Genomic DNA, 49,336 nt, shown 5'->3' with positions numbered 1-49,336 from the left:
GGCCGTCTGAAAAGTTTCAGACGGCCTTAATGTCTATCAACCGTGCAAAGCGCGTTTGTCGGCCGCCAGGGCAGCTTCGTGAACCACTTCGGATAAGGTTGGGTGGGCATGGATAATGCGGGCGATGTCTTCGCTGCTGGCGAAGAATTCGAGCGCAGTCACGCCTTCGGTAACCAATTCGCTGACAACCGGGCCAATCATATGTACGCCCAAGATACGGTCGGTTTTGGCATCTGCCAATACTTTAACCGTACCTTTGGCTTTGCCCATGGCCAATGCGCGACCGTTTGCGCCGAAACCCGAAGTACCTTTTTTGTACTCCACGCCTTCGGCTTTGAGCTGCTCTTCGGTTTTACCCACCCAAGCGATTTCAGGGTCGGTGTAAATCACGAACGGTACGTTGTTGAAGTCGATATGCGGTTTTTGACCGGCAATGCGCTCTGCAACGGCTACGCCTTCGTCGCTGGCTTTGTGTGCCAACATCGGGCCGCGGACCACGTCACCGATTGCCCATACATTAGGCAGGTTGGTACGGCATTCGCCGTCCACTTTGATAAAGCCGCGTTCGTCTTTTTCCAAGCCGACGGCTTCTGCGTTCAGGCCTTTGGTGTTTGGAATACGGCCGATGGCAACGATCAGTTTGTCGAATACTTCGGTTTTGGCTTCGCCGGCAGCAGTTTCGTAAGCAACGGAAACGCCTTTGCCTTCAGATTTGATGTCGCCGATTTTCACGCCCAATTCGATGTTCAAACCTTGCTCTTTGGTGAAGTATTTGAAGGCTTCTTTGGCGATTTGTTGGTCGGCGGCAGCCAAGAAGGTCGGCGCGGCTTCAAGAATGGTAACTTCTGCACCTACGCGGTTCCATACGGAACCCATTTCCAAACCAATCACGCCGGAACCGATCACGCCGAGTTTGGCAGGCACTTCGGTCAGGTTCAATGCGCCTTCGTTGTCCAATACGTTTACATTGTCGATAGCGACTTGTGGCAGCGGACGCGGTACGGAACCGGTGGCTACGATGACGTGTTTGGCTTCGATAACGGTTTTCTCGCCTTTGTTATCGACTTCGATTTGGTAAGCATCGCCATTTTTACCGGCAAAGGAAGCAGTACCGAACAGGCTGGTTACTTTGTTTTTTTGGAACAGGAATTTCACGCCGCCGGTCAGTTTGGTCACGATGGCATCTTTGCGCTCAATCATTTTGGCCGCGTCGAATTTTACGTCGCCGACAGTGATACCGTGTTCGGCAAACTCGTGTTGCGCTGCGTGGAAATGTTCGCTGGATTGCAACAGGGCTTTAGAAGGGATACAGCCTACGTTCAAGCAAGTACCGCCCAAGGCAGGGGCATCGCCAGCTTTGTTGACGCCTGCATCGACGCAAGCGGTTTTGAAACCCAGTTGCGCGGCACGGATGGCGGCAACGTATCCGCCCGGGCCTGCACCAATCACTACTACATCATATTGAGACATCGTGTCATCCTTTGCTTTTGGCAGTATCTCAAAATAAAAACGATACTTTTTGTTTCTTTTTTATTTTGAATGACTGCGTTTTGATGGTTTTAAGAAAAGGCCGTCTGAAAGTCCATATCTGTCGATTCATTCGAATCAAATGTTTCAGACGGCCTCAATCGTTCGTTGAGCCTATTGTAGCACGATACTACATTACGCTACATCTAAATAAAAATTCAGACGGCCTTTTCATTAATAAATAAAAGGCCGTCTGAAACGATTACAGATCCAACAACAGGCGGGCTGGGTCTTCCAATGCGTCTTTAATGGCTACCAAAGTCAATACAGCTTCGCGGCCGTCGATGATACGGTGGTCGTAAGACAGAGCCAGATACATCATTGGACGGACAACAACTTGGCCGTTTTCAACCACAGCGCGCTCTTTAGTAGCGTGCATACCCAAAATCGCAGATTGAGGCGGGTTGATGATCGGGGTAGACATCATAGAACCGAAAGTACCGCCGTTGGTAATACTGAATGTACCGCCGGTCAAATCTTCGATAGCGATTTTGCCGTCTTTGGCTTTTTTCGCATAATCAACAATTGCTTGTTCAATGTCGGCAATGCTCATTTGGTCGGCATCGCGCAAGATAGGTACAACCAAACCGCGTGGGCTGCCAATCGCGATACCGATGTCGAAGTAGCCGTGGTACACGATGTCTTTGCCGTCAACAGAAGCATTCACAACCGGATATTTTTTCAGGGCGGCAACAGCGGCTTTAACGAAGAAGGACATAAAGCCCAGTTTTACGCCGTGCTCTTTCTCGAATTTTTCTTTGTACTTCGCACGCAAGTCCATGATTGGTTTCATGTTGACTTCGTTGAATGTGGTCAGAATGGCGTTTTCTTGTTGAGAAGCCAAGAGGCGTTCTGCAACACGGGCACGCAGGCGGCTCATCGGTACGCGTTCTTCAGGACGTGCGCCGGCAGGAAGTGCAACAGCAGGAGCAGCGGCTGCGGCAGGTTTGGCAGCGGCATTTTGTACGTCTTCTTTCAATACGCGACCGTCACGGCCGGAGCCTTGCAATGCGTTCACGTCAACACCGGTCTCGGCAGCCAGTTTGGCAGCGGCAGGCATAGCGGCGTTGTTTTGTGCGGCTGCTGGAGCGGCTGCTGGGGCAGCTTCTGCAGGCGCGGCGGCTGGGGCTTCAGCAGCGGCAGTGGCAGCTGTATCGATGCGTGCCAAAACTTGGTCGGCAACAACGGTTTCACCGTCTTGCGCTACGATTTCAACCAATACACCAGCTTGTGGAGAAGGTACTTCCAAAACCACTTTGTCAGTTTCGATATCGATCAGGATTTCGTCACGGGCAACTGCTTCGCCAACTTTTTTCTTCCATTCCAAGAGCGTGCCTTCAGATACGCTTTCAGACAGCATAGGTACTTTTACATCAATAATCATTTTGTGTCTCCAATGGCCCTTTCAGACGGCCTGTTGTGTGTTTTTAATTCTGCATATGGGCATTCCGCCTGAACAATTTCAAACGGAATGCCGCTAGGCTTACAACGCCAAAGCGTCTTCAACCAATTGTTTCAATTGAGCAATGTGTTTGCTTGAGTAGCCCACTGCAGGCGATGCGCTGCTTGGACGACCGGCATAAGACAGTTTTTGCTCTTCGCTGATAACGCCTTCGATGCGGTGGCGGATTTGGTAGAACGCGCCTTGGTTTTTCGGCTCTTCTTGCACCCAAACCACAGATTTTGCGTTCGGATATTTCGCCAGTTCAGCTTTAACCTCTTCATATGGGAACGGATACAGCTGCTCAACGCGGACGATAGCAACATCATCTTCCAGTTTACGCTCGGCACGGCCAGCTTCCAAGTCATAGTAAACCTGACCGGCACACAAGACTACGCGTTTCACGCTGTCGTTGCTTGCGCGTTCGGCGGTATCGCCGATAACCGGACGGAAAGTCGAACCTTCGGTAAAGTTTTCCAGCGGGCTCATTGCACCTTTGAAGCGCAACAGGCGTTTGGACATGAAAATCACCAACGGTTTGCGGTATGAACCCAAAACTTGGCGTTGCAAGAGGTGGAACATTTGCGACGCTTCAGACGGCATGATGACTTGCATATTATTCTCAGAACACAGTTGCAACCAACGTTCTACGCGTGCAGAAGAGTGCTCGGGGCCTTGACCGTCGTAACCGTGCGGCAGGATGGTGGTCAGGCCGCACAAACGACCCCATTTGGTTTCGCCTGAAGACAGGAATTGGTCGATAGTTACTTGCGCGCCGTTGGCGAAGTCACCGAATTGAGCCTCCCAAATGGTCAGCTTGTCAGGAGCGGAGCAGGCAAAGCCGTACTCGAACGCCATCACAGCTTCTTCGTTCAAGATAGAGTCGATAACCAAGAACTCGCCCAAGCCTTCGCCCATGTTGCGCAGAGGAACATAAGTACCGTCGTCCCATTTTTCGCGTTTTTGATCGTGCAATACTGCATGACGGTGTGAGAATGTACCGCGGCCGGAGTCCTCACCGGAGATACGCACGCCATGACCTTTGGTCAGCAGGCTTGCGTATGCGAGGGTTTCGGCCATACCCCAGTCAATAGGCTGTTTGCCGGATGCCATGGCTTTACGCGCTTCGATCACACGTTTTGCTGTCGGATGCAGGGCAAAGCCTTCCGGTACAGCGGTGAATTTCTCGGTAAGACGCTCGATGTCGGCGGCAGGCAAACCGGTTTCGATTTTTTCGCGCCAATCTTTGCCTTGGTATTTGCTCCAGTCGATTTGTGTGCGTTGGAAGTTGCTCAGCGTTGTTTGTTCAACATGTTCGCCTTTGTCCAAAGCATCACGGTAGGCTTGGATGTAACCGTCAGCCTCAGCTTGGGTGACCACGCCTTCGGCAATCAGTTGTTCGGTGTACAAAGCACGCGCACCAGGGTGTTGCGATACTTTTTTGTACATCATCGGTTGGGTCAGGGTCGGATCATCGCCCTCGTTGTGGCCCCATTTACGGTAGCAGACAACGTCGATCACGATGTCTTTATGGAATTTTTTGCGGTAATCCAAAGCGGCTTGAATGGCAAAGCAAACACGTTCAGGATCATCGCCGTTCACGTGGATAACCGGAGCGGAAACCATTTTCGCAATATCGGTACAGTGTACGGTAGAACGGGTATCGCGGGTATCGGAAGTAGTAAAGCCGATTTGGTTGTTGATCACGATGTGAACGGTACCGCCGGTGGTATAACCGCGTGTTTTAGACAGGTTGAATGTTGCTTGGTTAACACCCAAACCGATAAATGCGGAGTCACCGTGAATCAATACCGGCAAGACTTTATCGCGGCCGTTTTCGCCCAAACGTTTTTGTTTGGCGCGCGCAGAACCTTCCACTACCGGGTTAACAATTTCCAAGTGTGACGGGTTGAACGCCAAAGAAACATGCATCGGGCCATGCGGAGTGGCGATATCGGAGCTGAAGCCCATATGGTATTTCACGTCGCCGCTAGGCAATTTGATTTCGGCACGGCCTTCAAACTCAGCGAACAGATCAGCCGGTTTTTTGCCCAAAATGTTAACCAAAACATTCAGACGGCCACGGTGTGCCATACCGATGATGACTTCTTCCACGCCGTCTTTACCGGCGTTTTGAATCAAATAATTCAAACCGGCAATCGCGCTTTCACCGCCTTCGACACCGAAACGTTTTTGACCGACATATTTGGTATGCAGATAACGCTCCAAAGTCTCAGCAGCGGTCATTTCTTTCAAGATACGGCGTTTTTGATCGGCATTGTAATGCGGTGTGGACAATACGCTTTCAAAATAATTGCGCACCCAACGACGCTCTTCAGTATTGGGAATATAGATATATTCCAATGCGATGTGGCCGCAGTAGGTTTGTTTCAGATTACTGATGATTTGGGAAAGGGGCAATTTGCCTTGACCGGAAAAGTCGCCCTCGCCCATATTGAATTGAAGCGCCATGTCGGCATCAGACAGACCGTGGAATTTAGGGTCGAGTGCTTCGATGTTTTGAGGGGGAATACGTTTGAGCGGATCAAGTTGGGCCGCACCCACGCCTTGAATACGATAGGCAGAAATCAGTCGCAAAACGCTGACTTGCTTTTTCATCATTGCCTCATCCACACCGCCTGCAACAGCAGATGCAATTTTCTTTTTAGCCAAAGTGGCAAATGATTCACGAATCGGTGTGTGGGCAACATCGACAGCGACTGCGCCCGGCTGTTTACTCAAATCTGTAAAGTACTGTTTCCATTTTTCATCGACAGATTCCGGGTTTTCCAGAAACTTTTCATACAACTCCTCGATGTATGGCGCATTAGAACCAAACAGATAAGAGAAATTGAGTTTTTCGTCCATCATGGCGTGAGCTCTTTTCTTTAAAATATAAACAAAGGGTAGAATCCCGTGTTCTCCGAACGGAATTCAGGCCGTCTGAAATGACACTTTATTCTACCCTATTTTAAATCAAATTACCTGTTATCAACTTAATTAATTACGGGTCAACCTCATTGAAAACAACAATTCGATTTTTTCAAACGACTTTTCAACAATATATTAATATATTGTCTGTTAGCGCTTATCCACCGGAACATAATCACGACGTTCCGCACCGGTATACAGTTGACGTGGGCGGCCGATTTTCAGTGTCGGATCGCTAATCATTTCATGCCAATGTGAAATCCAGCCTACACTGCGGGACAACGCAAAGATAACGGTAAACATTTCGGTCGGAATACCTAACGCGGACAAGACGATGCCGGAGTAGAAATCGACGTTTGGATACAGTTTGCGTTCGACAAAGAATGGGTCTTTCAGTGCAATTTGTTCCAATTCCATCGCCAGCTTGAATTTCGGACTATCTTCCAAACCCAACTCTTTCAAGACTTCATAGCAGGTTTCGCGCATGATGCTGGCGCGCGGGTCCATATTGCGGTATACGCGGTGACCGAAGCCCATCAGGCGGTATTTGCGTTGTTTCACACCTTCCATGTATTCGGCAACATTCGAAACATCGCCGATTTCATCCAGCATTTTCAACACGGCTTCGTTTGCACCGCCGTGTGAAGCACCCCACAGGCAAGCGATACCGGCTGCGATACAGGCAAACGGGTTCGCACCGGAAGAACCGGCCAAACGTACGGTTGAAGTTGACGCATTTTGCTCGTGATCGGCATGCAAAATAAAGATGCGGTCGAGTGCGCGGGCCAATACTGGATTAGGTTTGTATTCTTCACACGGTGTGGCAAACATCATGTGCAAGAAGTTTTCAGCATAGGAAAGGTTATTTTTGGGATAATTGAACGGCAGACCGTTGGAATAACGGTAACACATTGCCGCAATGGTCGGAATTTTGGAGATTAAGCGGTAAATCGCGATTTTGCGGTGTTCAGGATTGGTAATATCCAAGCTGTCTTGATAGAACGCAGACAACGCGCCAACCACACCCACCATCATCGCCATCGGATGCGCATCACGGCGGAAACCGCGGAAGAACCAAGTCAACTGTTCATGTACCATAGTATGGTGGCTGACTGTGGCATCAAATTCTTTTTTCTGTTCGGGCGTAGGCAGCTCGCCGTAGATCAACAGGTAGCAAACTTCCAAGTAATCGGATTTTTCGGCCAGCTGCTCGATAGGATAACCACGGTAATACAACAGACCTTTATCGCCGTCAATATAAGTGATTTTGGATTCGCAACTTGCAGTGGATACGAATCCTGGGTCGAATGAAAACAGACCTGTATTTTTTGTCAACGCACGGATGTCAACCACATCATGGCCGATACTTGCTTCCAATACTGGCAGCTCCAAAGCCTCTTGATTTGGGGTGGTGAGCTTGACTGATTTAGACATTCTTAAACTCCTTTGTAGGTTGGGGCTTTCGTTGCCGTCTAAGCGGCACGGTCTTTTTTCAGACGGCCTCCGTATGGAAAGAGCTTGTTCGGATCGGTATCGCAAACAAGCTCTATAACACATCATGCCTGTCTGATTTTTTCAAGCATGGGAATCAGGTGCTTCTTGTCCGTCGCCGAATGTCCGTTAATCAAGGCAAGCAATTCTTGGTCTTGAAATTCGAGGATTTCGGAAAATTCGGACAATTCCTGATCACTCAGGTGCTCGAATTCTTTTTCCATGAACCTACCGAAGATTAAATCTAATTCCAATAATCCCCGGCGGGTTTGAAAACGGATTTTCCGTTTGGCAATATCGTCAAAAACCATCATTTCTTAAACGGCTCGTTTCAACATAATCTCTTTAATCTTACCGATGGCTCGGGTCGGATTCAAGTGTTTAGGACATACGTCTACGCAGTTCATAATGGTGTGGCAGCGGAACAAACGGTATGGGTCGTTCAAATTATCCAAACGCTCATTAGTAATGGTATCGCGGCTGTCCGCAATGAAGCGGTAAGCATTCAGCAAACCGGACGGACCGACGAATTTATCAGGATTCCACCAGAATGACGGGCAGGCAGTCGAGCAGCAGGCACACAAAATACATTCGTACAAACCGTCCAACTCTTTACGCTCTTCCTGAGTTTGCAAACGCTCTTTGTCCGCATCAATCGGATTGTCGTTGACAACATAAGGTTTGATGGAATGATATTGTTTGAAGAATTGGGTCATGTCCACAATCAGGTCGCGGATAACAGGCAGGCCCGGCAGAGGACGGATTTTGACCGGCTGTTTCAGGCTGCGCAAATCAGTCAGACATGCCAAGCCGTTTTTGCCGTTGATGTTCATACCGTCAGAACCGCAAATACCTTCGCGGCAAGAACGGCGGAAAGACAATGTATCGTCTTGTGCTTTCAGGCGCACCAAAGCGTCCAAAAGTTTAACGTCGGTTGGTTCCAATTCCAACTCGTAACGTTGCATATAAGGCTTGGCATCAACGTCCGGGTTGTAACGGTAAATTTCAAAACTCATTTTTTCCATGAGAAGTGTTCCTTTTCTCATAAACTGCCCAATGATTTTGTATTATGGATTCAGGCAGTTCAATGTGGGTATGGTTAGGTTTCAGACAGCCTCCAAGATAAAGACCGTCTGAAAACTCATCAATAAACGCGTTTGGCCGGTTTGATGTATTCCACGCTCAAAGGCTTGGTATGTACCGGTTTGTAAGACAAAGTATTGGTATCTGAATGATACAGGGTATGTTTCATCCAGTTTTCGTCATCACGCTCAGGATGGTCGTCTGAAGCGTGCGCGCCGCGCGATTCTTTACGTGCTTCGGCGGACACCAAAGTCGCTTTCGCTACTTCAATCAGATTATCCAATTCCAAGGCTTCGATACGCGCGGTATTCCACACTTTGCTCTTATCTTTGATTTCAGTACGTTTCACACGCTCGGCAATCGCCATGATTTCTCGAACGCCTTTGCTCAGAATCTCATCGGTACGGAACACGCCGGCGTGCAGCTGAACAGAACGTTGCAGCTCGCGACGCAAGGCATCAACGTTTTCACCGCCGGTTTGGTTGTCCAAACGCTCGATACGTTGACGGGTCAATTCGCCGGCATTAGCAGGCAGAGGTTTCCAACCGCTTTGCTCTTTGATGAATTTAATCATGCTGTCGCCGGCAGCTTTACCGAATACCACCAAGTCCAACAAGGAGTTGGTACCCAAGCGGTTCGCACCGTGTACGGAAGCACAGGCGCACTCACCTGCAGCATACAGGCCTTTTACAGGCACTTCGTATTCGTCGCCTTGAGGAACGACAACTTCGCCATGATAATTGGTTGGAATACCGCCCATCATGTAGTGGGTAGTCGGCACGACAGGAATCGGGTCTTTAATCGGGTCGATACCGGCAAACTGAATGGAAATCTCGCGGATGCCCGGCAGTTTTTCCATAATTTTTTCTGCACCGATATGGTCGATTTTCAGCAATACATGGTCTTTGTTTTTGCCGCAACCGCGACCTTCGTAGATTTCCATTGCCATTGCACGGGAAACCACGTCACGGGAAGCCAAGTCTTTTACGGTTGGGGCATAACGTTCCATAAAGCGTTCGCCGTTGGCGTTCAACAAAATACCACCTTCACCGCGCACACCTTCGGTAATCAACACGCCTGCACCGGCCACACCGGTCGGATGGAATTGCCAGAATTCCATGTCTTCCAACGGAATACCTGCACGGGCACAAATACCCAAACCATCACCGGTATTCATATAGGCATTGGTAGAAGACGCATAAATACGGCCGCCACCGCCAGTAGCAAACATTACGGCTTTAGCGTGGAAAATATAAACTTCGCCGGTTTCCATTTCCATGGCGGTTACACCGACGACGTCGCCGTTTTCATCACGAATCAAATCTTGCGCCGTCCATTCTACAAAGAATTGTGTATTGGCACGGACGTTTTGTTGGTACAACGTATGCAACATCGCATGACCGGTACGGTCGGCAACCGCGCAAGCACGTTCTACCGCGCGTTTACCGTGTTCGGCAGTATGGCCGCCGAAAGGACGTTGGTAAATTTTACCGCTTTCTACGCGGTCAAAAGGCATACCCATGTGTTCCAATTCAATCACTGCCTCAGGCGCGGCGCGACACATAAACTCAATCGCATCTTGGTCGCCCAGCCAGTCGGAACCTTTCACGGTATCGTACATGTGCCAATCCCAACGGTCTTCCTGCACATTACCCAATGAAGCAGAAATACCGCCCTGAGCCGCTACAGTATGAGAACGAGTCGGGAACACTTTAGACAAAACAGCACAATTCAAACCAGATTTAGACAATTGGAGGGCTGCGCGTAAACCTGCACCACCACCGCCAACAATCACGGCATCAAACTTACGAACAGGAAAACTCATATTTACCCCCAAATTACTTTAACTGAATACACCAAGCAGCCTACCAACCAAACGATGGTGGCAACTTGTAAAAACAAACGCACGCCGAAAGGCTTAATGTAGTCCATCCACAAATCACGGATACCTACCCACGCATGCAAAAATACGGCCAAAAAGCTCACTTGGGTAAACACTTTCACCCAAGTTTGATCAAAAAATGCCTGCCATGCCGAATATTCTTTAGGCAACGTGAACAAAACAACCAAAAGAACTACGGTATACACCAACATGATGACCGCAGTTGCACGCTGCATTGCCCAATCGCGCAAACCGTAATGCGCACCTGTCAATTTACGATCTACCATAATAAAGCTCCCAAAACGACAGTCAAAACCAATGCAGAAGCAAATACGGCTTTAGCGGTATTGCGCGCGGTATTCAGCTCCAAGCCTTTATGCGCATCCAAAAACAGAAAGCGGATGCCGGCAAAGAGATGATGTAGATACGCCCACAGCAGACCGATGAGGATCAACTTCACAAACGGATTAGAAATAACGGAACGATATGCTTCAAACGACGATTCGCGATCCAATGTTCCTGAGAAGAGGTATAAAAGAACAGGCAGCATCAAAAACAAGCCGACGCCGCTGATACGGTGAAGAATAGATACAATCCCCGGTATGGGCAATCGGATATTGGGAATTTCCAAAAATACCGGGCGTGATTTGGCGGACATGGTCAGTTCCTCTATGATTTATTATCAGCTCAAAACCTATAGCTCAAGACTACAATAAGCTACATAAACCATAATTTACCTGTTTTATCTCATTTTGAACAGTGTAATTTATGAGTACTCCAATGGTTTTTACCAAAATACCAATAAAATCAAATAATCATTTCTAAATTTTTTTTTGTATGATTGGTCTTTTTGTGACTTTCCTGCAATTAAGCCACCCTGCCCGCCGTAACACTGACGATAACATCATCATGACTTGAGAATCATATCAACTGCAAGATAAATTCTCATTCTTAAACGCCATTTTTACAAAGGCATATGCCTTTCTTAACTTATTACTATTGCAGCATTGGTATCACTATTACATAGTTATACATTCATAAGCATTTTATCCGCCCCCAAATAGACTAAAATACAACGCAACACCAACCATGTTTCCATACCTTAAAAAGGAAGCTCAATCATGGCACACTCCCCTCATCAAAACACACCCGATCCGGAAAACTACATCCCCTCCTTCCGCCGTCGAAACTTAGACACATCCGGCTTCATGAAAAAACTTGGACGTTTTGCCGGCCGCTTGGGCAAACCTGTCGTCCGCCAGCTTTATGCGCTTTATTATCTCTGGGAATCCGAACATACACCCAAACACGCCAAAATGATTATTGTCGGCGCACTGGTTTACTTCCTCAGCCCTATCGACAGCATTCCCGATCTTCTGATTCCCTTTGGCTTCAGTGATGACATTGCCGTCATTGCGTTGGTTTATTCCCAAATGAAAAACTACCTGACCGAAGACATCAAAGAAAAAGCCCGTCAAGCGGCTGACAAGCTGTTTGGCTCTTGATTAGATAGAGTTCAACAATACCGATATAAAATGCAAAAAGAAGGCCGTCTGAATATTCAGACGGCCTTCTCGGTTTATGACTTTTTTATTTCAAAGGCTGCATACCCATAACTTCCATCAAGAAGTTGGTAAATGCAGGATTGCTTGGCTTAGTATCCATGTTTTTCCAGCGTTGTTGCCAACCGCGCAAAGCACCTTGGATGTACTGTTTGGATTGCTCGGTAGTAATCTCACCACGTTGGCTGTCAACGGCAGAACGCAGATAAACTTCGTACATACTGTCATCGACGGAGTTGCGTCCCACTTGTTGGATACGGAAGCGGTTCAAATATTGGGCGGCCTGAACTTTGGTCAGGTTACCTTGGCTCACTTGGGTGCTCAAGCGGCGTGCTTCATCATGAATCTTGGAAACATCTGCCCAATGCGAAGGAGCCAAATGATAACCGCTGGCTGAAACTTGTGAATCAGCCTTAGGCTTTTTGACATTGGTTGGTCGAACTGGCACTTCTTTCAAAGTCGGAACATAAATCGATTCACAACCGGCAAGTGCCGCTACGGCAAGGATAGGAAGAATGTATTTTTTCATAATGCGCATTATAAGCATGATTCGTTGAAGAAACCAACTTTTGAATAACGGTATTCAAAACAGATTAACTGAATTACAACAGATTTCATACGATATCTCAAGCCCATACGCAAAAAAGGCCGTCTGAAAACGGCCTTTTAACAACAATCCTATATTATGCCAAATCGGCAAACAGAGGTGTAGAAAGATAGCGTTCGCCATATGATGGCAACAAGACAACGATCAGCTTGCCTTCGTTTTCAGGTTTTTTGGCCAGTTGCAATGCGCTCCATACTGCCGCACCTGAAGAAATACCCACCAAAATGCCTTCTTTTTCGGCCATAGCGCGCGCAGTTTCAAACGCTGCCTCGTTAGGTACTTTGGAAATGCTGTCATAAACAGTCGTATTCAAAACGCTGGGGATAAAGCCTGCACCCAAACCTTGAATCGGATGAGGGCCTTTTTCGCCGCCACTCAATACTGGGGAAGCTTCAGGCTCGACGGCCACGATTTGAACTTCGGGTTTGTATTTTTTCAACACTTCGCCCACGCCGGTAATCGTACCGCCCGTACCCACACCGGCCACGAAAATATCCACTTTACCGTCTGTATCGCGCCAAATTTCTTCGGCAGTGGTTTTACGGTGAACTTCAGGATTGGCCTCGTTATCAAATTGGCGCGGCATGAAATAAGTGCCCGGATGTTCGTCCACTAAAGATTGGGCTTTGGCGATAGCGCCTGCCATGCCTTCGGCAGCTGGGGTCAAAATCAATTCTGCACCGAACGCACGCAGCAGCATTTTGCGTTCTTTACTCATGCTTCCAGGCATGGTGATGGCCAATTTATACCCCCGGGCCGCGCACACCATGGCCAAACCGATACCGGTATTACCGCTGGTTGCCTCGACGATAACGGTATCTTTATTGATTTTACCGGCTTTCTCGGCCGCTTCAATCATAGATTCAGCAATACGGTCTTTCACACTGCTGCCCGGATTAAAGAATTCAAGTTTAACGGCAATTTGCGCTTTTAAACCTTCGGTCAGGCGGTTCAGTTTCACCAGAGGTGTGTTGCCGATCAGCTCGGTAATATTATTTGCAATTTTCATTTCCTGCTCCTGATTTAGATGTAATACAGCCTGCATATTAAACTCAGGCCGTCTGAAAAACCAATATCGAAAATTTCTTTCTTTATAACTTTTGGTTCAAGCGCGGTCAATATCCACTGCGCTCAAAAATCAATGCAACGGCAACCACAGCCTGCATCACGACGGCAACCATCCAGCCTGCCCACATCTGCCGCATACTGAAAAGAGAGGCAGGCTGCTTGCAAACAACCACGCGGTGCAGATAAAACACCAGCATCAGGACGCCCTGCAATGCAAACCAATAAATGGGTTTCAAAGCATAAATTTTCAGCAAGGCCGCCCATGCAAAAACCGAGCCTGCCAGCGGCAAGATGAAATAAACCGCGCAAGCCAGGAAAACAAAGGCCAAAGTCATGACGACGTTGGAAACGGCAAATAAGGTCAAACCGGCATATTCGCCTGCCGACCAAAACTTTCTGTCTTCCGTTTTACTGCAATCGTCAATAAAGAAAAAAACACTGGCGGCGGTCAGGTAAAAATGAGGGATGAACAAAGGGCCTGTATGCGTAAAGCCCCACATTCCGGGCAACAGGCGCGCTCCCAGTGCCGAAATCCCCAGCCACAACAACACCGCAGCCCAAAACCATTGAAACCGCTGCGCACGAAAAATAAACGCCAACGATACCGCAGCATACGCAATGGCAAACCAAAAATCCAAAGAAACCATCATGAATACTGCAACTCGCCTTCGAAAACGGTTTCAGCAGGGCCGGTCATTTGCACATCGCCACCTTCTTCCCAACTGATAAACAATTCGCCGCCAGGCAGAGTAACACGCACAGGCGCACCCGCTTTCAGCAGGCCATTGCGCACGCCGGCCACCACGGCCGCACACGCTCCAGTGCCGCAAGCCTGAGTTTCCCCCACCCCGCGCTCAAACACACGCAACCGGACGGACAACTCATCTTCAATCTGCATAAAACCGACATTGACCCGTTCAGGAAACTGCTCGTGCGATTCAATGGCACTGCCCCAATGATCCACCGGTGCGGTTTCAACATTATCAACCAAAATTACCGCATGCGGATTACCCATATTCACACAGCTTACCGGTACAGACTCCAAACCGACCAAGACAATATGTGTCAGCGCATCTTCCGTTTCACCATGTGCAGGCACAAACGGAATTTCAGACGGCATGAAACGCGGTTTACCCATGTTGACGGTAACCAAACCGTTATCCAACAGCTTCGGCACAATAATCCCTTTGGCCGTTTCGACCAAAATTTCCGTTTTATCCGTCAAACCCTTATCCGCGACAAAACGCGCAAAACAACGTGCACCATTGCCGCACTGCTCTACCTCCCGACCATCCGCATTGAAAATACGATACCGAAAATCGACCGCATCAGAAGAAGGCTTCTCCACCACCAAAAACTGATCAAAACCCACGCCGCGATAGCGGTCTGCCCATTGGGCAAGCGGCGCAGCCAACGGATCAAAATCCTGCTCGATGGCATTGACCACCATAAAATCATTGCCCAAGCCGTGCATCTTCGTAAATTTTAAAGTTTTCATTATTCATTCACATTCTTATTAAATCATTATTCCGGCACATTCTACACCAGAATGATATATCCGTTTCTATCTTGTTTTTCAGACGGCCTTGCGCCCTTTTACCAATACTAACACCAGCCACCCCGCAAAAATACTATACTTCCAACATTACAAACATTTCTTATTACAAGGATACACATTATGAAAAAAGTTCTCTTACCTGCCCTTTTGGCCGCTTCACTCAGCGCATGTACAGTCGGCACGCCAGGTGTTTCCGTCGGCTTAGGCGTCGGCACCGGCATCGGCCGCCATGTCGGTCTGGGTACATCCATCAACATCCCTGTCGGCTTGGACAAAACCAAAACCACCAAAGGCACAGATTCAGACGGCATCCGTATCTCAGAAGAACAAATCGTGACCTATTTTGATGCACACGGCACACCCAGCAACAGCGCAGTCAAAGGCGGCTTCCATCGCCAACTGATCAGCAAACGCAACAACGAATATGTCGTCCAAGACTTTTACAGCGACAACAGCCAAAAACGCACGGACCCCTATGTCCTCAGCCGCAACCAGCTGATGCAGTTCCGCGCCACGCCAAGCAACGGCTCGCTGACCACTTACGCCTACAACGGCACCGTGATGCAGCAGCAAGTGTTCCAAAACGGCAAATTGGTTAACGCCAAATACTAAAGGCCGTCTGAAACGGCTGAAAAGTATGTGAAACTTGATTACAAAATATTTTTAACATTCAAATATTTGAAATATTCTGCACCATTTTCTTGAAAATATGGATTGACACATTTTTTCCAGCCATTATAATACGCCCCATTCCCCGATAGCTCAGTCGGTAGAGCGACGGACTGTTAATCCGCAGGTCCCTGGTTCGAGCCCAGGTCGGGGAGCCAAATTTTAAAAGCCTGAACTTCTGTTCAGGCTTTTTTACATCAATAAAGAACGATTGTTCTTCCCCAAAGAAAGCCCTGAATCCTCATAATAAAAAAGGCCGTCTGAAACCCAAATCTGGCTTCAGACGGCCTTTTATTGATTTTAAATCAACGGAAGAAATCTCCCATGCCTGCTGGCAGGCCTTGGGTGAATGCGCCCATGGTTTTGTTGGTAGTTTCTTCGGCTTTTTCAGAAGCGGCATTGATGGCGGCCAATACCAAATCTTCCAGCATTTCTTTGTCGTCAGCGGCTTCTTGAATCAAATCAGGGCTGATTTCAAGTTTGCGGACAACGTGGGAACAGGTCATCACGACTTTCACCAAGCCGTTGCCTGCTTCGCCTTCTACTTCGGTTTCAGCCAGCTTGGCTTGTGCCTTTTTCATGTTTTCCTGCATTTGTTGAGCCTGTTTCATCAGGCCGCCTAATCCGGCTTTTCCGAACATATTTTACTCCTATGGGTTTGAATAAATGGGTTTCACTCATGCCGTCTGAAAACGCTATTGCCTTTCAGACGGCCTTGTATATCAGTATTTTAAGAATGTCCTGCCAGCTCTAAAGAATCCGGCAGCCATTGCGCTTCAAAGGTTTGTAAGATTTTCTGCGCCGTTGTATCCGCTTCCAGCAAATCTTGCGCCTGCTGCCGCCCTTCTTCTTGAATACGTTTGCGGCGCATCACCGGCGTTTCCCAGCCTTTATCATCCTGCCAAGGCTCGGTTTGCAGCCTTAAATTGCCAAGATGGTATGCCTCGCTCAACGTCTGGCAGATTTTATCCAGGCGCTCTTTATTGGCAGTGGCTTTGGCTTCATCCGTCAACGACAGCATGATTAAACCTGCTTCCGCATCATAACTCGTCCATGCCGCATTTTGTGCCAACATCTGCGCCGCGCCTAATTTACGGGCGAAACGTTCGATAATGCTGTGCCAATTCTCTGTTTTAAACTCAGGCAAAGGAGCGAACTGAAGCTCTTCTTCGTCCCCCTCCTCGTCTTCAGACTCAACAGACTCAACCGGCTGCGGTACTTCCATCACATCAGCACGGTGTGAATCTTCATATGTATATGCTTCATCAAAATACGGAGGCGGAATTTCCTCATCCATGTGCGGATATGCTTCCGGCTCAGGGGCCGTCTGAACTTTTTCAACAGGCAATGGTTCCGCTGCTTCTTGTATCTGTACCGTTTGAGTTTGAGGCGGCTCAGCCGATACTTGGTTCGGCATGTCTTCCCAAGGCGGTACATCCGCCTGTTGTTGCTGAACAGGCTGAACGGTTTCTTCAGACGGCCTTTCAACGGTATCCTGTTTGCTCGGAACAGCCTCTTTCTCAACCGCCGGTGCTGCTACCAGCTCAGATTTCGGCAGCTGAAAAGGCTTTTTTTCGGCCTCAGCTTTCTGATGGTCGGAATGCAAATCCGTGTGTTCAATCTGACTTTGCGTATCGCAACCCGAAGCGGCCAACGGCGCAAATGCAAGCATGCGCAAAAGCGTCATGACAAAACCGGCATACTCGTCCGGAGCCAGCGGCAAATCCTGTTTGCCATGAATAGCACATTGATAATAAAGCTGAATCTGCTCGCCACTCAAAGCCTGACTTAATCGCAGCAAAGTTTCACGTTCAGGGTCGTCATTTGCCAAGGTGGAAGGAATAGTTTGAATCAAAGCCAAACGTTGCAACAGCATGGCCAATTCTGCCAATGCGCTGTCAAAACCAATCGCTCTGGCGGACATTTCCTGAGCTTTTTCCAGCAAAACCTCACCGTTTTGATTGATGATTCCTTCAAGCAATTCAAACAAGTATTGTTTATCGACCGCTCCGATCATTTGGCGGACATCTTGTTCGGCCACTTTACCCGAACCCATGGCAATCGCCTGATCCAAAAGGCTCAACGCATCGCGCATCGAGCCGGCAGCGGCACGGCCTAAAAGCTGCAAAGCCTGAGGCTGATAAGGAACGTTTTCACGATCCAGGACATGTGCCAAATGCTCGGCAACCTGCTGGGTTGTCATGTTGCGCAACACAAACTGCAGACAGCGGCTCAATACGGTAATGGGGACTTTGTGCGGATCGGTGGTCGCCAAAATAAATTTAACGTGTTCAGGCGGTTCTTCCAAAGTCTTCAGCATGGCATTGAACGCGCTTTTGGAAAGCATATGCACTTCGTCGATGATATAGACTTTGTATTTACCCGCAGTCGGCGCGTATTGCGCGTTTTCCAACACTTCGCGGATATTGTCGATACCGGTATTCGATGCCGCGTCGATTTCCAATAAATCCACATAACGGCCGCTGTCGATTTGCGTACAGCTTTCACACTGACCGCACGGCTCGCCATGCACGGCATTTTCGCAGTTCAAGCTCTTGGCCAAAATCCTGGCAATCGTGGTCTTACCCACACCGCGCGTTCCTGTCAGCAGATACGCATGGTGCAGACGGCCTTCGTCCAGCGCGTTGCGCAGAGCTTTGACGACGTGTTCCTGGCCGACCAAATCGGCAAAGGTTTTCGGACGCCATTTTCGTGCAAGAACTTGATAAGCCATGTTGTTTCTCTACGGGAAATAAATCGGAAGGCCGTCTGAAAAGAATTCTCCGCTTTTCAGACAGCCTCAGAAAATGGCATATATTCTAGCATTTTTTTGATTTTTATTAAGGATTTTCTATCAAGCCAACGGCGACAGCATATTACTGCAATGTTAGAATGCTACACAAATGATAAACAATTTGAAGCTCAAATTATTATGTCTGAAATCATACTACGCAACCAATCAGCCACCATGCAAGTCAACACAATGGGCGGATATATTGATTCCCTGATTCTAAAAGGACGGGAAGTCTTATTTCCGAAAACCAGCGTTCAAGTCGGCGATGACACAAAATTACGCGGCGGCATGCACGTATGCCTACCCCAATTCGGACCTGACAGCAAAAATCATCTGGCCCAACATGGTTTCGGCAGAACCTCAGACTGGAAAATCCGCCATCAAAATGAATCAGATATCGGCTTGAAATTAATCAGCACAGAAAAAGGCTATGAACACGTCGAATGGTTGCTCGATTACAGCCTGCCTAACGAAAATGAAGCCATCGCCATCCTGACCGTCTGCAATTACGGCGAATCGCCCGTCCGCACTTCTCCAGGATTCCACCCCTACTTTACCGCCGCAGGTACACAATTTGATTTCAACGGCGCGCCATACGATGCCGACTATATCTCCCATACCGAATTTGTTTCCTCCAACCAAGATGCACACGTTGCATTTGACGGCTTGAAACTGGATATCCGCACCTACAATCTGCCTGTGTACGCACTCTGGAGCGATCGAAACGGCCAATATACTTGTGCAGAGCCAACCGCAGAAGGCAATGCATTTTTATCCCCTGCCCGAGGCGGACAATTTGTTTCAGGGCACAGTAAAAAACGTTACGCCATGAAAATCAGACTGATGGCTTAACTCCCTTACAAATCCTCAATATCTAAAAACCACCCCGAAGGGTGGTTTTCTTATGGCTTACAGGCCATTGTTATTGATTGCATTCGCAATATCGCGTACCGCTGTTACATACATACGGCTGTGGTTGTATTGCCATACGGTGTAGAAGTTATTCAGGCCCAAATAGTATTCAAATACACCCGGACTGGTTTCCAAAGCATACAATACAGCTTTTTCATTATCGGCAACAGCAGCCTGAGGCACGACACCCAAGGCTTTGAAATCTGCGACAGTGCGTGTCAAAGCAGTTTTCTCATCGATAATCGCCTGCAAGTGCGGCGTAATCGTCAGACTGACCGGCACAACCATCTTACCGCCAGTCTGCCAGCCATGCTGTTTCATATAATTGGCGACAGAAGCCGCCACATCGCCGACATTATTCCAAATATCGCGATGCCCGTCACCATCATAGTCCACCGCCCATTTACGGTAGCTGGAAGGCATAAATTGCGGCATACCCATCGCGCCGGCATAGCTGCCTTTGAAGTCAAAGATATTTTCTTTTTCTTCTTTTGCCATCAGCAAAAGTTCGCTCAATTCGTTTTGGAAAAATTCGGCACGGCGGGGATAATCAAAGGCCAATGTACTCAAAGCATCGGCAACGCGGAAGCTGCCCGTATTTTTGCCGTAATTGGTTTCGATACCGAGAATCGCCACAATCAATTCGGCAGGTACGCCGTATTTGCGTGCCACATCATCGATTACAGCACGGTTTGCCGCATAGAATTGTCTGCCACCGTTAAATTTGGCTGCACCGGAGTTACCGGTGCGGAATTCATACCAAGGACGCGAAGTGCTTGGACGGTACATAATGGTAATAATGTTGCCTTTATACACCACGCCATTAAAGAAATTGCGCAACTCTTCCGCACTGAAACGGCGGTTTTTCACTTCATATTGGATAAACTGCTGAACATTGACGTTTTCATTAAAACCGCTGCTGGCAACAGATTCAGCCGCTGCATCAAATACAGGGCGTTTTGCAGAGAAAACAGGTTCGACAGGTTTTGCCGTATCAACAGCAGGCTTTTGCGGAGTGCCGCATGAAGCTAAAGCCAAAGCAGTCAGACCTATCCCAAAGATTTTGATTTTATTCATAAATAATCTCTTTACTAAATAATACGACAAACCCGAACACGAATGAACATTCGGCCAATACATCATCTCTTCCGCTATATTTCTAGACAGACTTAAAAAATATAGACAAATCGATATTTACTTACTTCGGCTCAAGCAGATAAACAAGGCCGTCTGAAATTCAAGGAAACCCTTGATTTTCAGACGGCCTTGAATGAATCAATTACTCAGCAGCTGCAACAACAGCAACGGTAATTTTAGCAACAGCGTCAGTGTGCAGAGCCACTTCAACTTCGTATTCGCCAACAGCTTTCAAAGGACCGTTAGGCAGACGTACGTTTGCTTTAGCAGCTTGGATACCGGCAGCAACAATCGCTTCAGCGATGTCAGCATTGGTAACAGAACCGAACAGACGACCATCAACACCGGCTTTTTGAGCAACAGTAATGGTTTGGCCTTCCAGTTTTTCTTGACGTGCTTTAGCATCAGCCAAGATCTCAGCTTGTTTGGCTTCCAATTCAGCGCGGCGTGCTTCGAATTCTTTCATGTTGGCTTCGGTTGCACGTTTTGCTTTACCGGCAGGGATCAGGAAGTTGCGTGCGTAACCGTTTTTAACGGTAACGATATCACCCAAGTTACCCAGACCGCCGATTTTTTCTAACAGAATAATTTGCATGATTTAAACTCCAAAATTATTTGTGTTGATCGGTGTAAGGCAACAGAGCCAGGAAACGGGCACGTTTCACAGCAGTAGCCAACTGACGTTGGTAGTGTGCTTTAGTACCAGTAATGCGGGCAGGGATGATTTTGCCGTTTTCAGAGATGAAGTCTTTCAACAAATCAACTTGTTTGTAATCAACTTCTTGGATTTTTTCAGCCGTAAAGCGGCAGAATTTTCTACGTTTGAATGATTGACGAGCCATTGTCGTTTAACCTTTATATTCTTTAATGTTCTGTATGCGTAGTACCGGCTTGGGGAAGCGTTGGCTGCGTTGCGCCAAAAAACCTTCCGACTCGATGACGACATCTTGCCGATACTGCCATTCCTCAGCCTGCTTACCTAAAATCCGCGCGGGAATTTCAAATTTAACCAGACATTTCTGTCCGTTTTCTTCCTGCCAAGATTCATGTTGCAACACAACATCTAAAACAGGAATTCCTGCCGGCGTATATCTCAAAGGCTGAACCTGTAAGATACGGGCGGTAAGCTTAATCAGATTGTTCAATCTTATTCGGCTGCTGCAACTTCTTCAGCTGCACCGTTCAGCAAGTTTTTTGCTTTCTCGCCGCCCAGCATTGGGGAAGCTTCAGTTACAGCGTGTTTTGTTTTGATGGTCAGGTGACGCAGTACGGCATCATTGAAGCGGAAAGCAGTTTCCAGCTCTTCAACCACTTCAGGAGTAGTTTCGATATTCATCAAAACATAGTGTGCTTTGTGGATTTTGTTGATTGGGTAAGCCAATTGACGACGGCCCCAGTCTTCCAAACGGTGGATTTTACCGCTGGCTTCAGTAATCATGGTTTTGTAACGCTCAACCATAGCAGGCACTTGCTCGCTTTGATCAGGATGAACGATAAACACGATCTCGTAATGACGCATGTTATCTCCTTATGGATGATTAAAAACAGCCTTTCACCATGCGAAGTAAAAGGCAAGGCAAAGAGGCTGAATTTTATCCGCATTTCTTAAAAAATACAAGTCCGGATTCAAAATCCACTTTCTTTTCAATTAAAAAACAACATTAACAACATTAGGCCTTAGGGTTATTTCCTAGCAAACCACTCAACTATCTGCCAAAAATCTGCTAAAATCTGCCCCATCCTAATAAATACAGCATCAGAAGGCACACAATCATGGCTCTTTTGCAGATTTCCGAACCCGGCATGTCCGCTGCCCCCCATCAACACCGCCTCGCCGTAGGCATTGATTTAGGCACAACCAACAGCTTGGTGGCCACCGTACGCAGCGGCAGCGCAGTCTGCCTGCCCGATTCAGACGGCCGCACCACCCTGCCTTCGGTTGTCCGTTATTTGGATGGCGGAGTCGAAGTCGGCAAAAACGCCCTTTCCGCACAAAAAACCGATCCGCTAAATACCGTCAGCTCCGCCAAACGCCTGATCGGCCGCACCCTTACCGACCTCACACAAGACGCGCAATACCTGCCCTATCAATTTACACCCAATGAGCGCGTGGTCGAATTAAACACCCGTCAAGGTGCGAAAACGCCTATCGAAGTATCGGCAGAAATCCTCAAAGCCCTTAAATTGCGCGCCGAAGAAACATTGGGCGGCGATTTGGTTGGTGCCGTCATTACCGTACCCGCTTATTTTGACGATGCCCAACGTCAAGCCACCAAAGATGCCGCGCGCTTGGCAGGCTTGAATGTATTGCGCCTCCTCAACGAGCCGACCGCCGCCGCGATTGCCTACGGACTGGATAACGCCTCGGAAGGCACGTTTGTCGTTTACGACTTGGGCGGCGGTACGTTCGACGTATCCGTATTGCAACTGACCAAAGGATTGTTTGAAGTCAAAGCCACCGGTGGCAACAGCGCATTGGGCGGCGACGACTTCGACCATCGTTTGTTCTGCCACCTACTCGAACAAAACGACCTTTCCAAACTCAACGAACAAGACAGCCAACTTCTGCTTTCCCTTGTCCGTACCGCCAAAGAAAAACTGACTACCCAAACCGAAGCCGTCATCGAAACCACACTTTCAGACGGCCATAAAGTCCATACTGTCATTACCCGCCAAGAGTTTCACAATCTGACCCAAAATTTGGTACAAAAAACCATCGAACCCGTCAAACAGGCTTTGAAAGACGCAGGCGTGACCAAAGCCGACATTAAAGGCGTGATTATGGTCGGCGGCTCGACCCGCATGTTGCATGTTCAACAAGCGGTCGCCACCTTCTTTGGACAAACTCCGTTGAACAACCTCAACCCAGACGAAGTGGTTGCACTCGGTGCCGCCATACAGGCAAATGTCCTTGCCGGTAACAAAACCGACGGCGAATGGCTGCTGCTGGACGTTACACCTTTATCACTCGGCCTGGAGACCTACGGCGGCCTTGCCGAAAAAATCATCCCGCGCAACTCCACCATTCCTACCGCGCGCGCGCAGGACTTCACTACTTTCAAAGACGGTCAGACTGCCATGACGATACACGTCGTACAAGGCGAGCGCGAACTCGTTTCCGACTGCCGCAGCCTGGCCAAATTTACCCTGCGCGGCATTCCGCCGATGGCCGCAGGCGCAGCGCGTATCCGCGTGACCTTCCAAGTTGACGCCGACGGCTTGCTGTCCGTTTCCGCACAAGAACAAAGCACCGGCGTACAGGCGCAAATCGAAGTCAAACCTTCCTACGGCTTGGACGACGGCACCATTACCCAAATGCTCAAAGACAGTATGAACAACGCCGCCGAAGACATGGCCGCACGCGCACGCGCCGAAGCCGTAGTCGAAGCCGAAAGCCTGACCGACGCCGTCAATGCCGCCCTTGAGTTGGACAGCGATTTATTGGAAGCCGAAGAATTGCAACAGATTCAACAAGACATTGCCGCTTTGCAAGGCTATCTGAAAGACGGCAAAGCCGAAGACATCCGCACCGCCGTCGCCAAACTCAGCCACAGCACCGACAACTTCGCCGCCAAACGCATGAACCGTAACATCCAACGCGCGTTGACAGGGCAAAGCGTTGATAATATTTGACGGCAAATGGTTTCAGACGGCCTTGAATCAAAAGGCCGTCTGAAAAGATATCCTCTTACAGAAATATAAAAATAAAGGACAACAATGGAAAAAGCAGGCATTGTCTATCTGATGAAAACCGTCATCAAAGGTGTATATAAAATTGGTATTACTGACGAAAATAATTTTGAAATTAGAATGCGCCATTTGGAAAACAACGGCTACGCAAACGTTGCTGGGTTAGAGCGCATTCTAGCCATTAAAACCGACAACTATAAAGAAAAAGAAACCTTACTTCATGAAATTTTCGGCGAAAGCCGAATAGGAGAAACTGAGCTTTTTGCAATTGATGAAAATCTTGTGAAAAGGCTTTTTCTCTCATTAAGAGGCGAAATTGTATTTCCTAAAAATGAAATAGCAGAGTTGGGTTTTGAAAAAACTGTCGAAGAACATCATCAAGAAAAAATTTTTGAAATAGACAGAAGTGCATTTATCTCCTTTATCAAAGAAAAGCACCAACAAAATCCTTCTATATTAAGAAATCTCATCTCTTCGAAAAATACACATAAACCTAAAAATTCCAAAGTCCGTCTCTATAAAGACGAATACTTTGGGAAAAGTGGAACAAAGCTAACTACTGAAATTGAAGAAGGTCTTCATATTTATACTACCTACTCAAAAGAAAATTTAGAGAAAGCTTACGCAGAATATTCAAAATTATTTGAATCACAATGAGACTCTGGCACCAAACCCTTATCCCCCTACTCCCCCGTGCCCAGCTTTTGGGGCAACACCGAGAATGCGCTGCTTTACGCGGAGCGGGCTGGGGCAGACCGCATGCGACGGTTAATTACGTTTTTACCCATTCTCCCTACAAACTCTATCTGTATCACGCGTTGATTATGGAAGAGATGGAAAAGCGCGGTTACAAACCCGATGCTTTATGGAAAGACCCGCTATATCGCGGCAAAACCGTTGCCCCATACCATTCGCACGCGGCTGAAACAGCTACTTCGCCAATTTATGCCGAACATGATGATGCCTACTTGGACGAATGTCTGGAAAATTTAAAAAGTAAAGGCATCATGTTATAAACCCATTTTTCAGACGGCCTGAATATTGAATACCCAAGGCCGTCTGAAACCACTTTAACCACAACCACTCTTAAACAACCGAGACAATAAAAATGCCAAAAATTACCGTACTCCCACACGCGACATTATGCCCTGAAGGCGCGGTTATCGAAGACGCACCGGAAGGTCAAACCGTCCTTGACGTATTGCTCGACCACGATATCGAAGTCGATCACGCCTGTGAAAAATCCTGCGCCTGCACCACCTGCCACGTTATCATCCGCAAAGGTTTTGACAGCTTGGAAGAGCCGAGTGAACTGGAAGAAGACCTGCTTGACCAGGCATGGGGCTTGGAAGCCGATTCACGCTTAAGCTGTCAGGCAGTCGTTGCCGATGAAGATTTGGTCGTAGAAATTCCCAAATATACGATCAACCATGCACGTGAAGACCATTAAAACAAGATTGAATGAAAAGGCCGTCTGAAACCACAAATTTATGGTTTTCAGACGGCCTGTTGCTTATGCGGCAAACTATTTGATATGAGGAAAAATAAAACGCATACGCGAAATCTGCATGGAGGCCACCTTCTGCGTAGCGGAGTAATTTTCAATTTTCTCTTGCATTCTGATTTGATGCATATTGCCATTATAACGGGGAGCAGCGTTCTGAGACTTGTTGACTGTCGGCAGTTCAACCTCAGCCTTCAAAGCTTCCTCTGCCTCAATCGCCGAAAGTGCTGCCTCATCCCTTGCCAAACCGAAACGCTCGATAATGGCATTGGCTTCCTCTATATAACGCGATTTGTCCGCGCCATTTTCCAACACCGCATCTTCAAGCACGACCGACAAATGCTTGCCGCAATTTTCGATACGCTCGGCGATGCGCGAATAAACCATCCAACGTTTCAACCTCAATGCGCCTGCATCGTCATTGGGTGAAGCAGCATCCAGTTTAATCAAGCCATAGTGTTTGCCGTAATACAGACGGAACACCAGCTGTTTCAAACCTTCTGTTTCGTCCAGCATCCGATAAAATTCGCGAACCAACAACAGCAAACGGTCAAATGCACCTGCTTTGGACAGATACTCCGGATCATCGGAAGCGAGCGCGTAAATCAGTTTGGACAGCTTGGCGTTGAGTGCGTTATTCATCTTTTTTCCTTTTATTTTTAAGCGATGGATTGTCTTAAGAGCCATTCCAAAAAATTTGGTTGCATAGCGAAATGTAAATTTTGCATGGAAACCAAATCATTCAAAACGGAATAGAAAGTATAAAACGGCAGATTCAAAGGGAATATGCCGTGAATTTTAAGTGTCTTGCCGTATTTTAACGCAACTATGCTATTTTGTTAAAAAATAGCGTCATCATCTACCTGCCTATCTTCCGTAAAACAATCTGGCAGTCCGACTTCTTCTTGATTAAAATAATTGGCAATAGTCGAAACCCAATAAAGGAACACATCATGAAATGGACAGATACCCAACGCATCGCCGAAGAACTCTACGACTTACACGGCGACAGCATCGATCCGAAAACCGTGCGTTTTACCCAACTGCGTAATTTGATTATGGCTCTACCTGAATTTGACGATGATCCGGCGCGTTGCGGCGAACGCATTCTCGAAGCTGTACAACAAGCCTGGATAGATGAAGCGGAATAACCTTTTCCCTTTTCATCAAACAAGACCTCAGGCTGTTTTTCAGACGGCCTGAGGTCTTTATTAAATCTATTCATACAATTTCGGAAAATTTCGAAATTGACTCATACCAACCTCAAATTTATTATGCAGTCTGACAACAAATAAAAGATATGCAGAAGGTGCATAACCATGAATCATGCTCGAGAAATCGCTGCTTTAAACAACAGCCTTTCTGATTTGAAAGGCGACATCAATGTTTCGTTCGAATTTTTCCCGCCGAAAAACGAACAAATGGAAACCATGCTGTGGGATTCCATCCATCGCCTGCAAACCTTGCATCCGAAATTCGTTTCCGTAACCTACGGCGCAAACTCCGGCGAACGCGACCGCACACACAGTATCGTTAAACGCATCAAACAAGAAACCGGCCTTGACGCAGCCCCCCACCTGACCGGTATCGACGCCAGCCCTGACGAGTTGCGCCAAATCGCCAAAGATTATTGGGACAGCGGTATCCGCCGCATTGTCGCCCTGCGTGGCGACGAGCCGCCCGGCTATGAGAAAAAACCTTTCTATGCTGAAGATTTGGTCAAACTGTTGCGCTCCGTTGCCGACTTTGACATTTCCGTAGCGGCCTATCCAGAGGTACACCCGGAAGCAAAATCTGCACAAGCCGACTTGATCAATCTGAAACGCAAAATTGATGCGGGTGCAAACCACGTTATTACCCAATTCTTCTTCGACGTGGAAAGCTATCTGCGCTTTCGCGACCGTTGCGTGATGATGGGCATCGACGTTGAAATCGTTCCCGGCATCCTGCCCGTAACCAATTTCAAACAATTGACCAAAATGGCTCAAGTGACCAACGTCAAAATCCCAAGCTGGCTGTCTAAAATGTACGAAGGTTTGGATGACGACCAAGGCACGCGCAACCTTGTTGCCGCCAGCATCGCCATCGACATGGTCAAAGTCCTCTCGCGCGAAGGTGTCAAAGACTTCCACTTCTACACCCTCAACCGCAGCGAACTGACTTACGCCATCTGCCATATTTTGGGCGTGCGTCCGCGTTAATAAAACAGACGGCCTCCCCATTCTGATTTACAATATCGAACATTCAGGCCATACCGGCCTGATTCAAAATTCCAACTAGGAGAGTTAACATGACAACATTGCATTTTTCAGGCTTCCCGCGCGTCGGTGCCTTCCGCGAATTGAAATTCGCACAAGAAAAATACTGGCGCAAAGAAATCAGCGAGCAAGAATTGCTGGCTGTTGCTAAAGACTTGCGCGAGAAAAACTGGAAACACCAAGCTGCTGCCAACGCTGATTACGTTGCTGTAGGCGATTTCACTTTCTACGACCACATCCTCGACCTGCAAGTTGCCACCGGTGCCATCCCTGCCCGCTTCGGCTTCGACAGCCAAAACCTGTCTTTGGAACAATTCTTCCAACTGGCCCGCGGTAACAAAGACCAATTCGCTATCGAAATGACCAAATGGTTCGACACCAACTACCACTACTTGGTGCCTGAATTCCACGCCGATACCGAATTCAAAGCCAACGCCAAACACTACGTTCAACAACTGCAAGAAGCCCAAGCTTTGGGCCTGAAAGCCAAACCGACCATCGTCGGCCCATTGACTTTCCTGTGGGTAGGTAAAGAAAAAGGCGCTGTCGAATTCGACCGTCTGAGCCTGTTGCCTAAACTGTTGCCTGTTTACGTTGAAATCCTGAACGCTTTGGTTGAGGCCGGTGCCGAATGGATTCAAATCGACGAGCCTGCTTTGGCTGTCGACCTGCCTAAAGAATGGGTGGAAGCCTACAAAGACGTTTACGCCACTTTGAGCAAAGTAAACGCCAAAATCCTGTTGAGCACTTACTTCGGTTCCGTTGCCGAACACGCTGCTTTGCTGAAATCCCTGCCTGTTGACGGCCTGCACATCGACTTGGTACGCGCTCCTGAGCAACTGGACGCATTTGCCGACTACGACAAAGTTCTGTCTGCCGGCGTTATCGACGGCCGCAACATTTGGCGTGCCAACCTGAACAAAGTTTTGGAAACTGTCGAGCCTCTGCAAGCCAAACTGGGCGACCGTTTGTGGATTTCCAGCTCTTGCTCCCTGCTGCACACTCCATTTGACTTGTCAGTTGAAGAAAAACTGAAAGCCAACAAACCTGACCTGTACTCTTGGTTGGCATTCACCCTGCAAAAAACCCAAGAATTGCGCGTTCTGAAAGCCGCATTGAACGAAGGCCGTGACTCTGTTGCCGAAGAACTGGCCGCCAGCCAAGCTGCTGCCGACTCCCGTGCAAACAGCAGCGAAATCCACCGTGCAGACGTTGCCAAACGCCTGGCCGATTTGCCTGCCAACGCAGACCAACGCAAATCTCCATTTGCCGACCGTATCAAAGCGCAACAAGCATGGTTGAACCTGCCTCTGCTGCCGACGACCAACATCGGTTCTTTCCCGCAAACTACCGAAATCCGCCAAGCACGCGCAGCCTTCAAAAAAGGCGAACTGTCTGCCGCCGATTACGAAGCCGCGATGAAAAAAGAAATCGCCTTGGTGGTTGAAGAGCAAGAAAAACTGGACTTGGACGTACTGGTACACGGCGAAGCCGAGCGTAACGACATGGTTGAATACTTCGGCGAATTGTTGAGCGGTTTTGCATTCACCCAATACGGCTGGGTACAAAGCTACGGCTCACGCTGCGTTAAACCACCTATCATCTTCGGTGACGTAAGCCGTCCTGAAGCCATGACCGTGGCTTGGTCTACTTACGCACAAAGCCTGACCAAACGCCCGATGAAAGGTATGTTGACCGGCCCTGTTACCATTCTGCAATGGTCTTTCGTCCGCAATGATATTCCTCGCTCTACCGTGTGCAAACAAATCGCACTGGCTCTGAACGACGAAGTATTGGATCTGGAAAAAGCCGGCATCAAAGTCATCCAAATTGACGAACCTGCCATCCGCGAAGGTCTGCCTTTGAAACGTGCCGATTGGGATGCTTACCTGAACTGGGCCGGCGAATCTTTCCGCCTGTCCTCTACCGGTTGCGAAGACAGCACTCAAATCCACACTCATATGTGCTACTCCGAGTTCAACGACATCCTGCCGGCCATCGCTGCTATGGATGCTGACGTGATTACCATTGAGACTTCACGTTCCGACATGGAACTCTTGACCGCGTTCGGCGAATTCAAATACCCGAACGACATCGGCCCGGGCGTTTACGACATCCACAGCCCACGTGTACCGACTGAAGCTGAAGTTGAGCACCTATTGCGCAAAGCCATCGAGGTTGTACCGGTTGAACGTCTGTGGGTGAACCCGGACTGTGGCCTGAAAACCCGTGGCTGGAAAGAAACTCTGGAACAACTCCAAGTGATGATGAACGTAACCCACAAACTGCGTGCCGAACTGGCTAAATAATGTGAGTTAGATGAAAAGGCCGTCTGAAAATTTTCAGACGGCCTTTTTTTATTTATCAATATTTAAACCATAAAGATTACGGCTTCAACAGCTTACAAAATCCCTGTCGTTGTATGATGTTCTTCCACTCCTGATGTATACACGTTCTGAGTATGGTGATACACAGTCTCTTTAGTCGTTTCGACAATATGGTTGGCTTCCGAAAGAACATCGCTCAATGTCACTTTACTGCCGGTCGTATTCACTTTTTTCAGTGCCGCGCCATTATGGCTATTGCCTTCAGAATACGTGTTGATGTCATTTTCAAAGCGCAGCCATGAATCATACAACTTGCCTTTAATGTCCGTCAGGATTTTGTTGTTGGCCACATTTAAAGATGCTTTGCCCTTAGGGTTGGTACTATGTACGTCTATCAAAGCATCATTCAAATCACCGCCAAGTTTCAATGTATTATTGGTGATGTTGTACTCTTTGGCATTACTTTTCAAATAAGCAAATTCGACATAGCCGGCAGATTCTTCACGCACGGAAATTTTGTTGTTGTGAATTGTCACCGCACCATGCATAGCGACATTGCCATGGTGTTCTTCCACATAAACCGGTACCGCGCCTTTCATAATCTTGCCGATATCGGCATCATTGCCGCTGATGGTAATGGTACCGCTGCCCATGCCGTTTTTAGATAAAACACGGTCGTAGGTATCGTTGATGACGGCAATCAGATATTTGGTGGATTCACCACTGATCTTGTTGTTTGCCATATTGAGCGTGTAATCCATTTTGCTTTCATGGTTACGGAACTCAATCGCGTAAGTCTGAATATTGTTTTGATAAACCGTCAGATTTTTAATGACATTATCGCTAATATCGAAATAGCCTTTGTCAGCCGAGTGCAAATCTCTGTATTGGGTATTGGTTTGTACCTGAATCCCTGAATACATGTGGTAGTACTTACCCAAGTCATCATCAACATTCAAACGGAAGCTTGGGTCTTGGATAATGGTATTGCCGGTAATTTTGACTTTATCCATAGAAAACTGGCGGTTGTAGGCAACAATACCATATAGCCGGTCACCCGTTAACACATTGTTTTCAATGACAATGCCTGTGCCATCGTGCACATCCAAACCCTTGCGGTAGTTGTGGTCGGTTGTGTTTTTACGGTATGTGATGCCGTAATTGTAGCTGCCGGCAGCCACAGCCATACCGTAGCCTGTCCCGCCATCCGCTTCGTGGCCGTTCCAATCCAAACGGTTGCCCTCGCCGATAAAGTTTTGTTGGAAACCAATCAGCGCACCGGCAACGCGGTTGTGGTGTAGATACGAATCGACAATACGGTTGTTCTCACCCAAAGGCAGCGCTTCGTATTTTTCATCAATTTCGCCGCTTTGCACGCGCTCTTTAAAGGTCAGCTTATGGCCTTTTTCCGTTTCCAAAGAAGCGGTCGAGGTAAACATCACACCAGCACGGTTGGCACCGGAAACCTCTACTTTACTGATTAAAGTATTGTCCGCATCGTTGACCAAAATACCGTTTACCTTGCCAAAATAGCTTAAGCCTTTGCGGTAAAAATCAGGGTTGGTATATTGAACCGACAAATCGGCAATGGTTTTATTGTTTTGCCCATCGATCAAGATACCGGCAAATTCGCGGATATCGTCATGGTTGGTGTCCGGATTGAATTCGCCTGTTTGCGCCTTATCAAACGTTACTTTGGTTTTGCCCATCCCCGAACCAAACAAGCCGCGCGCGCCGGAGACGGTTTTATCCATCACAATCTGATTGGAAATATAGTAAGTACCATCCAAGAAAACCATGGCCTTTTCTTTGTGTGCCGCCTCTAAAGCTGCTTTAAATGCCTGAAGGCTGTCTTTTTTACCCTGCGCATCGGCACCAAAATCATTCACACGAACGTAATTGCCATACTCTTTGGATTCATACACGCGGTATTTTCCGGATAGTCCTATCCTGCCTTCGGCATGATCGTCAATTTTGTTTGCTTTACCCGAACTGAGGTGTCCGTCGTGACTATTGATTGCTTTTTTGCCGGAAGAAACGCCCGCTATTTTGTCATGGCCGTCTGAATCCTTCAGATTCTTTTTATGGACAATCTCAACGGTTTCTTTTTCTTCGGCAACTCTGTCTTCCGCCTCTTTTTCTTTGCGTGCGGCTTCGAGTTTGGCTTTACGCTCTGCAACCGCTTTTTCGACTGCCGCTTTATGCGCTTCTTTTGCGCGCTCTACAGCCTTTGCTTTGGCTGCGGCAGCCTCGGCTATTTTTTTTGCTTTGGCTTCTTCGTAAACTTTTTGCCTTTCAGCCAGGACTTTTTCCATCGATTGATTAACCGGTTCTTTTGAAACAACGTGTTTGCTCGCCACTTTAGGCGCAATGGTATGTTTACTGGAAACGCTGCTTACAGAAGCAACGCTGGCCCGTGTAACATGCATTTTGGTCACAAGGCCGTCTGAAGATGATGAAGAACTATCAAATCTTGCTGCCTCCGCCACATGCACTACTTCTCTCGTTACCGTATTTTTACCGCTTAATTGCTTAAGCTCAGGAGAAACCGACGGCATATCCCCCCAATTGTGGGTGTATATCCATTCTTTTAGAGGAGAAGATGATTTGGAATTTGCTTCAGGTGTAGATGAGCCGTGACGAATATGGGTACGGCCAAGAGGAGCAAGTTTATGTGACATAATCAGCGTATTTCCTTGTATCGAATATCGCCTTTCCCACCGCACAAGCGTGCAACAAAAAAGCCGATTGATTAAAGAGGTAAGACGGATTCTGTCGTAACAGCAATTGCCTGTATAAAGGCCAAACTGAAGTTGGCCACTTTGAGAAACTCGGCAGCGTTTCCCCTTCTGCCGGTTTTCTGATTGGAAACGGTCATGGTGTTCAGACAGAACCCTTGGATGACTTATATAGGCGATCTGTCCGCGTACCATGTGTCCGGTTATTTTTGACGGAAATGTATCAGAGTCCCTTTTTAATTGATTAGTTCATCCAAAGTTAAGTTATTTTTGATTTTTATAGCAAAATAAAAATAGTTTTATCTTGCATCGTTTTCCTTTTTGACTTGACAGAGTGAATCCCACGAAGCCCAAAAGGAGGGAAATTCTAACACGATATGTTTTTAGCATTCCCCATTTAACTAAATTTACAAAATATACAGAATAAATATCTATAACTGTTTTTAACTTCTTCTAAAAATCAATAAAATTCGATATTTCCAATGTGTATTTTTACAACATGACTGTGCATTATATACCGATTATCTAAAAATACTACCGCTTGTTTAAAAAATTTAGCATTTTATTATCGCTTTCCCCATCAAAAAACCAATAAAAAAAGGCCGTCTGAAAAAATATTTCAGACGGCCTTTTATATTCACTGCGTTCTACTTAACAAACTTCGACCAACCAGCCGTGTTTGTCTTCTGTCAAACCGTATTGAATGTCCGTAATTGCCTTACGGATTGCATAACCGCGCTCTTGGCTCTTCACTTCGATTTCTTTGCCGTCAATCACAAAAGAAGTTACCGGAGAAATAACCGCAGCCGTACCGGTCAGAATCGCTTCCGCACCATTCTCAATCGCAGCTTTCAGCTCATCGACAGTAAAGTTGCGCTCGGTAACGGTGTAGCCCAAATCTTTGGCAACAGTCAGTACGGAATCGCGGGTAACGCCGTGCAAGAATTCGTCGGTCAACGGTTTGGTAATGATTTCATCGCCGTTAATCAGGATAAAGTTAGACGCGCCGGTTTCCTGAACGTCACCATTCGGGCAGAACAATACTTGGTTTGCACCGTGCTCTGCTTTGGCTTTCAATACCCAAGGCATGGCGGAAGCGTAGTTGCCGCCGCATTTCACGCGGCCCATATGAGGGGCGCAACGGATATGTTCGGTTTCCACCAAGATTTTAACGGGCGAACCGGCTTTGAAATAGTCGCCGACAGGAGAAGCCAAAATGTACAGCAAGGCTGTTTCGGAAGGAGAACCGGCTTTACCGATCACAGGGTCGGTACCGATCAAAGTCGGACGCAGGTACAAAGCGGCAGGCGCATCAGGGATTTCCTCGGCGGAGCGTTTGACCAATTCGATCAAAGCATTCAAATAAGCCTCTGTTTCAGGACGCGGCAGGTGCAGAATATCTGCGCTTTGCTGCATACGCGCGATGTTGGCGGTCGGGCGGAACATCACGATTTTGCCGTTTGCCTGACGGAATGCCTTCAAACCTTCAAAACATTCGCTGCCGTAATGCAGGGCGTGTGCGCCCGGGGCGAGTGTCAGGTCTTTGGAAGATTGCCATTCTACCGGTTGCCATTTACCTTCACGATAAGCGATAATGGGCATTTCAGCGTGGAAAACGCTGCCGAATACGGCTGGGACTGGTCTGCTCATGATGATTGCCTTTCTTATTCTGATTTGTAAGATAATAACTAAAGACTGAACAATACGCCTTTCAATATGGGTTTGACAAGTACCCGTCAGCATTAAAGGCACTCTTCCCATGCCGTCTGAAACATGCCGTCCTATCCGAAATCCGGCAAATCGTTTAAACTGATACCATTTTTCAGACGGCCTGCACCAACCGCGGCCCACCCGGAGCAACCCATGAAACTCATCTATACCATCATCAAAATCCTGATTCTTCTTGTTTTCCTCCTGCTGGCCATCACCAATACCCACACCGTATCCTTCTTCTACCTGCCCGGCCAAAACGTCAATCTGCCGCTGATTGTCGTGCTTTTCGGCGCCTTTATTATCGGCATCGTGTTCGGTATGTTTGCCCTCTTCGGCCGTCTGCTGACCCTGCGCAGCGAAAACAACCGCCTGCGTGCCGAAGTGAAAAAATACGCCCACCTTTCCGAAAAAGACCTGACTGCGGTCAAAACCGAAACACCGGCAACGGCTTCCGACACCGCTCCCAAAGCGTAATGCCACCAATCAATAAAGGAATACCATGGACAACGAATTGTGGGTCATCTTACTGCCCATCGTCCTCCTCCCCGTTTTCTTCGCTATGGGCTGGTTTGCCGCGCGCGTCGATATGAAGACCGTCCTGAAACAGGCCAAAAGCATACCGGCAGGCTTTTACAAAAGCCTTGACGCCCTCGTTGACCGCAACAGCGGCCGCGCCGCGCGCGAATTGGCGGAAGTGATCGACCAGCAGCCGCAGTCATACGACTTAAACCTGACTTTGGGCAAGCTCTACCGCCAACGCGGCGAAAACGACAAAGCCATCAATATGCACCGCGCCCTGCTCGATTCGCCCGACACCGTCAACGAAAAACGCGCGCGCGTGCTTTTTGAATTGGCGCAAAACTACCAAAGCGCAGGCTTGGTGGACCGTGCCGAACAAATCTTCCTCGGCTTGCAGGAAGGCGACATGGCACGCGAAGCCCGCCAACACCTTTTGAGTATTTACCAGCAAGACCGCGACTGGGAAAAAGCCATCGAGATGGCACAGCTCTTGAGTCATGACGAACAAACCTACCAGTTTGAAATCGCCCAGTTTTATTGCGAAATCGCCCAAGCCGCGCTGTTCAAATCCAACTTCGACACCGCACGCTACAACATCGGCAAAGCACTCGAAGCCAACAAAAAATGTACGCGCGCCAACATCATTCTCGGCGACATTGAATACCGTCAGGGCAACTTCCCTGCCGCAGTGGAAGCGTATTCCGCCATCGAGCAGCAAAACCACGCCTATTTGAGCATGGTCGGCGAGAAACTCTATGAAGCCTATGCCGCGCAAGGCAAGCAGGAAGAAGGCCTCAACCGCCTTATCGGCTATATGCAAACCTTCCCCGATCTCGACCTGATCAACGTCATCTACGAGAAGGCCCTGTTGCTCAAAGGTGAAACCGAAGCGGCGCAAATCGCTGTCGAACTCGTCCGCCAAAAACCCGACCTCAACGGCGTGTACCGCCTGCTTGGCTTGAAACTCAGCAGTATGAATCCGGAGTGGAAAGCCGATACCGATATGATTCGTTCCATTATCGGCCGCCAGCTGCAAAAAAGCGTTATGTACCGCTGCCGCAACTGCCACTTCAAATCCCAAGTCTTCTTCTGGCACTGCCCTGCCTGCAACAAATGGCAAACCTTTACGCCAAATAAAATCGAGATTTAATAAAGCGTTAAGCATCAAAAAAGGCCGTCTGAAATCTTTTCAGACGGCCTTTTTATTACAAAGCAAAATATCAAAGCGGTTCAAAACACATCCTTACACACCAGCAATATCTGCTCAACACCGCTACTCTGCCCATGCCAACGCCGCTACAATCTGAGCCTCAATATCGGCATTAAACTCGCCGGCACGGTACGCATCGCGCAATTCCGTGCGCCGGGTTTCATCTGCCGCAATTTGGTTCAACACCACTTGTGGAAACTCGTTAAACACAGGCCCAGCCTCTTCATGCCCCATCAAAAACAGCGCAGGGATTTTTTGATTGGCGCGGACGATTTCCTGTTGGCGCGGATTCTCAAAACGGCTGCTGTCGTCAAAATCGTTGCGGGCAATATAGTTGACGCGGATATTGGGGTTCAACTCCGCCATTTTTTGAATAAACGGCACAAACACGCGGCAATCAGGGCAATATGGTGCAGCGGCAAGCAGCCAGTTTTGCGGACGGCTGATCTTTTTAACCGCCGCTACCGTTTGCGCCGACAGCTCAGTTGCCTGATAGAGCTGCTGCTGTTTCAATTTGTCTTCTTCGGTATCAAAATCCAAATATTCTGTATAAGTGGCCATGCTTTACTCCTGTTCTGTTGTATTGTTTTTCCCTGCAGCGCTGTTCAAAAGCGGAACAAGCAGATTGACGACAAGGTTTTCAAATAGTGGCTCTTCAAGCGGCGCTTCGTCCGAATGACCAAACACCAGCTTCACTTCGGTATATTCTTTCTGCCCTTTGCTCATTTTATTGCCGTTAAAAACATCATGGGCTTTTCTCAAGGCGGCATCCCAATCCTCTTTTTTGCCGTACTCCTCCGCCGCGGCAAGGCTGGTTTTGGCGAAAAACGGCAAGGGGGTATTTTGTCCGATTCGGAAATATACCAACCATTCTTTCAAAAGCTCTCTCGCGGCCTCTTGCCCGATGGCGGCATAGGTTTCGGTCTGTCCCAGGCTGACAATATAGGTTTGTCGGTTGGCAACGGATTGAGGGGCGACGGCACAAAAAATCAAATGCTCCAATAAACGGGCAATGCGGTTGGGCGCATTGTCTTTTTGGTTTTGGAACACAATGCGTCCGCATTCGTAAAGATTGCCGATGGTGCCTTGTACAACCAAGTCGTCAAAGTGTAATTCATAAGGTTCAGACGGCCTTTTGTCACTGCGTATCAGCTCGGCATCTACGTTTTTCGCAGATATCTGATACTGCTTCTGCCACAAGCCGCCCAACTCGCCTACCGGCATCAGGCTTTCTGCATTCAGCCGAATGGCCGTATCTTCAAAATCTTCCCCTTTGCGCCGCGCATCCAAATAGGCATCGGCAATCCGGCCTTCATGTTGCGGCTCAAACGGTTCGGCAGATTCCCAGGCGCCGTCCAAATACGGCTGATCCCAGCTTAAATTTCTCTTCAGCCAAACTTTGACAGGGTTGCGCCAAAAACTGATAAGCTCGCCCTGCTGAATGGTTTTGCCCGGTTCTTCCTGACTTAAAGCCTCAAGGAAAAACGGCTGCGCTTCCGCAGGCGGTTGGTTCAGCGCATCGGCGTAATCTTGGCGCGTGCTGAAGAGGCCGTCTGAAAGCGCGTCCTTTTGGAAATAACGGCGCGAAAACGCCTGCAAAGGATGATGTTTCACCCATTTCTCCGACAACTCACGCCCGCTTTTCCCCGTCATGGCGGCAATGGTATCCAGCAGCTCGCTGATTAACGAAGACGGCGCAAACTCGGCATCATTGCGTATATCGCGGCCGATATAAGACAAATACAGCATTTCGCGTGCGCTGATTAAGGCTTCGAGGAAGAGATAACGGTCGTCGTCGCGGCGGGCGCGGTCGCCTTTTTTCGGATGTTTGGCAATCAGGTCGAACACCGCCGCTTTGGTATTGCGCGGAAAATCGCCGTCATTCAAACCCAGCAGGCAAACCATTTTAAACGGCAGGCTGCGCATCGGCACCATACTGCAAAAAGTGATGCCGCCGCTCAAAAATCCGGCTTGGCTTTCACTGTCCAAAAAACGGCGGATATGGCGGATAACGGTTTTACACGGCAACAATCCGTCAAATTCGGCCAACTGCGCCTCTTCCTGCCATTTCGCCAAAGACTGCTCAAACTGCTGCTTGGCGTATTGGTCGTCCGTATCCGGGGCAAACAGTTTCTCCAGCAAATCGCGGCAACGCTGCACCCAGCCTTCCACATCGGCAGGCTCTTGCCATTGCGCCGCCATATCGGCCAAAGTACGGATAAATTCAGCAAAACCGCTGAACACGTCCAACTGGTTGACGTTGCTATGCCACGCGCTCACGCCCTGCCACATACCGTGGCCGCCTTCGGGCAGCATCCAGCCCAAGGCCAAACGCTCTACCGCCTGCTGCCAAGTAAAGAGGTTGTCTTTACCCTCGCGCATGGTTTGGTCCAAACCCCAATGCACATTCAATCCGGCAACAGCCTCATGCAGCAGCGGCACATCTTCCTCGCTCAAACCGAAGCGTTGCAGTACCAACCGGCTTTCCAGCAAAGGTAAAACCTTGTCCACTTCAAACCGGCTCTCCAGCAAGTCCAAAGTTTGCGCCAAAGCATACAGCAAGGGCTGACGGCGGCTGAGTTTCACATCCGAAATCGAATACGGCAAAGCCTGACTGCCTGCCTGCTCCTGTCCAAAAACGGCTTCGATAAACGGACTGTAGGGCTCGATGTTCGGCGTCAAAACGGCAATATCGTGCGGCTGCCAGTCGGGATTATTTTGCAACACCAGCGACAGCTCTTCTTTCAAAATCTGCAGTTCGCGCAAAGGGCTGTGGGCCGCGACGATTTTAACGGAGCCGTCATTCAACAGTTTATCCGACTCAACACACACCGGATTGCCGTCCGCATCGTGAACCTGAACCCAAGCCTGCTGCGCGCCTGCCTCGCCTTCTTCCTGTTGATATAAGCGTTCAGACGGCGGCATGATCAAGTTTTGGATATCGTTTTGCAGGCAATGCAACAAGGTATCGTCTTTTCCTTCTTCATAAACCTGAATATCCTGCTCGGTTTCCACTTCCGCCAGAAAATCAAAGAAATCGCGTCCCTGCTTGCCCAAAGAAGCCAACAGCGGATGCCCTGCTTGCGACAAATCCGCCTCATCGCCCCTTTTCAAAATCTGCGCCTCGTCGATGACCTCGCCCCAATACTGGCTGCTCGGGTTGAGCGCAAACACAAACACATCGCAATGCTTGGAAATTTGGTGCAGCAGTTGCAGATACATCGGCGCCATTGTTGAAATACCGAATACGAACAACCTTTGCGGCAAGACCGATTTATCCAACTGCGCCAACAACTTTTCCCACAAGGCCACGCGGTGCGGCGCAGATTGGCTGCCATCGTCCAAATAACGCCACAGCCGCGCCTGCCAATCCTCATCATCGCCCAAACCCAGCAGCTTCCCAGCCTGCCACGCATCAATCCAATCCGGCCGGTACACCAAATATTGGTCGAAAATATCCGCCATTTGTCCGGCAAGCTGATAATCCGCCGATGCCGAGCTGTGCAAATAACTTTCCAGCTTCAGGCGCACGTTTTCGTATTCCGGGGCCGTCTGAAACGCTTCGCTGCGGAACAAATCCAGCAAACGCCAACGCATGACCTCAGGCGAAAACGGGCTGAGCGGCGGCACATCGGGAACCAATTTACGCATCAGCTGCCACGCCAGACCGGCCGGCAGGCTGAACTTCAAATTCGCCGCCACGCCGAGTTTGCGCGCAAAAAACACATTCAGATACCGCCGCATCCCCTGGCTCTGCACCACCACTTCTTCCGGTGCCAATACCGCATCCAAAGGCAAGGCCTGATGAATATGCGCGCACATTTCGGCAAGCGCTTCCAAACGGTCGGACTGATAAAGATAAAACATAGCAGACAATCTAAAAAACAATTGCCCACATTATAATGCCATTAGGACAAATGCTTCAGCAGAAGCGGCAAACAAAAACACAGGCCGTCTGAAACACATCGCTTCAGACGGCCTAAAACAAATCCATCGGCGGCCAATTATTAATTATTTATCGACCCCCTGTACAAACCGGCTTCTCCTATCCTATAATTCCCCCACATTCGGAATGTAGCGCAGCCCGGTAGCGCACTTCGTTCGGGACGAAGGGGTCGGAGGTTCGAATCCTCTCATTCCGACCAAATACAAAACCTGCTTGAATCCAAGCAGGTTTTTTTACATTCGGCAAGCCTATACTTCCGGCGGCGGGAAAGGCGCGCCTTCGGGATGTTTGTAGCGGTTGTACATAAACAAATATTGTTCCGGAAAACGGCGTATCCAATATTCGGTATTTTCATTGATCACGCGCGCATCGTTCTCCTTATCGCCGTTCAACTCGCCGCGCAATGGCTCGATGTGCAAGACAAAGCCTTTCCCGTCGGGCAGACGCTCGCCGCAGAAAAACAAAGCCTTCACGCCTTTGACTTGCGCCAGCTTGCCCGCCAACGTCATGGTGTAGGCAGGTTTGCCGAAAAAGTCCACCCACACGCCGTCGCCGCCTTCTTCCGGAGACGGCACATGGTCCGGCAACACAATGGTCGCTTCTCCGCCGCGCAGGGCCTTGATGATTTGTTTGACGCCCTGAATGCTGGTCGGCGCAGTCTTGCCCTTGCCGCGCACACGCCCTGCCTGCATCACCGCATCAAAAGCCTTGATTTTAGGCGGTTTGTACATCGCCGTCAGCGGAAACGGCAGCTGCTGGCTGATGTAGCGGCCCGCCAAATCATAGCTGCCGATGTGCGGCGTGATAAACAGCAAACCTTCGCCCGCACTCAAGGCCGTCTGAACATGCTCCCAACCGTTGACACTGACAAACAGGTTTTCAATTTCCTCAGGCCGTCTGAAAAACGCCACCGGCAATTCCAAGCCGCCTTTTGCCGTTTCACGGAAAACTTTTTTCACTGCCTCGTCCGTCGGGTTCAATCCGGCAAGTTTCATGTTTTCAAAAACACGCCGGCGATCTTTCGACAGCACGCGGAAACCCAAACTACCCAGCAGGTTGCCTAATTTGTGCAACCAAGCCAAAGGCAGCGCGGCCAAAAATTTAAAAACAAAGGTAACAAGCGTTTGCATAAGGTTTTACCAAAATGAAGTGGACAGATTGTAAACGAAACAGGCCGTCTGAACAAAACAGACTTCGGGCAAATATATTGCGGCACACCTGCTTTTCTGCTACTATCCGCGCTGCATTAAGAGTTGGGAATTCCATGCCAACCTGCTTTTCAAACGGAAAGGTAAGGTGGACGGTTGAAAAACCGATGTGGCTCGCCAGAGCAATCCAAACCCGCTTAATGCGGGAATTTTTTTGCCTGTAAGAAACGCGCAACAGGATTCCGAAACAGCAGGCAAGTGCGAATGTTTCTCACTTGTATAGAGAAAAAGCGGAGTTTTTGTTATGATTTCCGCTGTCCGAAATAAAAGGCCGTCTGAAAACACAGCAGCCTGTTTTTAATGAAAGAATAGCAATGAGCGAATATCTGTTTACTTCCGAATCGGTATCCGAAGGCCATCCGGATAAAGTTGCCGACCAAGTGTCCGATGCGATTTTGGATGCCATCTTGGCGCAAGACCCCAAAGCACGTGTCGCCGCTGAAACCTTGGTCAACACAGGCTTGTGCGTATTGGCAGGCGAAATTACTACCACCGCCCAAGTGGACTATATCAAAGTCGCACGCGAAACCATCAAACGCATCGGCTACAACTCGTCCGAGCTGGGCTTTGACGCCAACGGCTGCGCGGTTGGCGTGTACTACGACCAACAATCCCCCGACATCGCCCAAGGCGTGAACGAAGGCGAAGGCATCGACTTGAACCAAGGCGCGGGCGACCAAGGTTTGATGTTCGGCTATGCCTGCGACGAAACCCCGACCCTGATGCCGTTTGCCATCTATTACAGCCACCGCCTGATGCAACGCCAAAGCGAATTGCGCAAAGACGGCCGCCTGCCTTGGCTGCGTCCTGATGCCAAAGCGCAGCTGACCGTGGTTTACGACAGCGAAACCGGCAAAGTAAAACGCATCGACACCGTCGTCCTGTCCACCCAACACGATCCGTCTATCGGCTACGAAGAGCTGAAAAATGCCGTGATCGAACACATCATCAAACCGGTTCTGCCGTCTGAAATGCTGACTGATGAAACCAAATACCTGATCAACCCGACCGGCCGCTTCGTCATCGGCGGCCCTCAAGGCGACTGCGGTTTGACCGGCCGTAAAATCATCGTCGATACCTACGGCGGCGCAGCTCCGCACGGCGGCGGCGCATTCTCCGGCAAAGACCCGTCCAAAGTGGACCGTTCCGCCGCCTACGCCTGCCGCTATGTTGCGAAAAATATCGTTGCCGCCGGTTTGGCAACCCAATGCCAAATCCAAGTTTCCTACGCCATCGGCGTTGCCGAACCGACTTCGATTTCCATCGACACTTTCGGCACCGGCAAAATCAGCGAAGAAAAACTGATTGCTTTAGTTCGCGAACATTTCGACCTGCGTCCTAAAGGCATCGTCCAAATGCTCGACCTGCTGCGCCCGATTTACAGCAAATCCGCCGCATACGGCCACTTCGGCCGCGAAGAGCCTGAGTTTACTTGGGAGCGTACCGACAAAGCAGCCGCATTGAAAGCAGCCTCAGGCGTATAAAAAGCATGGAGGTCGTCTGAACGGGAGTTTCAGACGGCCTTTTTTACATCTAAATATTCAAACCTTTTTACGAACGACACATCGTATTTTCACAAAACAGCGTAACAAATTTTGGATTGCTATGCTGTCTTTGTGAATCTACATAAATAAAATTGAAAGAATACATCATGAAAAAATGGCTGCTGGCTGTTTTGCCTGCCACCGCACTGGCTGCTCCGCCTCAAGGCTTTTATCAAAATTACCAAGACTGGGACATTGCCTGCGACAATACCGGCACCTGCCGTCTTGCGGGATATCAGGCGGATGAAACAGAAACGCCGGTTTCCATCTTGTTAACCCGAAAAGCGGGGGCGAACTCCGCCGTGGCCGGCGAAGTTTCCCTACTGCCATTTAATGACGATGACGCACAACTCGCCAGCATTGCAACCCGCAACGAATTGGTATTGAACGGCAAATCACTGGGCAAATTAGCGCTGAACAAAACAGGCCAAGGCAAATTGAGCAGCGCGCAAACCAATGCCTTGCTCGAAGCATTGAAAAAAGAAAGCCAAATCAGCATCCGCTCTGGAAAATATGAATGGCATTTGTCCGACAAAGGCGCGGCGGCAGCAATGTTGAAAGCGGACGAATTCCAAGGTCGTCTGAACACGCCTTCCGCGCTGATACGCAAAGGCAACAGCAGTCAGACAGTCCTCAGCCCGCAGCCTAAGCCCGTCATCCGCGCCGTTGCCGTACCGAAAACAGCAGGCGATATACTGGAACAAGACACACCGCGCCACAACGCCGTCATGAAGCTGCTGCGCAACAGCAACCGCGTTTCCGAAGGCGACGATAATTACTGTTACGCCCTGCACAATAAAGAGCAAATGGATTGGAACCGCAACCTGTATGTCCATCCGCTCAACGATCGTCAGGTGTTGATTTCGGCCATCTGTATCGGCGGTGCTTATCAAACCAGCGGCTACTATGCCATTGCCGATAAAGAGTTGACCAAAATCGAACAAGTGCTGCCGCCGATGGTATACGGCGGGCACGGCGGATTCGACGAGAAAACAGCCACCCTCAGCGGTAGCTTCAAAGGCCGCGGCATAGGCGACTGCTGGACAAGCAATGCGGCGGTGTGGGACGGTAAAACGTTTGTCCGCAGTGAGGAACACACCACCGGTTCATGTAAAGGCTTCACGGGAGGCGCATGGTTGATGCCTGTTTTTGAAGCCCGTGTTGAGCGTTAAAAGACACGGAATATTTACGATAGGAAGCAAAGGCCGTCTCAAAATTCCCGTTTTCAGACGGCCTTTTTCCTTATACAATAGCCACTTGAATTTCTATATACATTCTGAATAAAGGATACGGATTATGTTCGGCAAACAACTTTTTGAAGAAGTCAGCTCCAAAATCAGCGAAACCATCGCCAACAGCCCTGCCAAAGACATGGAAAAAAACGTTAAAGCCATGCTCGGCAGCGCATTCAGCCGCATGGATTTGGTAACCCGAGAAGAATTCGACATCCAACAACAAGTTTTAATTAAAACCCGTACCAAGCTGGCCGAATTGGAAGCCCGTTTGGCCAAACTCGAAGCCGCCCAAGAGCCTGAAGAAGCTGCTTTAAAAGCTGCCGAAGAAGCTGCCGAAGAAGCGGTTGCCGAAATCGTACAACAAACCGAAGCCGCCGAATAAGGCCGTCTGAAACATGTCGCTTGCTTTGGTTTACAGCCGCGCCTTAAGCGGTATGAACGCGCCGTTGGTCGAAGTGGAAGCCCACCTTGCCAACGGCTTGCCACATTTCAATATCGTCGGTTTGCCCGATACTGAAGTCAAAGAAAGCCGCGACCGCGTGCGTGCCGCCATCATCCAAAGCGGCTTCGACTTCCCCGCCAAGAAAATTACCGTCAACCTCGCACCGGCCGACCTCCCCAAAGAATCCGGCCGTTTCGATTTACCGATTGCCTTGGGCATTCTTGCCGCATCGGGACAAATTAATCCTGAAAAGCTCGCGCAATATGAGTTTGCCGGAGAATTGGCGCTGTCCGGGCTGCTGCGTCCCGTACGCGGCGCGCTGGCCATGGCATGGCAGGGCATGCAGGCGGGACGTTCTTTCGTCTTGCCGCAAGAAAATGCCGAACAGGCTGCCGTCATGCGCGGTATCGCGGTTTATGGAGCGCGTTCTTTAGGCGAAGTGGCCGCACATTTAAACGGTATCGAACCGTTGACACAAACCGAATGCAAACTGCCACAAAGGCCGCCTGAACAAAGTAAAATACCCGACTTAGCTGATGTCAAAGGCCAACATACCGCCCGCCTCGCCTTGGAAATCGCCGCGGCAGGCGGACACAGCCTACTGATGATGGGCCCTCCGGGAACGGGCAAATCCATGCTTTCGCAACGTTTGCCCGGTATCCTTCCGCCTTTGACCGAAGACGAATTGGTCGAAGTCTGGGCATTGCGTTCGCTCCTGCCCAATCATCAGCAACAACTCGACAGCAACCGCCCTTTCCGCAGCCCCCACCACAGCGCCAGCTCGGCCGCCATGGTCGGCGGCGGTTCCGACCCGCGTCCGGGTGAAATTTCATTGGCGCACCATGGTGTGTTGTTTTTAGACGAATTGCCCGAGTTTGACCGTAAAGTATTGGAAGTATTGCGCGAACCTTTGGAAAACGGCGAAATCCATATTTCCCGCGCCGCACGCCAAGCCGTTTATCCGGCTAAGTTCCAGCTCGTCGCCGCCATGAATCCCTGTCCTTGCGGCTATCTCGGTCATCCGTCCAAACCTTGCCGCTGCACGCCTGAAAGCATCGCCCGTTATCGAAGCAAAATTTCAGGACCATTACTCGACCGCATTGATTTAACCATCGAAGTACCCAGCCTTTCCGCCGCCGAGCTGATGCAACAAGAAGCCGGCGAATCCAGTGCCGCCGTATTAAAACGCGTTACCGCCGCGCGTAAAATCCAATACGGCCGACAAGGCAAGGTTAATGCCGAATTGAGTGTCAGCGAACTCGATGGCAAAGCCCGTATCCAAAAAGAAGCGCAAGAAGCCTTGGGAACCATGCTCGAAAAACTGTCCCTATCCGCACGAAGCTTCCACCGCATCATGCGCGTCGCCCGTACGCTGGCCGATTTGGCAGGCGACGAAGAAGTCAGTAAAACCCATGTGATGAAAGCCATCGGCTTCCGTCGCGCCCTCTAACTTTTCAGACGGCCTGAATCTTTATGTTTAAGTAAAACTAGAGTAAACAAAGCATCAGGATTTTGCCGTCCATAACGGTTATTGATAAAATATCGAATTCAAACTCAGACAGTCTCCCTTCAGGCCGTCTGAATCCATTATTACAAGGTAAGTCATGAAAAAATCTACACAATATGGCAAAGGCTTGGCCGGTTTCTTTTTCGGCCTGATACTGGCAACAGGTATTATTGCCGGTATTTTGTTCTTCCTGAACCAAGGCAACCAAAACGTTTTCAAAGAGCTGACCCAGCCTAAACAAAGTGAAGAACCTGAAATCCTGAAACCTCAAGACAAAGCAGAGAAACGCCCTGCCACCGACAATTCGTCCAGCCAAGCAGATGAAGAAAAAGCCAAAGCTGAAAAAGAAGCGGCGGAAAAAGAAGCCAAAGCAAAAGAAGCGGCTGAAAAGACTGCCAAAGAAGCTGAAGAGAAAGCGGCACAAGCAGAAAAAGAGGCTCAGGAAAAAGCCGATCGCGAGGCCAAAGAAAAAGCGGATAAAGCTGAAGCAGAAAAAGCCGAACGCGAAGCCAAAGAAAAAGCTGAAAAAGCCGCTGCCGATAAAGCCGAACGCGAAGCCAAAGAAAGAGCAGACAAAACTGCCGCCGACAAAGCCGAACGTGAAGCCAAAGAAAAAGCCGCAAAAGCGGAAGCAGAAGCCGCCAAGAAAAAACTGGCCGAGAAAAAAGCCGAATTAGAAAAAAAACGCGCAGAAAAAGCCAAAGCTGAAAAAGAAGCTGCTGATAAAACTGCAAAAGACAAAAAAGCGGCCGACCAACTGACCGACAAACAAAAAGAGCGTGCCGAGCGCAAATTGGCTGAGAAAAAAGCGGCCGAAGCCAAAAAACAAAACAAGCCGACACCTGAGCAAATCCTCAACAGCGGCAGCATCGAAAAAGCACGTAAAGCAGCAAATGCCTCTGCAACAAAAGAAAGCAGCAACGCCGCTGGCAAACAATCGGCAGAAAAAGCCGAAGCAGCTGCCAACAGCGGTAAAAAGGCATTCCTGCAACTTGGTTCATATGCAGACCGCTCCAGCGCAGATTCACAACGTGCGAAATTGGCTATTTTAGGTGTGTCTTCCAAAGTGGTTGAGTCGCAAAACGGCGACAAAACCATTTATCGAGTTCAAAGTAACACCATGCCGCAGGAAGCCGCTGTGAAACTGCAAAAAAACCTGCAAGGCCATAATATCAACAGCTTGATTCGTTCTACCAAATAATGGAATCACTGATGAAGCAGCGTATGAAACAAACTATTGCCGCACTCAGCCTGAGCCTGCTCAGTTTGAGTGCGCAGGCTGCTACTGAAGGCGTGGACTATACCGTTCTTAGTCGCCCTATCCCGCAGCAGCAAGCCGGAAAAATTGAAGTGCTAGAATTTTTCGGCTACTTCTGCGTCCATTGTTACCATCTCGATCCGGTTTTGTTGCAACACAGCAAAACCTTCACCAAAGATGTTTCCTTACGGACAGAGCACGTCGTTTGGATGCCCGAAATGTTGGGCTTGGCCAAGGTAGCCGCTGCCGTCAATCTTTCAGGTTTGAAATATCAGGCCAATCCAGTCATCTTCAAAGCCGTTTACGAACAGAAGATTAACTTGGCTGATGCAAATGTATTCCGCACATGGGTCGGTAAACAGACGAGTTTTGACAGTCAAAAACTGCTTCAAGCCTACAACAACCCTGCCGCCACATCGGCTGCTGCAAAAATGCAGCAATTGACGGAAACTTATCGAATTGAAAACACACCAACTGTCATTGTCGGTGGCAAATACAAAGTCAATTTCAACGGTAGCGACTGGAAAGCCGGTATGAAAACCATAGACGAGCTCATCATTAAAGTCCGCCGCGAACAATCCTCAAAACCACTTTAACTATTCAACAAAAGAAAGACGGCCTCAAGGCCGTCTGAAAACTTATGGACATTCTGATTTTATTTAAAGCACTTATTCTCGGTATCATCGAAGGTTTAACCGAGTTCCTCCCTATTTCAAGTACCGGCCACTTGATTGTATTCGGCGACTTGATGAATTTCCAAAGCAACGGAAAAGTATTCGAAATCGCCATCCAGCTCGGTGCCGTATTAGCCGTTGTATTCGAATATCGCCAACGATTTACCCATATCATAAAAGGACTAGGCAAAGAGCAAACAGCCAATCGCTTTGTGCTGAATTTATTTATCGCGTTCATCCCCGCTGCGATTGTCGGCCTCTTATTCAGTAAACAAATTAAATTGCATCTTTTCAACCCGATTACCGTTGCTACCATGCTAATATTGGGCGGCTTCTTCATTTTATGGGTTGAAAAACGCCAAACAACAGCCAAACCTAAAGTCAACCATGTCGATGATATGCGCCCAATTGACGCATTTGTTGTAGGATGCGCCCAAATTTGTGCCCTTATCCCTGGGACATCACGTTCAGGCAGTACCATCATGGGCGGTATGCTGTGGGGATTAGAACGTAAAACAGCTACTGAATTTTCATTCTTCCTTGCTGTACCAATGATGATTGCGGCAACAGGTTACGACATCTTAAAAAACTATAAACTCTTTACCTTACAAGATGTCGGACAAATTGCCATCGGTTTTATCGCAGCATTTATCGCCGGTTTATTAGCAGTAAAAGCTTTGCTGAAATTTGTTTCCAGTAAAAACTATGTTCCTTTTGCCTACTACCGCATCGTATTCGGTGGTCTGATTCTCCTTACTTGGATGCTAGGCATAGTCAGCTGGAGCGAATAATCGCTCCCTTCATTCTCCTCAAAGGACGTGCCCGCGCACGTCCTTTTTACTTTCCTATCTCCATTCCACCCTATTGTCACCCCATAAAAGGCTTACACTCCGCATCATTA

At 48.7% G+C, this 49,336-nt stretch carries 45 protein-coding genes, 2 tRNA genes and 1 riboswitch; of the genes, 21 read left to right on the top strand and 26 right to left on the bottom strand.

Going from position 1 to position 49,336, the window contains the following annotated elements; genetic code table 11:
• Positions 1-36 precede the first annotated feature (36 nt).
• The 9 genes from lpdA to sdhC form a co-directional block, all read right to left on the bottom strand.
• Positions 37-1,470, bottom strand: a complete 1,434-nt coding sequence (lpdA, locus tag HMPREF2711_RS08790) for a dihydrolipoyl dehydrogenase (RefSeq protein ID WP_003745605.1) — start codon at positions 1,468-1,470, stop codon at positions 37-39.
• A 259-nt stretch (positions 1,471-1,729) separates the two neighbouring features.
• Positions 1,730-2,911 carry a 2-oxoglutarate dehydrogenase complex dihydrolipoyllysine-residue succinyltransferase gene (gene odhB / locus HMPREF2711_RS08785; RefSeq protein ID WP_002217383.1) on the bottom strand — a complete coding sequence of 394 codons (1,182 nt, stop codon included), beginning with the start codon at positions 2,909-2,911 and terminating at the stop codon, positions 1,730-1,732.
• A gap of 99 nt (positions 2,912-3,010) precedes the next feature.
• Positions 3,011-5,839 carry a 2-oxoglutarate dehydrogenase E1 component gene (locus HMPREF2711_RS08780; RefSeq protein WP_003745601.1) on the bottom strand — a complete coding sequence of 943 codons (2,829 nt, stop codon included), beginning with the start codon at positions 5,837-5,839 and terminating at the stop codon, positions 3,011-3,013.
• Between the two features lie 210 nt (positions 5,840-6,049).
• Positions 6,050-7,333, bottom strand: coding sequence for a citrate synthase (gltA, locus tag HMPREF2711_RS08775; protein WP_003745599.1), 1,284 nt, complete (start codon positions 7,331-7,333; stop codon positions 6,050-6,052).
• A gap of 122 nt (positions 7,334-7,455) precedes the next feature.
• Positions 7,456-7,704 (bottom strand): FAD assembly factor SdhE, encoded by a 249-nt coding sequence (locus tag HMPREF2711_RS08770; protein ID WP_003678830.1) that lies wholly within the window; start codon positions 7,702-7,704, stop codon positions 7,456-7,458.
• A 3-nt stretch (positions 7,705-7,707) separates the two neighbouring features.
• Positions 7,708-8,415 (bottom strand): succinate dehydrogenase iron-sulfur subunit, encoded by a 708-nt coding sequence (locus tag HMPREF2711_RS08765; protein WP_003678833.1) that lies wholly within the window; start codon positions 8,413-8,415, stop codon positions 7,708-7,710.
• Between the two features lie 119 nt (positions 8,416-8,534).
• The gene (sdhA, locus tag HMPREF2711_RS08760) at positions 8,535-10,298 is read right to left on the bottom strand and encodes a succinate dehydrogenase flavoprotein subunit (RefSeq protein WP_003745594.1); all 1,764 of its coding nucleotides are present in this window, start codon (positions 10,296-10,298) and stop codon (positions 8,535-8,537) included.
• Positions 10,299-10,300: 2 nt separating this feature from the next.
• A complete protein-coding gene (gene sdhD / locus HMPREF2711_RS08755; protein ID WP_003745591.1) occupies positions 10,301-10,642 on the bottom strand; it encodes a succinate dehydrogenase, hydrophobic membrane anchor protein in 342 nt (113 codons plus the stop codon).
• Positions 10,636-11,013 carry a succinate dehydrogenase, cytochrome b556 subunit gene (sdhC, locus tag HMPREF2711_RS08750; protein ID WP_003745590.1) on the bottom strand — a complete coding sequence of 126 codons (378 nt, stop codon included), beginning with the start codon at positions 11,011-11,013 and terminating at the stop codon, positions 10,636-10,638. The genes sdhD and sdhC overlap by 7 nt, the downstream gene beginning before the upstream one ends.
• Positions 11,014-11,476: 463 nt before the next feature.
• Here sdhC and HMPREF2711_RS08745 point away from each other — a divergent pair, with 463 nt between their 5' ends.
• Positions 11,477-11,860: a YkvA family protein gene (locus HMPREF2711_RS08745; protein ID WP_003745588.1), complete on the top strand. Its 384-nt coding sequence runs from the start codon at positions 11,477-11,479 to the stop codon at positions 11,858-11,860.
• An 85-nt stretch (positions 11,861-11,945) separates the two neighbouring features.
• Here the strand turns inward: HMPREF2711_RS08745 and HMPREF2711_RS08740 are convergent, their stop codons facing one another.
• From HMPREF2711_RS08740 to dapF, 4 genes are all read right to left on the bottom strand, one after another.
• The gene (locus tag HMPREF2711_RS08740) at positions 11,946-12,455 is read right to left on the bottom strand and encodes a membrane lipoprotein lipid attachment site-containing protein (protein ID WP_003745587.1); all 510 of its coding nucleotides are present in this window, start codon (positions 12,453-12,455) and stop codon (positions 11,946-11,948) included.
• A gap of 145 nt (positions 12,456-12,600) precedes the next feature.
• Positions 12,601-13,533, bottom strand: coding sequence for a cysteine synthase A (cysK, locus tag HMPREF2711_RS08735; protein WP_141745667.1), 933 nt, complete (start codon positions 13,531-13,533; stop codon positions 12,601-12,603).
• Positions 13,534-13,639: 106 nt separating this feature from the next.
• On the bottom strand, positions 13,640-14,242 hold the full coding sequence (locus HMPREF2711_RS08730; protein WP_003745583.1) for a hypothetical protein: 603 nt from the start codon (positions 14,240-14,242) through the stop codon (positions 13,640-13,642).
• Entirely contained in the window at positions 14,239-15,090 is an 852-nt protein-coding gene (gene dapF, locus HMPREF2711_RS08725) for a diaminopimelate epimerase (RefSeq protein ID WP_003745582.1), read from the bottom strand. The genes HMPREF2711_RS08730 and dapF overlap by 4 nt, the downstream gene beginning before the upstream one ends.
• A gap of 180 nt (positions 15,091-15,270) precedes the next feature.
• Between dapF and HMPREF2711_RS08720 the strand changes: the two genes are divergently transcribed.
• Positions 15,271-15,762, top strand: a complete 492-nt coding sequence (locus HMPREF2711_RS08720) for a hypothetical protein (protein ID WP_003745579.1) — start codon at positions 15,271-15,273, stop codon at positions 15,760-15,762.
• A gap of 139 nt (positions 15,763-15,901) precedes the next feature.
• Positions 15,902-15,977, top strand: a tRNA-Asn gene (locus tag HMPREF2711_RS08715).
• Between the two features lie 147 nt (positions 15,978-16,124).
• On the opposite strand, the gene HMPREF2711_RS08710 is transcribed toward HMPREF2711_RS08715, so the two are convergent.
• Positions 16,125-16,460, bottom strand: a complete 336-nt coding sequence (locus HMPREF2711_RS08710; RefSeq protein ID WP_003678854.1) for a YbaB/EbfC family nucleoid-associated protein — start codon at positions 16,458-16,460, stop codon at positions 16,125-16,127.
• 89 nt (positions 16,461-16,549) lie between these two features.
• Positions 16,550-18,553 (bottom strand): DNA polymerase III subunit gamma/tau, encoded by a 2,004-nt coding sequence (gene dnaX, locus HMPREF2711_RS08705; RefSeq protein WP_070616001.1) that lies wholly within the window; start codon positions 18,551-18,553, stop codon positions 16,550-16,552.
• A gap of 198 nt (positions 18,554-18,751) precedes the next feature.
• On the opposite strand from dnaX, the gene HMPREF2711_RS08700 reads away from it, so the two are divergent.
• Positions 18,752-19,465: an aldose epimerase family protein gene (locus tag HMPREF2711_RS08700; RefSeq protein WP_036493755.1), complete on the top strand. Its 714-nt coding sequence runs from the start codon at positions 18,752-18,754 to the stop codon at positions 19,463-19,465.
• Positions 19,466-19,522: 57 nt separating this feature from the next.
• Here the strand turns inward: HMPREF2711_RS08700 and mltB are convergent, their stop codons facing one another.
• From mltB to rpsF, 5 genes are all read right to left on the bottom strand, one after another.
• Entirely contained in the window at positions 19,523-20,602 is a 1,080-nt protein-coding gene (gene mltB / locus HMPREF2711_RS08695) for a lytic murein transglycosylase B (RefSeq protein ID WP_003745572.1), read from the bottom strand.
• A 202-nt stretch (positions 20,603-20,804) separates the two neighbouring features.
• Positions 20,805-21,257, bottom strand: coding sequence for a 50S ribosomal protein L9 (gene rplI, locus HMPREF2711_RS08690; RefSeq protein WP_003678862.1), 453 nt, complete (start codon positions 21,255-21,257; stop codon positions 20,805-20,807).
• A gap of 16 nt (positions 21,258-21,273) precedes the next feature.
• Positions 21,274-21,504, bottom strand: coding sequence for a 30S ribosomal protein S18 (rpsR, locus tag HMPREF2711_RS08685; protein ID WP_003678863.1), 231 nt, complete (start codon positions 21,502-21,504; stop codon positions 21,274-21,276).
• Between the two features lie 6 nt (positions 21,505-21,510).
• Positions 21,511-21,813, bottom strand: a complete 303-nt coding sequence (gene priB, locus HMPREF2711_RS08680) for a primosomal replication protein N (RefSeq protein ID WP_172884830.1) — start codon at positions 21,811-21,813, stop codon at positions 21,511-21,513.
• Positions 21,810-22,181 carry a 30S ribosomal protein S6 gene (gene rpsF / locus HMPREF2711_RS08675; RefSeq protein WP_003686150.1) on the bottom strand — a complete coding sequence of 124 codons (372 nt, stop codon included), beginning with the start codon at positions 22,179-22,181 and terminating at the stop codon, positions 21,810-21,812. Before rpsF ends, priB begins: the two co-directional genes overlap by 4 nt.
• 254 nt (positions 22,182-22,435) lie before the next feature.
• On the opposite strand from rpsF, the gene hscA reads away from it, so the two are divergent.
• The 4 genes from hscA to fdx all read left to right on the top strand — a co-directional run bounded on the left by hscA (position 22,436) and on the right by fdx (position 25,802).
• A complete protein-coding gene (gene hscA, locus HMPREF2711_RS08670) occupies positions 22,436-24,295 on the top strand; it encodes a Fe-S protein assembly chaperone HscA (RefSeq protein WP_003745567.1) in 1,860 nt (619 codons plus the stop codon).
• 84 nt (positions 24,296-24,379) lie between these two features.
• On the top strand, positions 24,380-25,009 hold the full coding sequence (locus tag HMPREF2711_RS08665) for a GIY-YIG nuclease family protein (RefSeq protein WP_003745564.1): 630 nt from the start codon (positions 24,380-24,382) through the stop codon (positions 25,007-25,009).
• The gene (locus HMPREF2711_RS08660; protein ID WP_003745563.1) at positions 25,006-25,368 is read left to right on the top strand and encodes a TIGR02328 family protein; all 363 of its coding nucleotides are present in this window, start codon (positions 25,006-25,008) and stop codon (positions 25,366-25,368) included. Before HMPREF2711_RS08665 ends, HMPREF2711_RS08660 begins: the two co-directional genes overlap by 4 nt.
• Positions 25,369-25,460: 92 nt before the next feature.
• The gene (gene fdx, locus HMPREF2711_RS08655; protein ID WP_003745561.1) at positions 25,461-25,802 is read left to right on the top strand and encodes an ISC system 2Fe-2S type ferredoxin; all 342 of its coding nucleotides are present in this window, start codon (positions 25,461-25,463) and stop codon (positions 25,800-25,802) included.
• A 75-nt stretch (positions 25,803-25,877) separates the two neighbouring features.
• Here fdx and HMPREF2711_RS08650 read toward each other — a convergent pair whose 3' ends face one another.
• Complete coding sequence (locus HMPREF2711_RS08650; RefSeq protein ID WP_070615999.1) at positions 25,878-26,498, bottom strand: hypothetical protein; 621 nt, start codon at positions 26,496-26,498, stop codon at positions 25,878-25,880.
• A 311-nt stretch (positions 26,499-26,809) separates the two neighbouring features.
• On the opposite strand from HMPREF2711_RS08650, the gene iscX reads away from it, so the two are divergent.
• The 3 genes from iscX to metE all read left to right on the top strand — a co-directional run bounded on the left by iscX (position 26,810) and on the right by metE (position 30,423).
• Entirely contained in the window at positions 26,810-27,007 is a 198-nt protein-coding gene (iscX, locus tag HMPREF2711_RS08645; protein ID WP_070615997.1) for a Fe-S cluster assembly protein IscX, read from the top strand.
• A gap of 168 nt (positions 27,008-27,175) precedes the next feature.
• On the top strand, positions 27,176-28,057 hold the full coding sequence (gene metF, locus HMPREF2711_RS08640; RefSeq protein WP_049323818.1) for a methylenetetrahydrofolate reductase: 882 nt from the start codon (positions 27,176-27,178) through the stop codon (positions 28,055-28,057).
• Positions 28,058-28,146: 89 nt separating this feature from the next.
• Positions 28,147-30,423, top strand: coding sequence for a 5-methyltetrahydropteroyltriglutamate--homocysteine S-methyltransferase (gene metE / locus HMPREF2711_RS08635; RefSeq protein ID WP_003745555.1), 2,277 nt, complete (start codon positions 28,147-28,149; stop codon positions 30,421-30,423).
• Between the two features lie 92 nt (positions 30,424-30,515).
• On the opposite strand, the gene HMPREF2711_RS08630 is transcribed toward metE, so the two are convergent.
• Both HMPREF2711_RS08630 and ilvE read right to left on the bottom strand, forming a co-directional pair.
• Complete coding sequence (locus HMPREF2711_RS08630; RefSeq protein WP_168162760.1) at positions 30,516-33,122, bottom strand: right-handed parallel beta-helix repeat-containing protein; 2,607 nt, start codon at positions 33,120-33,122, stop codon at positions 30,516-30,518.
• Between the two features lie 708 nt (positions 33,123-33,830).
• On the bottom strand, positions 33,831-34,829 hold the full coding sequence (gene ilvE, locus HMPREF2711_RS08625; RefSeq protein ID WP_070615995.1) for a branched-chain-amino-acid transaminase: 999 nt from the start codon (positions 34,827-34,829) through the stop codon (positions 33,831-33,833).
• A 213-nt stretch (positions 34,830-35,042) separates the two neighbouring features.
• Between ilvE and HMPREF2711_RS08620 the strand changes: the two genes are divergently transcribed.
• Both HMPREF2711_RS08620 and lapB read left to right on the top strand, forming a co-directional pair.
• Positions 35,043-35,366, top strand: coding sequence for a LapA family protein (locus tag HMPREF2711_RS08620; protein WP_003745549.1), 324 nt, complete (start codon positions 35,043-35,045; stop codon positions 35,364-35,366).
• A 25-nt stretch (positions 35,367-35,391) separates the two neighbouring features.
• Entirely contained in the window at positions 35,392-36,561 is a 1,170-nt protein-coding gene (lapB, locus tag HMPREF2711_RS08615) for a lipopolysaccharide assembly protein LapB (protein WP_003745547.1), read from the top strand.
• Between the two features lie 123 nt (positions 36,562-36,684).
• On the opposite strand, the gene HMPREF2711_RS08610 is transcribed toward lapB, so the two are convergent.
• On the bottom strand, positions 36,685-37,182 hold the full coding sequence (locus HMPREF2711_RS08610; protein WP_003745546.1) for a thioredoxin family protein: 498 nt from the start codon (positions 37,180-37,182) through the stop codon (positions 36,685-36,687).
• A 3-nt stretch (positions 37,183-37,185) separates the two neighbouring features.
• A complete protein-coding gene (gene recC, locus HMPREF2711_RS08605) occupies positions 37,186-40,488 on the bottom strand; it encodes an exodeoxyribonuclease V subunit gamma (RefSeq protein WP_070615993.1) in 3,303 nt (1,100 codons plus the stop codon).
• Positions 40,489-40,689: 201 nt separating this feature from the next.
• Between recC and HMPREF2711_RS08600 the strand changes: the two genes are divergently transcribed.
• Positions 40,690-40,766: transfer RNA gene (locus HMPREF2711_RS08600), tRNA-Pro, on the top strand.
• A 49-nt stretch (positions 40,767-40,815) separates the two neighbouring features.
• Here HMPREF2711_RS08600 and HMPREF2711_RS08595 read toward each other — a convergent pair.
• Positions 40,816-41,697: a lysophospholipid acyltransferase family protein gene (locus HMPREF2711_RS08595; protein WP_003745542.1), complete on the bottom strand. Its 882-nt coding sequence runs from the start codon at positions 41,695-41,697 to the stop codon at positions 40,816-40,818.
• A gap of 108 nt (positions 41,698-41,805) precedes the next feature.
• Positions 41,806-41,916, top strand: a riboswitch (SAM-I-IV-variant riboswitch).
• A gap of 173 nt (positions 41,917-42,089) precedes the next feature.
• Here HMPREF2711_RS08595 and metK point away from each other — a divergent pair.
• From metK to HMPREF2711_RS08560, 7 genes are all read left to right on the top strand, one after another.
• Entirely contained in the window at positions 42,090-43,259 is a 1,170-nt protein-coding gene (gene metK, locus HMPREF2711_RS08590; protein ID WP_003745540.1) for a methionine adenosyltransferase, read from the top strand.
• Positions 43,260-43,426: 167 nt separating this feature from the next.
• Positions 43,427-44,491 (top strand): DUF1176 domain-containing protein, encoded by a 1,065-nt coding sequence (locus HMPREF2711_RS08585; protein WP_070615991.1) that lies wholly within the window; start codon positions 43,427-43,429, stop codon positions 44,489-44,491.
• 124 nt (positions 44,492-44,615) lie between these two features.
• A complete protein-coding gene (locus tag HMPREF2711_RS08580; protein WP_003745535.1) occupies positions 44,616-44,936 on the top strand; it encodes an accessory factor UbiK family protein in 321 nt (106 codons plus the stop codon).
• A gap of 13 nt (positions 44,937-44,949) precedes the next feature.
• Complete coding sequence (locus HMPREF2711_RS08575) at positions 44,950-46,446, top strand: YifB family Mg chelatase-like AAA ATPase (protein ID WP_003745532.1); 1,497 nt, start codon at positions 44,950-44,952, stop codon at positions 46,444-46,446.
• Positions 46,447-46,600: 154 nt separating this feature from the next.
• On the top strand, positions 46,601-47,704 hold the full coding sequence (locus HMPREF2711_RS08570; protein ID WP_070615989.1) for an SPOR domain-containing protein: 1,104 nt from the start codon (positions 46,601-46,603) through the stop codon (positions 47,702-47,704).
• 11 nt (positions 47,705-47,715) lie between these two features.
• The gene (locus HMPREF2711_RS08565; RefSeq protein ID WP_003745530.1) at positions 47,716-48,357 is read left to right on the top strand and encodes a thiol:disulfide interchange protein DsbA/DsbL; all 642 of its coding nucleotides are present in this window, start codon (positions 47,716-47,718) and stop codon (positions 48,355-48,357) included.
• A gap of 44 nt (positions 48,358-48,401) precedes the next feature.
• Entirely contained in the window at positions 48,402-49,226 is an 825-nt protein-coding gene (locus HMPREF2711_RS08560) for an undecaprenyl-diphosphate phosphatase (RefSeq protein WP_003745528.1), read from the top strand.
• The last annotated feature ends 110 nt before the right edge of the window (positions 49,227-49,336 follow it).

The sequence above is a fragment of the Neisseria sp. HMSC070A01 genome (genome assembly GCF_001810165.1).
In the GTDB taxonomy this organism is placed as follows: domain Bacteria; phylum Pseudomonadota; class Gammaproteobacteria; order Burkholderiales; family Neisseriaceae; genus Neisseria.
This window is presented reverse-complemented; position numbering and strand designations above follow the sequence as displayed.

What these genes read in the sequence shown, in the direction of transcription:
- iscX (WP_070615997.1), top strand. Translation starts at nt 26,810, where the DNA reads ATGAAATGGACAGATACCCAACGCATCGCCGAAGAACTCTACGACTTA.
- lpdA (WP_003745605.1), bottom strand. Translation starts at nt 1,470, where the DNA reads ATGTCTCAATATGATGTAGTAGTGATTGGTGCAGGCCCGGGCGGATAC.
- recC (WP_070615993.1), bottom strand. Translation starts at nt 40,488, where the DNA reads ATGTTTTATCTTTATCAGTCCGACCGTTTGGAAGCGCTTGCCGAAATG.
- HMPREF2711_RS08650 (WP_070615999.1), bottom strand. Translation starts at nt 26,498, where the DNA reads ATGAATAACGCACTCAACGCCAAGCTGTCCAAACTGATTTACGCGCTC.
- mltB (WP_003745572.1), bottom strand. Translation starts at nt 20,602, where the DNA reads ATGAATAAAATCAAAATCTTTGGGATAGGTCTGACTGCTTTGGCTTTA.
- sdhA (WP_003745594.1), bottom strand. Translation starts at nt 10,298, where the DNA reads ATGAGTTTTCCTGTTCGTAAGTTTGATGCCGTGATTGTTGGCGGTGGT.
- HMPREF2711_RS08660 (WP_003745563.1), top strand. Translation starts at nt 25,006, where the DNA reads ATGAGACTCTGGCACCAAACCCTTATCCCCCTACTCCCCCGTGCCCAG.
- cysK (WP_141745667.1), bottom strand. Translation starts at nt 13,533, where the DNA reads ATGAAAATTGCAAATAATATTACCGAGCTGATCGGCAACACACCTCTG.
- fdx (WP_003745561.1), top strand. Translation starts at nt 25,461, where the DNA reads ATGCCAAAAATTACCGTACTCCCACACGCGACATTATGCCCTGAAGGC.
- HMPREF2711_RS08580 (WP_003745535.1), top strand. Translation starts at nt 44,616, where the DNA reads ATGTTCGGCAAACAACTTTTTGAAGAAGTCAGCTCCAAAATCAGCGAA.
- HMPREF2711_RS08770 (WP_003678830.1), bottom strand. Translation starts at nt 7,704, where the DNA reads ATGATGGTTTTTGACGATATTGCCAAACGGAAAATCCGTTTTCAAACC.
- metK (WP_003745540.1), top strand. Translation starts at nt 42,090, where the DNA reads ATGAGCGAATATCTGTTTACTTCCGAATCGGTATCCGAAGGCCATCCG.
- rplI (WP_003678862.1), bottom strand. Translation starts at nt 21,257, where the DNA reads ATGCAAATTATTCTGTTAGAAAAAATCGGCGGTCTGGGTAACTTGGGT.
- HMPREF2711_RS08570 (WP_070615989.1), top strand. Translation starts at nt 46,601, where the DNA reads ATGAAAAAATCTACACAATATGGCAAAGGCTTGGCCGGTTTCTTTTTC.
- HMPREF2711_RS08700 (WP_036493755.1), top strand. Translation starts at nt 18,752, where the DNA reads ATGTCTGAAATCATACTACGCAACCAATCAGCCACCATGCAAGTCAAC.
- rpsF (WP_003686150.1), bottom strand. Translation starts at nt 22,181, where the DNA reads ATGCGTCATTACGAGATCGTGTTTATCGTTCATCCTGATCAAAGCGAG.
- HMPREF2711_RS08765 (WP_003678833.1), bottom strand. Translation starts at nt 8,415, where the DNA reads ATGGAAAAAATGAGTTTTGAAATTTACCGTTACAACCCGGACGTTGAT.
- HMPREF2711_RS08665 (WP_003745564.1), top strand. Translation starts at nt 24,380, where the DNA reads ATGGAAAAAGCAGGCATTGTCTATCTGATGAAAACCGTCATCAAAGGT.
- lapB (WP_003745547.1), top strand. Translation starts at nt 35,392, where the DNA reads ATGGACAACGAATTGTGGGTCATCTTACTGCCCATCGTCCTCCTCCCC.
- HMPREF2711_RS08740 (WP_003745587.1), bottom strand. Translation starts at nt 12,455, where the DNA reads ATGCGCATTATGAAAAAATACATTCTTCCTATCCTTGCCGTAGCGGCA.
- dapF (WP_003745582.1), bottom strand. Translation starts at nt 15,090, where the DNA reads ATGAAAACTTTAAAATTTACGAAGATGCACGGCTTGGGCAATGATTTT.
- HMPREF2711_RS08595 (WP_003745542.1), bottom strand. Translation starts at nt 41,697, where the DNA reads ATGCAAACGCTTGTTACCTTTGTTTTTAAATTTTTGGCCGCGCTGCCT.
- sdhD (WP_003745591.1), bottom strand. Translation starts at nt 10,642, where the DNA reads ATGGTAGATCGTAAATTGACAGGTGCGCATTACGGTTTGCGCGATTGG.
- HMPREF2711_RS08560 (WP_003745528.1), top strand. Translation starts at nt 48,402, where the DNA reads ATGGACATTCTGATTTTATTTAAAGCACTTATTCTCGGTATCATCGAA.
- hscA (WP_003745567.1), top strand. Translation starts at nt 22,436, where the DNA reads ATGGCTCTTTTGCAGATTTCCGAACCCGGCATGTCCGCTGCCCCCCAT.
- HMPREF2711_RS08630 (WP_168162760.1), bottom strand. Translation starts at nt 33,122, where the DNA reads ATGTCACATAAACTTGCTCCTCTTGGCCGTACCCATATTCGTCACGGC.
- ilvE (WP_070615995.1), bottom strand. Translation starts at nt 34,829, where the DNA reads ATGAGCAGACCAGTCCCAGCCGTATTCGGCAGCGTTTTCCACGCTGAA.
- sdhC (WP_003745590.1), bottom strand. Translation starts at nt 11,013, where the DNA reads ATGTCCGCCAAATCACGCCCGGTATTTTTGGAAATTCCCAATATCCGA.
- HMPREF2711_RS08565 (WP_003745530.1), top strand. Translation starts at nt 47,716, where the DNA reads ATGAAGCAGCGTATGAAACAAACTATTGCCGCACTCAGCCTGAGCCTG.
- HMPREF2711_RS08620 (WP_003745549.1), top strand. Translation starts at nt 35,043, where the DNA reads ATGAAACTCATCTATACCATCATCAAAATCCTGATTCTTCTTGTTTTC.
- gltA (WP_003745599.1), bottom strand. Translation starts at nt 7,333, where the DNA reads ATGTCTAAATCAGTCAAGCTCACCACCCCAAATCAAGAGGCTTTGGAG.
- HMPREF2711_RS08780 (WP_003745601.1), bottom strand. Translation starts at nt 5,839, where the DNA reads ATGATGGACGAAAAACTCAATTTCTCTTATCTGTTTGGTTCTAATGCG.
- HMPREF2711_RS08720 (WP_003745579.1), top strand. Translation starts at nt 15,271, where the DNA reads ATGAAAAAAGTTCTCTTACCTGCCCTTTTGGCCGCTTCACTCAGCGCA.
- HMPREF2711_RS08610 (WP_003745546.1), bottom strand. Translation starts at nt 37,182, where the DNA reads ATGGCCACTTATACAGAATATTTGGATTTTGATACCGAAGAAGACAAA.
- HMPREF2711_RS08745 (WP_003745588.1), top strand. Translation starts at nt 11,477, where the DNA reads ATGGCACACTCCCCTCATCAAAACACACCCGATCCGGAAAACTACATC.
- dnaX (WP_070616001.1), bottom strand. Translation starts at nt 18,553, where the DNA reads ATGGCTTATCAAGTTCTTGCACGAAAATGGCGTCCGAAAACCTTTGCC.
- HMPREF2711_RS08575 (WP_003745532.1), top strand. Translation starts at nt 44,950, where the DNA reads ATGTCGCTTGCTTTGGTTTACAGCCGCGCCTTAAGCGGTATGAACGCG.
- metE (WP_003745555.1), top strand. Translation starts at nt 28,147, where the DNA reads ATGACAACATTGCATTTTTCAGGCTTCCCGCGCGTCGGTGCCTTCCGC.
- HMPREF2711_RS08585 (WP_070615991.1), top strand. Translation starts at nt 43,427, where the DNA reads ATGAAAAAATGGCTGCTGGCTGTTTTGCCTGCCACCGCACTGGCTGCT.
- rpsR (WP_003678863.1), bottom strand. Translation starts at nt 21,504, where the DNA reads ATGGCTCGTCAATCATTCAAACGTAGAAAATTCTGCCGCTTTACGGCT.
- metF (WP_049323818.1), top strand. Translation starts at nt 27,176, where the DNA reads ATGAATCATGCTCGAGAAATCGCTGCTTTAAACAACAGCCTTTCTGAT.
- HMPREF2711_RS08710 (WP_003678854.1), bottom strand. Translation starts at nt 16,460, where the DNA reads ATGTTCGGAAAAGCCGGATTAGGCGGCCTGATGAAACAGGCTCAACAA.
- odhB (WP_002217383.1), bottom strand. Translation starts at nt 2,911, where the DNA reads ATGATTATTGATGTAAAAGTACCTATGCTGTCTGAAAGCGTATCTGAA.
- HMPREF2711_RS08730 (WP_003745583.1), bottom strand. Translation starts at nt 14,242, where the DNA reads ATGATGGTTTCTTTGGATTTTTGGTTTGCCATTGCGTATGCTGCGGTA.